Here is a 56,399-nt window from a genome sequence, read left to right on the forward strand (position 1 = left end):
CAGGATGTAGCGCACCACCCCACCCAGCAACGCGATGTCCGTACCCGCCCGGATCGGCAGGTAGCTGTCCGCCACCGCACTGGTCCGCGTGAACCGCGGATCGACGTGGAACACCTTCGCACCACGACGCTTGGCCTCCATCACCCACTGGAAACCCACAGGATGCGCCTCGGCCATGTTCGAACCCTGAATGACGATCATGTCGGAGTTCGACAGGTCCTGCTGGAACTGGGTGGCGCCGCCACGACCGAAGCTGGCCCCCAGACCGGGGACGGTGGCGGAGTGTCAAATACGCGCCTGGTTCTCGATCTGGAGCGCCCCCATCGCGGTGAACAACTTCTTGATGAGGTAGTTCTCCTCGTTGTCCAGCGTCGCCCCGCCCAGGCTGGAGATCCCGAGCGTCCGGTTGAGTGGCCGGCCCTCGTCGTCGACGTCCTCCCAGGTCTCGTCCCGGGCTGCCAAGATCCGATCGGCGATCATGTTCAGCGCCGTGTCGAGGTCGAGGTCCTCCCACTCGGTGCCGTACGGCCGCCGGTAGCGGACCTTCGTCGGCCGCAGCGGGCTCGTCACGAGACTCTTGCTCGCCGAGCCTTTCGGGCAGAGCCGACCTCGCGAGATCGGGCTGTCCGGATCACCCTCGATCTGACTGACCCGCCCGTCCTTGACGAACACCCGCTGACCACAACCCACAGCGCAGTACGGGCACACGGACCGGGCCATCGAGTCGGCGGTCTCCGTGCGGGCGGTAAGCGACAGTGAACGGGCGGATTTGGCCGCGGCACCCCGACCGAGCGGGTCGGTGCCGGTGAGCTGGCGATAGAGCGGCCAGCGCTCGATCCAGCGGCGCACCCCCATCGCAGCACCTTCCCGGCCAATCCCGCATATGCGAACAACCTGACGCTAGTCGAGTGCCGGCCGGGTCGCAGCGGGATCACGAGAGTCATACCTCCTAGCTGGCGGCCTTGTCACGGACGGAGCGCGGATACCGGAAGGCCGCAAGCAGACCGGTGACGACAGCGGTCGCCAGCAGGATCGTCACCACGTAGAACAGCACCGTGTCACCCAGGGAGCGGGGCGGAAAGACGTCCTCGAGGAGCCAACCGACGCCCATCCCCAGCCCCAGGCAGGTGTGCATCGCGGCCCGCAGGCGCGGTGAGGGCTGCGGGCGGCCGAAGATCCGGGGCACCGCCGTGCCGCCACGGCTCCTGGCGAGCAGCACGGCGGCGACGGCGAGGTTTGCCCCGGCAGCGACGGCGGCCAGGACGAGGTCCACGGATTCCATGCGGCAGACCGTAGCGTCTGGTGGCCAGTGACAGGGGCTGCCAAAGATCGCTGTCTTCGCGCTGGATCGCCACCGTCGGCTGCCGGCCGTGCGGACCGACGGGCTCGTGCGAACGAACGCTCCGCGACCACGCAACTGTGAGGAAGTTGAGAACCTCGCGCCGGCACGACGAGGCGCTAGTCGACCGCGATGCGCAGGCCACGCACCGGTGAGGCGATGACCAGAGCGAGGCTGAGCACGACGGGCACAGCCAGCACCAGGTATGCGACCCGGACTCCGTAGGTGTCTGCGGCCAGCCCTCCGGTCAGGGCGCCGAACGGAGTGCCGCCCCAGGCCAGCATGCGCCCGGTGGTGTTGACGCGGCCCTGCAACGCATCGGGTGTGAGCAGTTGGCGCACAGTGATTCCGTTCGCGTTCACGGTCAGACGCGCCACGGCCCAGATGGCCCACCACGCCGCCGCCAGGGCGAACACCGATGTGCCGGCCAAGCCGATGAGGGCCGCGACGAAGATGACGAGCCCCGTGATGGACAGCGTTCCCTGGCCGGCCCACCGGCTGGCCCTGGGCAGGATGACGGCGGCCACCAGTGAGCCGACCGCGACGGCCGCGTAGAGCAGACCCAGGCGCTGGTCCTCCGGGCTCAGATCGAGCACCTCGTCGGCGTGGACGATGAGCAGACCCAGCACGCCGCCGGCGGCGACGTTGAGCCCGAAACCGGCAGCGGTCAGCGTCCGCAGGACCCGCGTCCGCCAGAGGTGGCGCAGTCCTTCGGCGATCTCGGCCCGCACCCGGCGGGCCACCGTCGGCCCCGGATCCAACCCAGTGCGGATCTGGGCGAGCAGCGCGGCGGACACCAGGTAGGTGGCGGCGTCGAAGGCCAGCACCAGGGTGGGATCGGTGATAGCGGCAAGTAGCCCGGCGGTGGCGGGCGCGGCGATTTCCAGCACGATCTCGGTGGACCAGATGAGACTGTTCGCCCGGGTGACCCCCGGCTTGCCGACGATTCGCACGAAGGCGCCCCACGCCGCGGCGTCGAACCAGCAGAAACCGCAACCCACGCCGAATGCCACGACGAGCAGGTACCAGGGGGCAAGCACATCGAACAACGCGGCGACCGGCACGGTGGCGAGCAGCAGTGCGCAGCACACGTCCGCGATGATCATCATGCGCTTACGCCGCAGGCGGTCGGCGGCAGCGCCGGCGAACAACCCGAACAGCAGGTACGGCAGGGCTTCGAGGCCGACCACCGCCGCGGTCAGCATCGGGGAGGCGCTCGTGCGGTAGACCAGCAGTGGCAGGGCGACGGCACTGGCAGCGGTCCCGGCGACCGAGATCGATCGGGCGAGGTACCAGTAGGAGAAGTCGCGGTGGAACAGCCGGCGTCCGTTGACGCCGGCTGTCTCGATGCGCTGCGCCACCGCCTGCTTCAGGCCAGCAGTGCGAGTTGCCGATCGTCGATGCTGGTCAGTGCGAGGTGCAGGTCCGCCGCCAGATCGTCGGCGAGGCGAGTCATCGACGCACCCTCCTCGTCACCCGGGTGGAAGCAGAGAGTGCCGCCACCGGGGCTGCCGGATCGAGCCATCAGTTCACCGTTCTCGGCGCCGGGGTGGAAGAACTTCTCCTCAGTAGACATATTTCCTCATCTCGTTCGGACCGGATGTGGTCAGCTGATGGTCGCCAGGTCCGGCGACGGCCACAGGTGCCACCCCCGCCCGGTCGGGACGACGGGCATCCCATGCCGCACCAGGCTGAAGCGCTCCAGCCCGGGGGCGATCGTGGTGGCTACCGCGATCGGTGAGTCGACCGGGGCGACCTCGCACACGTGGTAGCCGATGCCGTGACGGACCAGAGCCCGCCGGATGTGCTCCAGCCCCCACCCCGGGCTGCCGTCGCCGGCTACGTCCGCGCGTAGCGGCACCGCCCGCACCGGCCCGGAGAGCAACTTGTCGAGTGGCATCAGGGCACATCGTTGCAGTGCCGGCCAGGCCGCCAGACGCTGGACCGCAGGCGAGCCGGCGGCGGGTGAGGAGAGCGCAGAGACCTGGATCAGCTCGCTGAGGGCGCGCGCCGCGGCGTCGGTGGCCCAGAGCGAAGCGCCGGCCCCGAGCCGGGTCGGCTCGCCGGCGGCCGTCGGGCTGGCCGCCAGGTAAACCGGCACATCCAGGTCGGTGGTGACGTCGAGCAGGTGTACGGGTGCGCCGGCCGCCCGTACGGCCTCTGCATGCAGTGAACGCAACCCGTCCGGCAGATCCCCGACCGGCACGAGGTCGACGTCCGCGACGCCGGCGACATACCAACGCAGCAGTGCCTGCCCGAGCCCGTCGTGTTCGATCAGCTCGCAGAGGCCGTGATAGACGGCCTCTTCCAAATCGACGCCGGCCGCGGTGCCCAGGCTGGACGAGTACCGCAGCAGACTGCGGTACGGCCGGACGTCGTCCCCCGCCACCGGCCACCGGTAGTAGCGCGGATCGGCGAGAAATGTGGGATAACGGACCTCGCCGTAGGGGGCACACGCCGCGACAGAGTCCGGAAACTCCGCCGCCCACCGCTGTACGACCAGGTCGGCATCCAGGGCAGACTGTCCGGCCACGACGTTCGCCGGCAGCAGCCTCGTGGCGTCCGCGTTCCATCGACGGTTGTCGCGGGCAGACATGAGATGGCGCTCCAGGGCCTCGAAGTACGCGCTCGCCGCGCCCTGGGGACCCGCTCCCTTTCCCACACCCACGGCGACCAGTGCTCCGTCCCGGAACAGCGTGACGCGCATGGTCGGTGATGCGGCCGGGCCGAGGGCCACCGCCCGCGCCGTGAGGCCGAGCCGCTTGATCTCAGTCGAGGCTGTCGCGAGGGCGTACTCCGCGGGCACGGATCGGAACGGCACCGCGGCCTCCCCGGGACTATTCACCGGCCCGAACTGTGTCAGCGAGTTGCCCTGATGTCAACGGTGGTAGCGAGCCCGTGGGGCAGAGCCAAATGACCACGCTGTCAGCAGGGGCACGGAGCCAGCCTCAGCCACCACATCCGCCGTCACCGCCGACCACCTGGCTGGGGTCGGCGGTCCCACAACACCAGGCCCGTGAGCAGCATCGCAACGCCCACAGCGACCATGCCCAGCCCCACCGCCGTGCGGGCGGCATGACCCCCTGCGGGACCACCGGGATCCAGCCGACCGTCAGCAGCGCCACCGCCCATGCCGTCGCCTTGTTCTCCCGGTACCACTCGGCGTCCCACCTCATCGGAATCACCGTTTCGGGAGGCCTGCTCCGCTGGCCCGTGGCGCCCGCGCCGAGCAGAGCCGGCAGGACGGAGAGTGCGGCCGCTCCGGAAAGTCGAGGCCGTTGGGCAGCACGCCGGTCAACGCGCGTGTTATTTCACGACGACGAAATGGATCGTCACGATTCCCAAGGCCGTCCTGGACTCTACAAGGACGGCAGTATCTTCGTCATCGACGACTTCGTGATGTCCGGCGATTTCCTCACGACGCTGAGGGAGCGCCTTGTCGACTCCGGGTCGGCGGTCGAGCGGATCCGGACGGCGTCGGCCGCGGTGACGCGTGTCGCGCTCAGGAACCACGAGGCTCCCGAGTACTACTGGTGGCTCGCCGACAGTGACGACTTCTATTTCCCGTGGGGCAGGGCCAAGTAGCCGTCAGGGCACCGGGTGACGGCTCGCCGACCCACCACCGGCGGCGAATCGGCAGTTTGAGACGGACGAGCCGCACGGAAGTTCAATTCACCCGTCGTGTGGCTACTCACGCCTTTTTCGCATACGTCTTGTTGAATCACGTGCGACTGCGGCGCTAGCTTTGTCCATGGCGCCGGAAATCGCAAACCGCGATCAACAATCCGGAATTCGACGCCGCGGCGGACGCCCGCCGACAAGGTCCGGGAGTCCCCGTCCGAAAATAGACGTGCAAAGGTGTGTGCGGCATGAATCAACAGCGTCCAGTGCCGGATCCCGGCAGTCCACTATGGACGGCGGCGAACGGCTTCGTGGTACGTCGGGACGAGGGAATCCCCAAGCTGGTCAACGGTGGCAACGAGTCGACCCTGGTCAAGGTCACCGGGGACCAAACCGATGGCAAGCTCAGCCTCATGTCGATGGACGTCGCGCCCGGCTTCGGCAACATCCCGCACGCCCACGGTGCGGAGGACGAGGCGTTCTACATCGAGTCCGGCAAATTCCGGTTCATCAACGGTGCGGGCACCTTCGACGCCGGGCCCGGTGACTTCGTCTACGTTCCGCGCCTCACCCGCCACGCGTTCAAGAACCTGAGCGACGAGCCGGCCCGGCTCATGGTCTTCTACACGCCGGCCGGAGCCGAGCAGTTCTTTCTCGACTTCGCCGACGATCCCGACCCGTCGGGCAATCCGCCTGCGGAATGGACAGCCGAGAGGTTCGCCGCGATGGCGGACGCCCTGGACGCCCACCAGATGATCCTGATGCCCAGCGGCGACGACTGGGCGTGAGCGCGGCGGACCGGCGACCGTTGCGCGACAGGCAGGTCCGCACACCGCGAATGCCGGCGGAGCCGCGTCAGGTCAGGCGGCGTGGTGGATCGGGGTGTCGAGTTCGCTGAGCGGGCGACCTGAACCGCCCCAGGCCCGCGCGGTGATCTCGGCGGCGATCGCCACCGCCGTCTCCTCCGGCGTCCGCGCACCCAGGTCCAGGCCGATCGGCGAGCAGAGCCGGGCCAACGCGCCCTCGCCCACACCCGCCTCGCGCAGCCGGCGCATCCGGTCGTCGTGTGCACGGCGGCTGCCCATCACGCCGATGTAGCGGGCAGGTGTGAGCAGGGCGACCTGGAGCAGCGGCACGTCGAACTTGGGGTCGTGGGTCAGGACGCAGAGCACCGTGCGGTCGTCGATGGTCGTCGACTCCAGGTACTTGTGCGGCCACTGGACGACGAGGTCATCGGCGGCCGGGAAACGCGAGCGGGTGGCGAACACGGGTCGGGCGTCGCAGACCGTCACGTGGTAACCGAGGAAGGTGCCCATCCGGGCCATCGCGGCGGCGAAGTCGATCGCCCCGAAGATGATCATCCGGGGCGGCGGCACGTACGACTGGACGAACACGCTCACGTCGTCGCCGCGCTGTTCGCCCTGCCGTCCAAGGTGAAGCGTGCCGGTGGTGCCGAGGGCGAGCATCCCGGCCGCCTGTCGAGCCGCCGCGTCGTCCAGGTCGGGTGCGCCCAGGCTGCCCGCGATCCGATCGGGCCAGATCACGAGTTGCGCGTTCTCCATCGTCGCGGTGGCGACCGGACGGCCGTCGCGAATCGCTGCCAGCACCTCGTCGGGCTCGGTCAACGCGACGTCCGGCTGCACGAGCACCTGGATGGTGCCGCCGCAGGTCAGACCGACGTCGAACGCGTCGTCGTCGCTGACACCGTAGGTCGCGGTGTGGGCCGTCCCGGTCTCGATGGCGGTGCGGCAGAGGTCGTACACGGCGGCCTCGACGCAGCCGCCCGAGATGCTGCCCAGCGCCTCGCCATCGGCGGAGACCGCCATGGCCGCGCCCGGAGGCCGAGGTGCCGACTGCCATGTCCGGACGACTGTCGCGACGGCGAACGCGACGCCACGAGTGCGCCAGTCCGTCAGCCCGTCGGCGATGTCCCGCATGGCCGCACCATCCGCGAGGGCCTGCGGCACCGTCAACGGCGACCTAAGCAACTGCTTAGGTCGCCGTTGACTTTGACCACCGCCGGCCTCAGATTGCACCGGACTGCGGAGGTACGACATGCAGGTACCGGCACCGTTCGAGTACGAGCGAGCCACCAGTGTGGACCATGCGATCAGCCTGTTGGAGCGTTTGGGCAGCACAGCCCGCCTGATCGCCGGCGGGCACAGCCTGCTGCCGATGATGAAGCTTCGGCTGGCCAACTTCGACTATCTGATCGACATCAACGACCTGCACGGCGAGCTGGGCTACATCGAGTCCGGCCCGGACGAGGTGCGGATCGGCGCGCTCACCCGGCACCGGGAGTTGCTCGACTCTCAGGTGCTGGCGGCGGCGTTCCCCATCTTCGCCGACGCGGAACGGGTGATCGCCGATCCGGTGGTGCGCAACAGGGGCACGCTGGGCGGCTCGCTCTGCCAGGCCGACCCCTCCGAGGACCTCTCGGCGGTCTGCACGACGCTTGACGCGCGGTGCGTGATCCGCGGTCCGGGCGGCGCGGAGCGGGTCGTGTCGATGGAGGAGTTCCATGTCGGGCCGTACGAGACCGCCGTCGCCGACGGCGAGATGCTCGTCGAGGTACGGCTACCGGTGCGGCCGGGCTGCGGCAGCGCGTACGCCAAGGTGGAGCGCAGGGCCGGCGACTGGGCCGTGGTGTCGGCCGGCGCTGCCGTGTGGCTCGACGGCGGCGTGATCGCCGACGCCCGGGTCGGACTCGCGGCGGTCGGTCCCAACACGACGGGAATCCCGGAGATCTCCGCCGCGCTGCGCGGGCAGGAGCCCTCGGAGGCCCTCTACGAGCAGGCCGGGGCGATCGCGGCGCGCAGCTGCGACCCGGTGACCGACCAGCGCGGCAGTGCCGACTACAAGCGGCATCTGGCCGTCGAGCTGACCAGGCGGACCCTGCGCCGGGCCGTGGAACGGGCGAGGAGCTGAGCATGCAGGTCACCATGACCGTCAACGACGTCGAGGTCACCCGGGAGATCGAGGCCCGGCTGCTGCTGGTGCACTTCCTGCGGGACGTGCTGGGTCTGACCGGCACGCACTGGGGCTGCGACACCAGCAACTGCGGCACCTGCGTGGTCTGGCTCGACGGCGAGCCGGTGAAGTCGTGCACCGTGCTCGCGGCGATGGCCGGCGGCCACCAGGTGCGTACCGTCGAGGGTCTCGCCAAGGGCGCCCAGCTCGACCCGGTCCAGGAAGGCTTCATGCAGTGCCACGGCCTGCAGTGCGGCTTCTGCACGCCGGGGATGATGATGACCGCACGGGCGCTGCTCGACCGCAACCCCGACCCGAGCGAGACGGAGATCCGAGAGGCCATCTCGGGTCAGATCTGCAGGTGCACGGGGTACGCCACGATCGTCCGCTCGGTCCGCTGGGCCGCCGTGGCCGAGGCGCAGGCCGCAGCCACTGTCACCGAGACCACCGAATCGACCGAGGCCGGCGAGATCGACAACGCCGGCCAGCCCGCGGAGGCCGTCGCATGACCACCGTGCACGAGCGCGTGGACACGTTCCACGACAACGACCAGAAACCCGTCGGGTACGGCCGGATGCTGCGCAAGGAGGACCCGAGGTTCCTGCGCGGGCGCGGCCGGTACGTCGACGACGTCCAACTGCCCGGCATGCTGCACCTGGCGATCCTCCGGTCGCCGGTGGCACACGCGCGCATCGTCAGCATCGACACGAGTGCCGCCGAGGCGTCGCCCGGGGTGCGCGCTGTGGTGACCGGCGCCGCGCTGGCGCAGCAGAACCTTGCCTGGATGCCCACGCTCTCCAACGACGTGCAGGCGGTCCTCGCCACCGACAAGGTGCGTTTCCAGGGTCAGGAGGTCGCGTTCGTCGTTGCCGACGACCGCTATCTGGCGCGCGACGCGCTGGAGCTGATCGACGTCGAGTACGACATCCTGGAGCCGGTGATCGACGCCCGCCGCGCGTTGGAGCCGGACGCGCCGCTGATCCGGGACGACCTGGAAGGCAAGACGAACAACCACTGCTTCGACTGGGAGACCGGCGACGAGGCGGCCACCGAGGCGGTCTTCGCCCGCGCCGACGTCGTGGTCAGCCAGGACCTCGTCTACCCCCGGGTGCACCCGGCGCCGATGGAGACGTGCGGTGCGGTCGCCGACTACGACGCCGTCGAGGGCAAGCTGCGGCTGTGGTCGACCACCCAGGCGCCGCACGCGCACCGCACCCTCTACGCCATCGTGGCTGGCCTGCCCGAACACAAGATCCAGGTGATCGCGCCGGACATCGGCGGCGGGTTCGGCAACAAGGTGCCGATCTACCCCGGGTACGTCTGCGCGATCGTCGCCTCGATCGTCACCGGCAAGCCGGTGAAGTGGATGGAGGACCGGTCGGAGAATCTCATCAGCACCGGCTTCGCCCGCGACTACATCATGCGCGGCGAGATCGCGGCGACCCGCGACGGCCGGATCCTCGGCATCCGCACCAATGTGCTTGCCGACCACGGCGCGTTCAACGGCACCGCGGCGCCCGTGAAGTACCCGGCCGGCTTCTTCGGGGTGTTCACCGGCAGCTACGACATCGAGGCCGCGTACTGCAAGATGACAGCGGTCTTCACCAACAAGGCGCCCGGCGGCGTCGCGTACGCCTGCTCGTTCCGGATCACCGAGGCCGTCTACCTTGTCGAGCGGATCGTCGACTGCCTCGCCGACGAGCTGGGCATGGACCCGGCCGAGCTGCGGTTGAAGAACTTCATCCAGCCGGAGCAGTTCCCGTACACGACGAAGACCGGCTGGGTGTACGACTCGGGCAACTACGAGCCGACGATGCGGCTGGCGATGGACATGGCCGGCTACGACGAGTTGCGCCGCGAGCAGGCGGAAAAGCGCGCCCGCGGCGAGCTGATGGGCATCGGCATCGCGTTCTTCACCGAGGCCGTCGGCGCCGGGCCGCGCAAGAACATGGACATTCTCGGACTGGGCATGGCCGACGGCTGCGAGCTGCGCGTCCACCCGACCGGAAAGGCCGTGGTACGCCTCAGCGTGCAGTCGCAGGGTCAGGGGCACGAGACGACGTTCGCGCAGATCATCGCCGAGGAGATCGGGATTCCGCCGGCCGACATCGAGGTGCTGCACGGCGACACCGACAACACCCCGTTCGGCCTCGGCACGTACGGCAGCCGCTCCACGCCCGTGTCGGGTGCGGCGGCGGCCCTGGTGGCCCGCAAGGTCCGCGACAAGGCCCGGATCATCGCCTCCGCGATGCTTGAGGTCTCGGTGGCGGACCTGGAGTGGGACAAGGGGTCGTTCCACGTCGCCGGTGACCCGGGCAGGTCCGTCACGATCCAGGACATCGCCATGCGCGCGCACGGCGCTGGTGACCTGCCCGAGGGCATCGAGGGCGGGCTGGAGGCGCAGATCTGCTACAACCCGTCGAACCTGACCTACCCGCACGGCGCGTACATCTGCGTGGTGGACATCGACCCGGGCACCGCGCAGGTGACGGTGCGACGGTTCATCGCTGTCGACGACTGCGGCACCCGGATCAACCCGATGATCATCGAGGGGCAGGTGCACGGCGGGCTCACCGACGGCGTCGGCATGGCCCTCATGGAGATGATCGCGTTCGACGAGGACGGCAACTGTCTCGGCGCATCCCTGATGGACTACCTGATCCCGACGTCGCTGGAAGTGCCCGACTGGGAGACCGGCTTCACCGTCACCCCGTCGCCCCATCACCCGATCGGCGCGAAGGGCGTGGGCGAGTCGGCAACTGTCGGTTCGCCGCCGGCGATCGTCAACGCCGTCATCGACGCCTTGAAGCCCTTCGGCGTACGCCACGCCGACATGCCGCTGACGCCGTCGCGGGTCTGGGACGCGATGCGCGGCCAGGCCCGGCCGCCGATCTGAGAGGGCCGACGATGACCACCATCGCGGAGCGGGCCCAGGAGTTGACAGTCACTCGGGAGCCGTTCGTGCACGCCACAGTGGTCCGCGCGCAGGAGCCGACGTCGGCCCGGCCGGGCGACGCCGCGGTGATCCGCTCGGACGGTTCGATCGAGGGCTTCGTGGGTGGGGTGTGCGCCGAGGGTTCGGTGCGGGCGGCTGCCCTGGACGCCCTGCGCGACGGCACCGCCGTGCTGCTGCGGGTGCTGCCGGAGGAATCGGCGCCGTTTCCCGAGGCGCCGGGGGCGCGGGTGGTGGTCAACCCGTGCCACTCCGGCGGCGCGATCGAGATCTTCCTCCAGCCGAGGCTGCCCGCGCCGGCGCTGCGCGTTGTCGGTGCCACACCGATCAGTGACGCGGTGGCGACCCTCGCCCGGTTCCTCGACTTCGACGTCGTGACCTCCGAGGACTACGCCGGCTGCACGGCGGTCGTGGTGGCCGGGCTGGGCAGGGGCGAGCAGGACGCCATCCGGGCGGCCCTCGACGCGGGCGTGGGGTTCGTGGCGCTTGTCGCCAGCCACAAGCGCGGCGCGGCCGTGCTCGACGAGCTGGAGTTGAGCGACGCCGAACGCGCCCTCGTCCACTCGCCCGCCGGCCTCGACATCGGCGCGCACACGCCGCAGGAGATCGCGCTGTCCATCCTGTCCGAGGTGGTCCGTGCCATCCGGGTGGACGGCCTGCGCCCGGCCGCGGGCGCGGTCGTCACCAGGCCCGAGCAGTCCGTCGACCCGGTGTGCGGGATGACAGTTCTGATCGGGCCGGACACCCCGCACGCCCGGGTCGACGGTCAGGACGTCTGGTTCTGCTGCGCCGGCTGCCTCGCGACCTACACGGCGGCGTAACCCGTGTTCCTGACCGGCCTGGTGCTCGCCGCGGGGGCATCGGTGCGGCTCGGCGAGGCGAAGCAACTGCTGCCGTACCGGGGGCGGACACTGCTCGACGCCACCCTCGACCTGGCTCGCTCGTGCGGCTTCGACCAGTTGCTCGTCACCCTCGGCGGCGCGGCGGGCGAGGTGCGCGACCGGGTCGACCTCACCGGCTGCCAGGTCGTCGAGAACCCGGAGTTCAGCAGCGGTTGCGGGTCCTCGGTCAGCACCGCCGCACGGGCTGTGGACCCGCGCGCCGACGCGCTCGTGCTGCTCCTCGGCGACCAGCCCGGCGTCCGCGCCGCCGACGTCCGCCGGGTCGCCACGGCCGCCACCCCGCTTGCCGTCTGCCGGTACGTCGACGGGTTGGGCCATCCGTTCCGCTTCGCCCGCGAGGTCATTCCCGAGCTGTACGACCTGCACGGCGACAAGGCCGTGTGGAAGCTACTGCACTCCGGCCGCCACCCGGTGACCGAGGTGCCCGTCGACGGGCCGGTGCCGATCGACGTGGACACCCGCGCGGACTACGAGCGCCTGCTGGCGGGCGAGGCATGAAGGACGCGCTGACCGTCCGGCACCGCCTCGACGCCGTCGACTACCTGGTCGACGACGGCATGGCGATGGCCCTCTTCCTGGCGTTGCGGCTCGGTCGGCCGCTGCTGCTGGAGGGCGAGCCGGGCGTCGGCAAGACCGCCGCCGCGAAGGCGCTGGCCAGGGCGTTGGAGACGCCGCTGATCCGGTTGCAGTGCTACGAGGGGCTGACCGCCGGTGAGGCGCTCTACGAGTGGAACTACCAGCGACAACTGCTGGCGATCCGGCTCGCCGAGGCACAGCACGCCCGACTCACCGACGCGGACCTGTTCAGCGCCGAATACCTCCAGGAACGGCCGATCCTGCGGGCCGTACGCCACCGGGGGCCGGTCCCTCCGGTGCTGCTGATCGACGAGATCGACCGCGCCGACGACGAGTTCGAGGCGCTGCTGTTCGAGTTCCTCGGCGAGGCCGGCATCACCATCCCCGAACTCGGTACGTTCACCGCCCGCACGCCGCCGGTCGTGGTGCTCACCTCCAACCGGAGCCGCGAGCTGCACGACGCGCTGCGCCGCCGCTGCCTCTACCACTGGATCGAATTCCCCGAACCGGCCCGCGCCGTGGAGATCGTCCGCCGGGCGGTGCCGGGTGCCACCGAACCGCTGATCCGTGCGGCCGTCCAGTTCGTCGGCGACGTACGCGGCCGGGAGTTGGAGAAGGCGCCCGGGATGGCCGAGGCCATCGACTGGGTGGCCGCGCTGTCCGTGCTCGGTGCCGCCGACCTGGCCGCCGACGACGTCGCGCACACCATCGGCACCATCGCCAAGACCCCCGACGACCGCGCAGTGGTCGCCGCCGCGCTCGGCGCCTACCAGGAGAGCCAACCATGAAGATCACCAACGAGTTCACTGTCGCCGTTCCGATCGACAGGGCGTGGGCGGTGCTCACCGACCTGGCGGGGATCGCGCCCTGCCTGCCGGGCGCACAGTTGACAGGCGTCGACGGTGAGGTCTACCGGGGCAAGGTGAAGGTCAAGGTAGGGCCTGTCATCTCGGAGTTCGCGGGCACCGCGCAGTTCGTCGAGAAGGACGACGCCGCGTACCGCGGGGTGATCGACGCCAAGGGCCGCGACGCCCGGTCGACCGGGAACGCGTCCGCGCTTGTCACCGCCCGACTCCGGCCCGACGGCGACCGTACGCTGGTGAGCGTCGACACCGACCTGAAGATCTCGGGGAAGCTGGCCCAGTTCGGCAGCGGCATGATCAAGGAGGTGTCGGGCAAACTGCTGGCCCAGTTCGTCGCCAACCTGGAGGCGAAGCTGGCAGCCGAGCAGACGACGCCGACCGCCGTAGCGGCACCGGCAGCCGCGGACGAGCCGACCGTCTCAGCGCCGCAGACCGTCTCAGCTCCGCCGACCGTCGCTGAAGTGCGGGGCGCCGGAGGCGACGCCGCGGCCGTACCGGCGGCGCGAAGCGGGGACGATCCCGCCGCGTCCGCCCCCATCGCGCCGGAGGCACCCGAACTGTCCCCGGCCGCGTCCGCCACTGCGGTCGACACCACCCCCGCCACGGCCGCCGTCGCGCCCTCCCCGATCGACCCGTCCCCGATCGCGCCGTCGCCGATCGAGCCGACAGCGATCACCGCGTCCCCGATCACCGAGGCTCCCGCCGAGCCGTCGCCGCTCGCCGACCCGTCGGCCGGCGAGCCGTCCCCCGCCGACCCGTCGACGGACGAGCGGGCCGTCATGGGGCACCCCACCCCCGGGCCGGCACAGGGCAGGCCGTCGGCCGTCGACGGGCGCACCGCGCCGGCTGCCGAACCGGAGGCGCTCGACCTGCTCAGCCTCGCGGGCGGATCGATCACCAAGCGACTCGTACCCGCTGTCGTCGGTCTCGTCGCGGTCGGCGCGGTGATCGCCTGGCTCGTCGCGCGGCGGTGAGCCCCGGCCTGCTGCGCGGGGTCGACCGCGCGGCGTTCGCCGTAGCGTTCGCGGGCCGGCTGCGGCACGCCGGCGTTGCGGCAGGACTCACCGAGGTCGACGACTTCGTCCGGGCTCTCGATGCCAGCCCGCCCGGGGACATGTCCACGCTCTACTGGACCGCCCGGGTCAGCCTGGTCCGGCGGCACGCGGACCTGACAGCATTCGACAGCGTCTTCGCGGCGGTCTTCGAGGACGCTCCGCCGCTGCCACCACCGGACCGGTCCGCGACGCCTGCGGGAGACCGCGACGACGTCCACGTGCCGGTGCCGACGAGCACCGCCGACGACGGGCCTGGCGGTGGCCTGCCGTGGGCGACGCTGCCGCCCGCCGTCGCCGACGCGCCGGAGTCGGACAGCGCGCTGCGGCTGCCCGAGCGGCGACCCAGCGCCCTCGCCGGGCTCGCCGAGAGGCCGTTCGACGACTTGAACGCCGCACAGGTCACGATGCTCGGTGAGGCGCTGCGTGAAGCCATCGTCGGCTGGCCGACCCGGCGCACGAGACGGCACGCCGTCAGCGCGGCAGGGGGGCGCATCGCGCTACGGGCCACCATCAACAGGGCTCGCCGGACCGGGTGGGAGCCCGTCGAGGTCGTCCGCGAACGGGCGGTACGGCGACCCCGTCGGGTCGTGCTGCTCTGCGACGTCAGTGAGTCGATGCGGGCGCAGGCCACCGCGTACCTGCATCTGATGCGGGCTTTCGCGGTGGTCGCCGAGGCGGAGGTGTTCGCGTTCGCGACGACGCTGACCCGGCTCACTGTGGTGCTGCGGCACAGCTCGGCGGCCGAGGCGGTCGCGCAGGCAAGCGTGGCCGTGACCGACCGGTACGGCGGCACCCGCATCGCCACGAACCTGCGCGCCCTGCTCACCAGCCAGCGGGCGGACGTCGTTCGCGGGGCCGTTGTGGTGATCGGCTCGGACGGCTGGGACAGCGACCCGCCCGACGAACTCGCCGCCGTGATGGCCCGGCTGCGCCGCCGCGCGTACCGGATCGTCTGGTTGAATCCCCGGGCCGGCGCCCCCGGGTTCGCGCCCCGGACGGCGGGCATGGCCGCCGCGCTGCCCTACTGCGATCGGATGCTGCCGGCCGGTACGTTCCAGGACCTGCTGGCCGCCGCCCGTCAGCTCCAGAGCGTGACGTGCACCGACGGCTTGAAGTGGCCCACGCTGACGCCCGCGCCGCGCATCATCGCCTGAATCGCCCGGGGTGTCGACGAGAACCGCGACAGTTCGGCGGCCGCCGACATCGGACCGGGGCTGGTGAGCACCTGCGAGTACCACACCGCCTCGACCGTCGCGTGCGACCCCATCACCAGGTTGAGCTGACCGTCGCGCACGTCCGGTGCGACGGTGAAAGCGAGCGCCGGTGCGACGCCCCGGCCCCGTTTGGCCTCCCCCAGCGCCGCAGCGTGACTCTGGAAGATCTGCTGCCGGTCGTCGGGCACAGCCAGCCGACGCAGCAGCGCCGGAACCGCGCCCAGGTCGGTGGCCGCCGACGGGCCGAGCAGCCAGGTCTGCTCCCGCAACTGCCCCGGGGACGCCGACACACCGGCCAGCGGATGGTCCGGGCCGACGACAAGCACCAGCCGGTAGTTCATCACCGGCCGGCAGGTGATGGCGTCGTCGACGACAAGCGGCCGTGGCCCGACAGCGATGTCCACGGCCCGGGTCAGCAACAGTGACTCGAATGTGCCCGGGTCGCGCACACTCAACTCGACGTCGAGGTCGGCGGCCCGTTTCGCGAACAACTCGATGAGCCCCGGCGCGGCGAACTCGGCGAACAGGTTGGACGCCGCCACCCGCAACAGCCGACGGCCGCGCTTCGCGGCGCTCACCTCGAGCATCGTGCGGTCCTGAAGGCCCAGCAGCTCCGCCGCGCGGCTGGCCAGCCGGAGCCCGCCCGGCGTGAACGCCAGCCCCGCCGCCGTCTTGGTGAACAGCTTGTCGCCAAACTCCTTGCGCAACTGCGCGACGTGCAGGGAGACGGCCGACTCGGAGACCTCCAACTCGGCGGCGGCCTGCTTGACGGACCCCAGCCGGACCACGGCGACGTACGCGCGCAGCTGCGTCGGGGTCATCGCCGCACCCACCTCCCCGCCATGCGTGGTTCGGCTCTCCGTCGAGACGAACCACGATCATGCCCGCTGAGGCGTCCCACCGCCACCCTGCGTCACCGGGCCGTCGTAACGTTCGGGCCTGGTGGCAGGGTGACACCGGCAGCGGCGGTTGGAGGTCACTACGCCGAGCCGCCGGTGTTCCGGATCATCTGTCGGAGCACCTTGAGGGTCGTTACGTAGTCCGCGTCATCGATGCCCTCGTGGATGCGGGCCCGGACGGCCGGCGCGTGCAGCGCGAGGGTGACGCGAGCCTCTTCCCCCGCTTCGGTGATCCGCAGCCTTCCCTCGTCGTCACGGACCAGCCACCCGCGCTCCAGCAGAACCTCCGCTTCGGCGTCCAGATCGTCTTCGGCCCGGAGATACGAGCTCATCGCCTGGCGGAGTTCGGCGATGGTCATCCCGCCGCCCTGCGGCAGAAGGTCGTTCGCGGAGAGGTTGCGCAGCAGCCAGAACTGGGGCTGCGTGAAGCCGTGCTCGGCGTGCCGGGCACGGGTGAAGGCGATGAGAGCTTCGTAGGCGACGCCTGTCCAGTAGGCGGCAGGTTGGCGCGCGAGCTCGACGTCGGACAACTGCTGCATCGTCATGAGATGCGCCTCCCGCGGTGATCGGTCACGACGAACGTAGAACCTCAACCAGGGTTCAGCTCAAGCGCATGGCAGCGGGGTGGGCCCCGGGGCGGGTGGGGGCACTATCGTTCTGGCGTGCACATTCGTTTCGACGTCCCGGCCGATCCCGCGTACCCGGGCCGCGTGGCCGCTGCGCTGAGCGGTGTCCGGCTGCGCCGGTTCAGCTATATCGGCGCAGTGCTGGTGGCGGTCGGGGTGATCGCTTTCGTGGTCTCGCGGGGCTTCGCCGGGGGCGACCGGTTCTCGTCGCTGTACCTGACGCTTGTCGTGGCTGGCGTGCTGTCGATGCTGTACGCGCCGTGGGTGCGTTGGCGCGCCCGACGCCGCTCCGGTCGCTACGCCGTCGAGGGCGCCTACGACATCACCGACGACAACATCATGATGCGCAGCGGCTCGGAGTCCGGCGGCATCGCCTGGGACGGGGTCACCGAGGTGACGGACACCCCGGAGTTCTGGATCGTGTACGTCGACAGGATGCCGGCGACGGTGATCCCGCGCCGTCTGATGACCGCCGATGACGACGAGACGTTGCGGGCCTTCATGACCGACCGTGGGCTGCTCCAGCCCCGCTGAGACGCTGAGCGGCTTCAGCGAGGGGTACGACGTCGACGAAGCGCCCAGAGGCCCCCCACGATCGCCACCGCTGTCGGAACGAGGCAGCAGAGGGACAGCAGGACCAGATGCCACGGCTTGATTGCTCCCATGGCGGAGAGAGTAGGCGTCCCCGCCAATCGCGGCTGACCCGTTAGGGCGAGGCTCAGGGGTTCGCGGGCGCTCCGAATCGGCTTGCCCGCGCGGGGCCGTCGGTCTAACGTCGTGGGGCACCTCCCGGTGCGCAGGCAACGGCTACTTCCTCTCTCAAAGGGGAGACGTGGGTTCGAATCCCACCGCCACTTCGGGTGGTGTCGACCAGCGGCCCAGGTCACCTTGGCCCGCAAGGGCCGGTCGCCGTCGCCGCTTCGATCTCGGGAGGCGCGCTCACGCCGCACGGCCGGTGCGACGGACACGGCTACTTCTGGTAAAGGCCCGGTAAGGGCCCGCGGTTCGAACCCGCAAAACCGTGTCCACACTTGATCTCGGACGTGCGGTGTGACCACTCTTGTCAATCACAAGATCGCAAACTCCGTTGCCCGGCTTCCGCCGCCACGGCTACGGTCGTGACCGCACCTCCCGGTGCGCAACAACTGTCACCTCCGGAGGGTTTCAGGCCCCGACGAAGCAGTGACAGACCTCGATTTCGGGGAGCGCGACCACGCCACACACCCGGTGCGCAGGCAACGGTTACTTCGGATCCGCAGATGGGGGTTCGACTCCCCCGACACCTTCGGGTGGATGGTTCAACGGACAGAACGGCGGACTTGTCCGTGGCCGACTCTGATCTCGGGTGTGTGGTGCGGTGGCGCTCCCCGGCCGACTGACGTGGGGGACGTCATGGCCAAGTTCAACCTCAAACCGCGCCGCCTCCGGTCGGTGACCGCCGAGGGTGCGCCCGCGTTCACCCGTGAGCCGCGCCTCGAACTGTTCCTACTCGGTGTGTCGAACATGGTCGGCGAGGACACCTTCTACGAAGGCGCCACTGATCGGGACGCCCGTTTCCGGAACCTCGTCGCCACCGTCGCCGTCGCCGATGCCGACTGGTTCGCCCGCTTCGTACCGTGGCTGCGGACCGGCGCGATGATGCGCTCGGCGTCCGTGGTGGCGGCCCTGGAGGGCGCCCGGGCCCAGGTCGCCGCAGGTGTGCCGGGTTCGCGGGCGGTCGTGGACGCCGCGTTGCAGCGTGCGGACGAGCCGGGCGAGGCTCTGGCGTACTGGCTGGCCCGCCACGGCCGGACCCTGCCCAAGCCGGTGAAGCGGGGCATCGCCGACGCGGCGGTGCGGCTGTACACCGAGCGGAGCCTGCTCAAGTACGACTCCGTCGGAAACCCGGTGCGGTTCGGCGACGTCATCGACCTGACCCACCCCACGGCGAGGGACGAGCGGCAGGGCGACCTGTTCCGGCACGCGCTGGACCGCCGGCACGGGCGGGACAATCCGCTGCCGGCGTCGCTCGGGATGCTGGCGGCGCGGCACGCGCTCATGGCGCTGCCTGTCGAGCAGCGCAGGGAGGTCACCGATCCGACGGTGCTGGGCGCGGCCGGTATGACGTGGGAAGCCCTGGCCGGGTGGCGACAGAGCGCGCTGGACGACGCGGCGTGGGAGTCGATCATCCCGAACATGGGCTACCTGGCGCTGCTGCGAAACCTGCGCAACTTCGACCAGGCCGGCGTCAGTGACGCTGTCGCGCAGACGGTGGCGGCCAGGCTCGCCGACCCAGGCCAGGTCGCCGGCTCACGGGTGCTGCCGATGCGTTTCCTGTCGGCGTTCAACGCCGCGCCGAGCCTGCGGTGGGCGTACCCGCTGGAGACCGCGTTGCAGCACGCCCTGGTGAACGTGCCGGCCCTGGACGGACGGACCCTGGTCCTCATCGACACGTCCGGTTCGATGCAGAGTCCGTTCAGCAAGGACGGCACGCTGCGCTTCTGGGACGCCGCCACGGTGTTCGGCCTCGCGCTGGCCGCACGGGCGCAGGCTGCCACTGTGGTGTCGTTCTCCAATGCCAGCCGGGTGTTCCCGTCGGTGGCGGGTGAGTCGGTGCTGGCGGCGGTGCGCCGGTTCAAGGACGACGGCTACTTCCTCGGCATGGGGACGGAGACCGAGAATGCGGTACGGGAGCACTACGACCGGCACGACCGGGTGATCATCCTCACCGACGAGCAGGCTCACTGGCACGGCAGGGCGGACGTCGCGGCGGCGGTGCCCGCACAGGTGCCCGTGTACACGTGGAACCTGGCCGGATACCGGGCCGGGCACACGCCGACCGTCGACAACCGGCACACCTTCGGAGGCCTGTCCGACGCCGCGTTCGCGATGATCCCGCTCATCGAGGCCGGGTCCCGCGACCAGTGGCCCTTCTGACCGGCGGGGTGCCGATACCCCGCCGGTCAGGCCGCCGGTCACGGCCTCCGGTCGTCGGGCATCAGGTCGCCTCGGGCCGCCACCACGGTTCGAGCAGGACCGGGTCGGCGACGTAGCTGCTGACCTGCGTACGCTCCGGCTCGGTCAACGTGAGCTCGCGCAGCCGGGCTCCCCATTCGGGCACCCGATCGGTCTTGCCCAGCGCGACTGACAGTTCGATCAGCCCGGCGAGCGCCTTCGCCTGCTCGACCACCGGCGCGTCCTCGGCCCGCCGTCGCATCCCCGAGTCCAGCGCCCGGTAGGCCGCCCGGTCGTCCATCTTGAACTCGCGCAGGATCCGCGCGTTGTCGAGCACCCGGGTCAGCCCTTGCAACTCCTTCGACCCGCCGTACTCCAGATCCTGCGGCTCGTCGCGCTGGATGAAGACGATGGAGTTTCCCGACGGGTCGAAGATGGTGAACCGCGACGCGCCGGCACGGTAGCGGGTCATCCGGGGCAGGCCCTTGACCAGCACCTTGCCGTACGTGCGACGCATCGCCTCGGTGAACGCCGCGTGGTACGGCGCGACCTCGTCCACCATCACGAGGCAGCCGCCGGTGGTCTCCTTCGTCGGGTCCAGGTCCTTCGGCGCGGAGCCGTAGTGCAGTTGGAACCCACTCCAGGCGAAGGCCAGGTACACGTACGGTCTGGTCTGCTCGTAGGTCACGTCGAAGCCGAGCGCGCGCCAGAACGCCAGTGTCGCCTCCGGTGACACGCAGTGCAGCAGCGGCACTGTGGTCTCGTTGGGCTGGACGCGTTCCTCGATGGTCGTCATGCCACTTCCGATCCCGTAGACAGGCCGGCCATTGTGCCAGCGCCGACGAGGCGTCGCGCGCCTTTCGTCTCCTACCTAGGGAGGAGGCGGCGCTCCGACCGCCGGCCGCAACCGGGGCTTCCGGTCGGACGCGGGCGACCAGCCCAGTCAGAAGCATCTACAGGCATGAGATTCGAACTTCGTCGGGCGGCGCACTGGCACCGCCCACTCATGCTCCTCGTCGCCGCGATGGCGGCGCTCGCCGTCGTCTGCGCGGTCGGCATCGTCGTCGACTCGCGGGTCCTCACCGGCTCGCCGATCTGGCTCAAGCCGTTCAAGTTCGCGGTGTCGTTCGTGCTGTACGGGACGACGCTTGCCTGGATGCTCTCCCTGCTGCCGCGCCGGATCCGGGTCGCGGAGCGGGCGGCAACGGTCATCGTCGCGATGGCGGTGATCGAGACAGCGCTGATCGTCGTGCAGGTGGCACGGGGCACGACGAGCCACTTCAACGGCACCACCCCATTGAATGGGATCATCTTCGCGGCGATGGGCGCGTCGATCATGGTGCTGTTCGTCGCGCACGTCATCATCGGGATCGTGGTGCTGATACGACGGATTCCGGACCGGGTCGCCGCGACTGCCATCAGTTGGGGGCTCGGCCTGTCGCTGCTGGGCATGCTGGTGGCGGTGCCGATGACGCTATCCGTCCAGGACCCGGGGATCGAGGGGATCAGCGGCGCGCACAGCGTGGGCGTGCCCGACGGCGGTGCGGGCCTGCCGCTGGTCGGCTGGAGCACCACCGGGGGCGACCTGCGGATCGGGCACTTCGTGGGCCTGCACGCCCTGCAGGCGCTGCCGATCCTGGCCATCCTGCTGAGCCGGTTCCTCGGCAGGCGGCTGGACGAACGGACCCGTGCCCGGCTGCTGGTCGTCGCGGGCGCGGCGTACGGCGTACTCACGTTGTTGTTGACCTGGCAGGCCCTGCGCGGGCAGCCGCTGCTGCGCCCGGACGCCCTCACGCTGGCCGCCGTGGCCGCCCTGGTGGTCGCGACCGCTACCGCCGCCGGCCGGGTGCTGGCGCGCGGACGCCGCACGGAATTGACGTTGGCCGCATGACCGCGACGCTGTTCACAGTGACGTTCGCGGTGGCCGCGCCGTTCTGGGCGCTGATGATCGTGCTGCCGCGCTGGTCGTGGACCGCCCGGATCATCGGCTCGCCGCTGATCGTGCTGCCGGTCGTGGTGATCTACGGGCTGCTGGTGATCCCGGCGCTCGGGGAGGTGCTGCCGGCCGTGGCCGCACCGACAGTGGACGGGATACGCGACTTGCTGGGCACCAACGACGGCGCGGCGGCGGCCTGGGCACACATGATCGCGTTCGATCTGTTCGTGGGTCGCTGGGCGTGGCTGGACAGCCGGGAACGGGGGGTGCCGGCGCTGGTCATGGCTCCGGTGCTGGTGCTGACCATCCTGCTCGGGCCGCTCGGCCTGGCCGCCTACCTGGGCGTGCGGACCCGCTGGCCGGACCCTCGTGCCGCCGCACCACAGCACCTAGGCTGATCCGGTGACGTGGGAGCGGCGACTGTTCGACGCGCGGGACACGCTCGTGCGGATGGTGCTGCTCAACCTCAGCGGGGTGGGCTACCTGGTCTTCGGCACGCAGGCCGGTCACCCACCGACGAGGACACAGTGGATCCTCGCGGTGGCCGCGTTCACGGCCGGCCTGCTGCTGCACCGTCGGCCGGTGCTCAACCTGGCGGCGCAGGCCGCGCTGCTGGCGGTCGCCATCTGCCTGGTCGACGACATCATGATCAACCAGGTGGGCGCGAGTTGGGCGCTGCTCGAGGTCACCATGCGGGCACGCCGATCCCGCACCATCTGGTTGGCCGCCGTGGCGCTGGCCGCTGTCGACCTGACCGACTCGATCGGCGACCCGTTCGACAGGGTGGCCTCCGGCGTCGTCGGGCTGGCCCTGGAGGTCGGCGTGCCGGTGCTCCTCGGGCTTGTCATCCGCACCAACAGGGAGCTCAGCCGGCAGGCGGTGGAGCGGGCGGCGGAGGAGCAGCGCCGGCACGAGTCGGAGAGCCGGGCGGCGCGCGCCGACGAACGCAGCGCCATCGCCCGCGAACTGCACGACGTCGTCGCGCACCACGTGGCGTCGATGGTGCTGCGCGTCGGCGTGGCCCGGCACGTGCTCACCGACCTGGACCCCCGGGTGGACGAGGTGTTCGACGACGTGCACGGCACGGGCACCGCGGCCCTGTCGGAGCTGCGCCGGCTGGTCGCGGTGCTGCGCGACCCCGACGGGGTAGGCGGTGACGCGGCGCTTACCGCTATCGACCCGGCGGCGCTCCCGGCGGCGCTCGGCGCGACAGTGGACCGGGCCCGGCGGGCGGGCATCATCGTGCAGGCCGACATCGACCCTGCCGTCGGCGCGCTCGACGCGGTGCGGGGCCTGGCGGTGCTGCGGCTGACCCAGGAGGCGCTCACCAACGTGGCCCGCCACGCCGGCCCGGCCGCGCTGGCCCACCTGACGGTCGCCGTCCGGGACGGCACAGTGCACTGGGAGGTCACCGACGACGGCCACGGCGGCGGGCGCGGGCTGGCTCCGGCCAGCGGTGGGCGTGGCGGCCGGCCGCCGGTGGTGCCTGGCGGCGGCGGGCACGGCATCACCGGCATGCGGGAGCGCGTCGACGTCCTCGGTGGCCGTCTTGAGGTGGGGCCGACCGAAACGGGGTGGCGGGTACGCGCCGTCCTCCCGCACCTGGCCGACTCATCCGGCGCCGTGACGCTTGCCGGATCGGTGCCCCGGGACCGCGCGACGCCGCACGGGTCGCCCACTCCAGAGCCCTCGCCAGAGCCTTCGTCAGAGCGGGAGCCGGCATGATCCGCGTCCTGCTCGTCGACGACCAGCACCTCATCCGCGCGGGCCTGCGCATGCTGTGCGAGGCGCAGCCCGACATCGAGGTGGTCGGCGAGGCCGACAACGGCCGGGACGCGGTAGCCCTCGCCGCGCGGCTCGTCCCCGACGTCGTCGTCATGGACCTGCGCATGCCGGGCGTCGACGGGATCACCGCTACCACCCGCATCCTCGCCGAACGACCCGCCGCCCGCGTACTGGTGCTGACCACGTTCGGCGACGACGACCACCTCTACCCCGCCCTCACGGCCGGCGCCTGCGGGTTCCTGCTCAAGGACGCACCTCCGACCGAGCTGCTGGACGGCATCCGCCGCGCCGCCACGGGTGACAGCCCGTTCAGCCCGGAGGTGCTGCAACGCCTCGTCCAGCGCGCCGTGCACGCCCGCGTCGGGACGCCGCGACCGGTGCACGGTCTGACCGCCCGCGAGCAGGACGTCCTCGCCCTGGTCGCCGAGGGCCTCACCAACGCCGAGATCGCCGAACGGCTGCACATCGGCGTCACCACGGTCAAGACTCACATCACGAGCCTCATGACCAAGACCGACAGCCCCAATCGGGTACGCCTGGCACTGTTCGCCAGCGGCCGCTGAGGCTCGGCGGCCGACGGATCGCCACGGACGAATGACATGCGTCTCGTGGCGACGACGCCACGCTCCGGGCGTACGGGCGGCGGATTACCGTGGCTGTCGCGTCACGTCGCTCGTCGCCACCTTGCGGGCGGCGGGCGGCGTCCACGAGAGGCGGGGCCTGGGCAGTGACGTCCGAAGGGCGGAGTGACAGTGACGTCCGAGCGGCGGGATCGGCAGTGACGTCGGAGCCGGTCCTCCGAGGTGTCCCGGACGCGGCGACGGCTGGAACGGACGTGCTGGTCACCGTGCGCGGGGGCACGCTGCGCGGCCAGCGAGCGGACGGGCTCACGGTCCTGCGGGGCGTCCGGTACGCCACCGCCGACCGTTTCGCGGCACCCGCGCCGGAGCGGCAGTGGTCGGGGGTCCGTGACGCGCGGGAACACGGTGCCGTCAGCCCTCAACCGCCGGCCCGGGCCACGACAGCCGGCGGCTGGTGCGAGGTGGGCGTGCAGTCGGAGGACTGCCTGAACCTGACCGTCGTCACCCCGGCGGCCGACCGCGCCGCGCGGCCGGTGCTTGTCTGGCTGCACGGTGGCTCGTACCGTTCCGGCGCGGGCTCCTGGGACCGCTACCGCACCGACCGGCTCGCCCGCGAGGGCGACGTGGTCGTGGTGAGCGTCAACTATCGGCTCGGGGCGCTCGGCTATCTGCGGGCGCCGGGCATCTCCCCCGGCAACCTGGGTCTGCTGGACCAGATCGAGGCGCTGCGCTGGGTCCGCGACAACGCGGCCGACCTGGGCGGCGACCCGGAGAACGTGACACTTGTGGGGCAGTCGTCGGGCGCCCACTCGGTCGCCTGCCTGCTCGGGGTGGCGCAGGCCCGACAGCTGTTCCGTCGGGCGGTGTTGCAGAGTCCACCGCTGGGTATCGGGCTGGCCGGCGAGCGCGCGGCCGGCCGGGTCGCCGACCGCTTCCTGGCCCGGCTCGGGCGCGACCCACGGGAGGCGTCCCTCGCGGAGATCGTCGCCGCGCAGCAGCTGGCCGAGCGGGACGTGGCCACGCGCAGCGGATTCGGGCTCGCCCCGGCGTACCAGCCGGTGGCCGGTGTGTCTCCCCTGCCGGACGTGCCGGGTTGGCGGGCCGCCTGGCGCGCTGGCGCCCCGGGCCTTGAGGTGGTGCTCGGCACCACCCACCGGGAGATCGCCTACTTCCTCGCCGGCGGCCCGCTCTCCCGGTACCTGCCGCTTGTGGGCAGGGCCGTGGAGAACGCTGCCATCCGGTTCGCGACCCGCTCGGTCTTCACCCGGCCCACCCTGCGGTTCGGCAGGCAGTTGGCGCAGGCGGGCGCGCGGGTCTTCGCGTACCGCATCGACGGGCCCACCCCGACCTCGCCGTACCACGCCTGCCACTGCAGCGACCTTCCGCTGCTCTTCGGCGACGAGGCCGACTGGGCGCAGGCGCCGATGCTTGCCGGGCAGACCTGGGCCGAGGTGGCCGCGCGTGGTGGCCCACTGCGCGCGGCCTGGCTGGCGTTCGCCGCCGGCGGCGCGCAGGCGTTGACAGCGCAGGGTTGGCCGCCGTACGAGGGGCAGGCCGGGCGTATCCAGCGCTTCGGGTAACGCCGAGCCCTCTAGCGACCGCAGGCGTACCCCTGCATGCCTCGCGGGTTCGCGCCGGCCGCGAGCACACCGGTGGCCGGGTCGCGGCTCACCGCGCAGAGACGACCGAGGCTCCACGCGTCGGAGACCCGCACCTCGTGCCCGTACGCCCGCAGCGCCGCCACCGTCGCGCCGTCGAGCCGGTCCTCCACCACCAGGACGCCGGGTTCCATGTCGCGTGGATAGAACGACTCCGGCAGCCCGACGGTATGGAACGCTGGCGCGTCGATGGCCTCCTGGAGGGTCTGGCCGCCGACGAGGTGGCGCAGCAGGAACGGCACCTGCCACTGGTCCTGCTGGTCGCCGCCGGGGGTGCCGCAGGCCAGAACCGGCTGCCCGTCGCGGTGGACCATCGTCGGGCTCAACGTGGTGCGGGGTCGCCGGCCCGGTGCGAGCGACGAGGCGAGACCTTCCTCCAGCCAGAACATCTGCAGGCGGGTGCCCAACGGGAAGCCCAGCTCCGGGATCGTCGGCGAACTCTGCAACCAGCCGCCGCTCGGGGTAGCGGAGATCATGTTGCCCCAGCGGTCGACAACGTCCACGTGGCAGGTGTCGCCCCGGGTCACCCCGTCCGACTGCACCGTCGGCTCGCCGGTCGTGGCGTCCGACCGGTCCGCGCTCCGGACGGCACCGGCCCGGACGTGCGCCGGCAGGCGGGGCTGCGCCCCGTCGGGGCGCCCCGGCCGCAACTCCCACGATGCCCGGTCGCCGATCAGGGCTGCCCGCTCTCGCGCGTACTCCCGGGAGAGCAGCGCCTTGGCCGGCACGTCCGCGCCGTCGCCGTACCACGCCTCACGGTCGGCGAAGGCGAGCTTGAGCGCCTCGACCTGGGCGTGGATGCCGAACGCGGTCGCCGGGTCGTACGCGCCGGGGTCGCCGAGGGCGTCGAGGACGGCCAGCGTCTCCAGCAGCACCGGGCCCTGCCCCCAGAAGCTTGTCTTCGCCACCGAGTAGCCGTGCCAGTCGAGGGTCACCGGTTCCTCCCAGGTCGCCGAGTAGGCGGCCATGTCATCGCCGGTGACGAGTCCGGCGTGGGGGCGCCCGCTGGAATCCTGGAACGGCAGGCGGCTGAACCTGTCGATCTCGTCAGCCACGAACCCCGTACCCCAGGCTCGCCGCGCGGCCTCGATCTGGGCCTCCCGGTCGCCGCCGGCCGCGAGCCCGGCCTGGGCCAGTCGCCGCAGGGTCCGCGCGTACGCCGGGTTGGCGAACCTCTCCCCCGCCGTCGGTGGCCGGCCGTCGCGCAGCCAGAGCTGGGCGGACGTCGGCCAGTGCTCCTCGAACAGCGACCGGACAGCCGTCACCGTGTCGACGACCCTGCCCAGAAGCGGGTGGCCGGCGTCGGCGTAGTCGATCGCCGGCTCCAACACCTCGGCGAGAGTGAGCGTGCCGTGCTCGCGCAGCAGCAGGAGCCAGGCGTCGACGGCGCCCGGTACTGCCGCCGCGAGCGGACCGGCGCCGGGGATGAGGTCCATTCCGAGGGACCGGAAGTGCGCGATGGTGGCACCTGCCGGCGCCGGACCCTGCCCGCACAGCACCTTCGGGGTCGGGTCCTGGGCGGTGGCCACGATGGCCGGCACCTCGCCGCCGGGTCCGTTGAGGTGCGGTTCCACGACGTGCAGCACGAACCCGGCGGTGACCGCCGCGTCGAAGGCGTTCCCCCCGCGTTCCAGCATTCCCATGGCGGCCTGGCTGGCGAGCCAGTGCGTCGAGGACACCATGCCGAAGGTTCCCCGCAGCGTCGGCCTGGTGGTGAACGTCATGGCAACACCTCACTCGTCTCCGCGGCCCCGGCCGGAACCGTCGCGGACCAGCGTGACAAGTACGACGAGCGCGAGCAACGCCACGACCGCGCTGAAGATCTCGGCGGCCGTCCGTAGGCCGATCGCCTGGGCCAGCAGGCCGACCGCGACCGCCGGCACGCCCAGCATGGTGAACAGGATGGCGAAGAAGGTCGACACCGTCGCACTCTGGTGCTCGTGCGGGGCCTTCACCGTGATGGTGGCGATGCCGTCGCCCACCGCCACCCCGGAGGCCACCCCGTTGACCGCCGCGCCGAGGAACAGCGGAAGCAGCAGCACCATAGACATGCTGAGCCCGATGAGGGCGGCCCCCACGATCAGGCCGGCGCAGGCGGCGACCAGTGCGGCGCGGGAGGGCAGCACCCGGGTCAGGAGTTGCCCGAACGCGGCGCCGGTGAACGCCACGAACACGACGAGCGCGGCCAGGGTGTGCGAGGTCTTGTGTAGCTCCATGCCGAGAAACAGTCCGCTCACCGCCGTGAGCACGCCCAGCGCCGCGAAGCCGGCGCCCGCGGTGAGCGCGGAACGGACGAATTCGCCACGGATCTCCGGCGGTACGTGCAGCCGTTGCGGCCGCAGGTTCAGCGGCGAGCGGTGCGGCACCGTCTCGGGCACTCCGATCATCAGGACGATCGCGACGATCGCCAGGATGAGCACGATGGCCCAGGGCACCCGCAGCGGATCGGGGGCGACGTCCGAGACGATCCCCGCCAACAGGGTGCCGGCGGCGAGACCACCCAGGTTCGCGAAGATCGCCACGGTGCCGGCCCGTCTCGGGTGGCGTGGGCTGATCAGCTCGGTCAGCGCCGCCGTCCCCGCTCCGATCACCAGCGCGGCGGACAGACCGGCGAGCACCCGACCGATCACGATCATCGCGAGGTCCACGGCGCCCAGGAAGACCGCGTCGGCGACGACCGAGAGGACGAGCGCGGCGAGGATGACCGGGCGGCGGCCGATCTGGTCGGCGAGCCGTCCGAAGAGCAGCAGGCCCACGACCACGCCGAGCGCGTACAGCGCGTAGACCACGGTCACCGTCAACGACGAGAAGCCGAACTCCATCTCGTAGATCGGGTAGAGCGGCGTCGGCACCGTGGTCCCCACCAGGGTGATCCAGAACGCGAATGCGACGCGCACCGCCCCGGAGGTGGAACTGGGCCGGGAAATCGCACCTTCGGTGTGGCTGGCGTTGGACATGGTCAGTCCCTTCGGGGCTCGGCCATCACGGCGGGACCGCCGCCCACATCCCGCACCGTGGCGACCGACCCCGCGTACAGCATGGGTGTCGACCTTGGTGGGGGTGCGGTCAAAGCCCTTAAACGCCCTCATCAGGTGGCGGATGTGCGGGCGGCCGGTCGCCGCCCGCACACGACACGCCGTCACTCCGGGTACGAGGGTCCCGGCTCGGTCCGCAACATGCGCTTGAGCATGCGGTTCGCTTCCCGCATGTCATCGGTGATCAGTCGGGTGCGCACCGTTCCCTTGCCGGTCAGCTTGCCGCCCACTTCGAAGACGGCCGTCTCGCCCGGCAGCGGCACCGCCTGACACCCGGTGTACCGCTCGGCGGGCAGCCGGCCGTCGAGCAGGTACGCGTACACCGGGTCGTCCACGCACGGCGTGTAGTACGGGAAGACACCGTGGCTGCCCTCGTTGTCGACGCTGATCATCGACGCGCCGGGCAGCTTCTTCGAGGCCGCCAGCGCGCCCTCGTACGCCGTGGCGACGTCGAGCTCGTCCTGCAACATCAGCACCTTGGGGAACGTCTTCTTGTCGAACTTGGGCATCCGGTTGCTCGTCGGCCAGTACGCGCAGGCCGGCGGGTTCTGCAGGTACGGGGCGACAAGCGGGGCGTCGCGGGTGAGGCGGCGGCTGAACGCGTTCCAGTGCCCGATGCTGTCGTTCCACTGCCCGTCCTGGCAGCGGATCACCTCGAAGACGTAGTCGATGTCGTACGTGTACTCGGCGGTGCCCTGCGCGAGCCGGCTGCGGTCACGCTGGGTCTTCAGCGCGGCCTCGGCGGTGACCCGCGCCTGCTCGATGTAGGCGCGGTCGTCGGCGGTTATCCCCGGTGCGACGAGCAGCTTCGCGGTGGCGGCGGCGAGGATCTGCTCGGGCGTCCAGCCGTTCCACTCCTCGTAGTACTGGATGACCGTGTTCACGGCCGCCGCCGCGGTCGGGTAGTTCTGGGTGTCGTAGAGGGCGCCGAGAATGAACCAGCCGAACATGAACGGGCCCATGCCGACGCGGGTGCCACCTGCCCGCTCGAACATCTCCCGGATCTTCATCGGGTCGGTGCCCCTGCCGTACAGGTCGTCGTGACGGGCCATGTACGGCATCAACTGCTCCTGGAACGCCCGGTCACGGGTGAACGGTTGCAGGTCCCACGTCTCCTGCAACGTGGGCGAGCCGGCGGCGGCCACCGAGTCGAGCACCATCCGGCCTGTACGGCTGCCGAACGTCGCCGCGTACCAGGTGCCCAGCCAGGTGCCGTACGAGTAGCCGAGGTAGTTGAGCTTCCGCTCCCCCAGCAGCACCCGGATGAAGTCCATGTCGTACGTGGTCTGCTCGGTGGTGATGTACCTCGTCAGCTCGGTGCTGCGGCAGCCGGCCACGTTGGCCTGGGTGATCTGGTCGTTCGTGACGTCGGTGTCGCGATAGGTAACCCGGCACAGCAGCGGGGTGCTCTGCCCGACGCCGCGCGGGTCGAACCCGATCACGTCGTAGTGCTCGGCGAGCGTCGGCGCGGACTGCGCCACGTACGGCGCCAGCGACAGGCCACTGCCACCGGGGCCACCCGGGTTGACGAGCAGGATGCCCTTGCGGTCGCTGCTGGAGGCGACGGTGCGGCTGACGCGTACCTGGATCGTCTGCCCGTCGCGCGGGTTGTGCCAGTCGCGCGGGACGGTGACCGTCGCGCACGCCAGGCGCAGGTCGGCGACGTCCTCGGGGCTGACGCCGTCCAACCCGCACGGCTCCCAGGAGAGGCGCTGGTTGGTCAGTGACGCGGCCAGGGCGGCGGTGTCCGGCTCGGCCACCGTTGCCGCGGCGGCCGGCGTCACGGCCGTACCGCTGGTCAGGACGGCGGCGACAAGCGTCGCGGTGAGCAGGGCGGCCGGCCGGCGTGAGCGGCGCGACCCGGTCGTGGGATGGGGCATCGTCCCGTCCTCTCCTGGAGCGGATGCTCGAACGACCTTCACCCTGGGCCAGAAGTGTTTCGCCGCTACGGTTCCGGCGTGACGAAGACCGGCCATGGCATGATCCGGCCAATCACAGCCAGCCACGGCGGCTTGCCTGCACGCCGAGTTGGAACCGGCTCCGCGCGCCGAGCAACTCCTGTAGGCGACTGACCCGGCGGTGCACCGTACGGTTGCTGACGCCGAGGTCACGGGCGATGGCTTCGTCGGTCAGGCCGGCGGTGAGCAACGCGAGGAGCCGTTGCGTGGCGGCCGTCGGTTCGGCGTCCGGCTGGGCGGCGTCGGTGGTGGCGTGGATGGGCGCGCCGAGCCGCCAGAACACCTCGAACAACTCGGAGAGCCCATCCAGCAGGCGGGAGCGGTGCACAAGCATCGCGTCGGCGTCGTCGCCGCGAGGCAGGACGACGAGGCCACTGTCGGCGTCGGTGAGCATCATCTTCAGCGGAAGCTCCGGGAAGACCCGCGCCTGCTCCCCGGCGGCGACGGCGTCCCGCACCGCCGCAAGCATCGCCTCGTCGTGCAGCAGCTCACCCTCGTAGACGCAGCGGTAGCGCAGGCCGCGTCGCAGCGCGTCGTACTGCACCTCTTCCGGGACCCGGGCGGTGTCGCGCAGGTACGGCCCGCGCTCCAGACCCCGTACCTCGGTGCGGGCACCGGCCTGCAACTGGCGGAACAGCTCCCGTACGGCGTGCTTGCCCTCGATGACCTCGACGAACGCCGCCCCCGTTCCGTGGACGGCCGTGTAGAGCCCGGACAGCGTCTCCGCGGCGGCACGTGCCCGAGCGGCCTCCATCTCCCGCTGCGCGGCCCAACTCTCCAGGGCGCTGCGCGGCGGCCGGACGTGCAGCACGCCGGCGGCGTCGCGGTGCACCGCACCGATGCTCACCAGCCCCGCGAGGGCCGGGCCGGCCTGCGGGGCCACCGTGGACAGGAACTCCCGCTGCGCCACGGGCGCGACCCGCAACAGGTCCTGATACACGCCGACGGCGCCCGACGGGAGCGGAAGCGACCCGACGTCCGGCGAGAGCGACCCGACGTCCGTGGCGTTCGACGGGAGCGGGAGCGACCCGACGTCCGGGGCAGAGGGCATGCCGGCGGGCTCGGTCCGCATGCCGGGGATCGTAGAGCGCCCCTGTTACGGCGACCCACACAGCCGGGCACCGCCCTTACGGTCAGCTGGCGGGTTCGTCCTCGGAGCGTTCGCCCTCGGAGCGTTCGCCCTCGGAGCGTTCGCCCTTGGAATCTTCGCCCTCGGGTTTCCGGTGGTACTCGGGGCGGAGCTTCGCGCTGGCGAACGCCGCCTGAACCGCCGCCGAGAGCGCCACCATGTCGTACGCGCCGTGATGGCGCCGACCGTTGACGAAGAAGGTAGGGGTTCCGGTGACCCCGCTGAGATCGGCGGAGTCGACGTCCTCGGCGATGCGGTCGACGCCCCTCCGCTCGGCCATGTGCTCGCGGAACCGGTCGAGGTCAAGGCCGAGCTGGTCGGCGTAGCCGAGCACGTCGGGGGCGTCCAGCGCGCCCTGGTGTGTGAGAAGCAGATCGTGCATCTCCCAGAACGCGCCCTGCTCGCCCGCCGCCTCGGCCGCCTCGGCGGCGAGCTGGGCACGCGGGTGGACATCGGTCAGCGGCAGGTGCCGCCAGACGTACCGGACGTTGGCGAAGGCCTCCAGCAGGTCCCGCACCACCGGCTCGGCCTGCCCGCAGTAGGGGCACTCGAAGTCCCCGTACTCCACGACCGTCACCGGCGCATCGTCCGACCCGCGAACGTGGTCGCGCTTTGGATCGACCGGAAGCATCAGGTCGACGATCCCCTCGGTGACGCCAAGCAGCGCCCGCGCGCGCCGCGCCGGCGGCAGCCGCGCGGCGAAGCGGAACACCAACCAGGTGATGACGGACGCGCCGATAGTCGAGACGAGGATGCCGAGCTTCGCCTCGTCCAGGGCCGGGCCGCTGAGGGCATGGGTGGCGATCAGCAGGGCGACTGTGAAGCCGATGCCCGAGATGGTGCCCACCCCGGTGACCGCGACCCAGCCGACCGGTGGCCGCAGCCGGTTGCCGCTCAGCCGCGTCACCAGCCACGAGGTGACCACGATCCCGACCGGCTTGCCGACGATGTACGCCGCCACGACGCCGATCGTGACCGGCGAGGTCACCGCAGCGGCCAGAAGCTCGCCATCGATCACGATCCCGACGTTCGCCAGCGCGAAGAGCGGCACCACCAGGTAGCTCGCCAGCGGATGGTAGAGGGTCTGCAACCGCTCGTTCGGCGACAGCGTCGAGGTGAGCCGGGCCTGGGCCATGCGGGCGAGCTGCGGGGTGGGTTGTTCGCGGAAGAGACGGAACTGGTCGCTCGCCTGCTCCAACTCGGTGCGACCGGGGGCGTAGGCGTAGGTCAGCAACCCCATGACCAGGCCCACCACGACCGGGTCGACACCGGACTCCGACACCGCGACCCAGGCCGCCACTCCCAGCAGCGCGAAGACCGGCCCGAACCGCACGCCCAACGCCCGGACAAGCAGGACCACGCCGAAGATCGCCGCCGCCACGAGCAGCGCCGTCGGCGACGGATGGTGTGGGTACGCGATCGCCAGCACCGCGATCGCGACCAGGTCGTCGATGACGGAGACCGTCAACAGGAAACCCCGCAACCGGTCCGAGAAGCGCGGCCCGAAGACGGCCAGCGCGCCGAGCGCCAGCGCTGTGTCCGTGGCCATCACCGCACCCCAGCCCGCGGCGCTCGTGTGCCCCGCGGTGATCGCGAGATAGATGCCAACCGGCACCAGCATGCCGGCGATCCCGGCCAGCATCGGCAACGCCAGCCGCCGACGCTCCCGCAGCTCGCCGATGTCGAACTCCCGGCGCAGCTCCAACCCGACGACCAGGAAGAAGAACGTCATGAGGCCGCTGTTGACCCAGAACCGCAGGTCGTGTGCCACGCGCCAGTCGCCGAACTGGACGGAGAAGGAGGTGCTCCACAGCGACTCGTATGACGACGTGTGCAGGTTGGCCCACACCAGAGCCGCCAACGCGGCGATCACCACCACCCGCGCGCCGCCGGTCTCGGTGTGCAGGAAGGCGCGCAGCGGGGCGTTGAAACGGCCCTCCCAGGTGGTCCGGTCGGACCATCCCCGGCGCGGGTTGCTGCTCGTCACGGGATGATCCTCCCCGAATTGGTCGCCACCCGGCTCGGATTGGGGCGACTGTGTTGCCGCCCGTACCGCCCGGCCCGGCAATCGGGGCACGCACGCAGCGCCACCGGTTGGTAGCGTACCGGTGATCTCGCCGGCCGCCGCCGGCAGTGGTCCCCTGGGGAGGGTCGACATGTGGGCGGACGACGCTGCGCTCGACGCGGCCGGACGCCGGCTCGACGAGTGGGAGTCGTCGCTCGCCGAACGTGCACGACGGGCACAGACACTGGCGGGCACGATCCAGGGTCTGACCGGCACCGCCCGCAGCCCTGACCGGACGGTGGAGGTCACTGTCGACTCGGCTGGCCTGCTGATCGACCTGCGGCTCGACGAACGTGTCCGGGACCATCCGGCCGTGAGCACCGCCCAGCAGATCCTGGCGACCGCCCAAGCGGCCCGAGCCGACCTGCTCACACAGCTCACCGCCGTGACCACAGCCGCCCTCGGCGACGACGCGAGCGCCGTCATCGACTCATACCGCAGCCGGCTGACAGCTGACGACTGGCGAGACGATGCCCGCCGGTGACGGCATCCAGGTCGACCCGGCCGACCTGACCGCACACGCCGCACGCCTCGACCGCTGCGCCAGCGGCCTCGACACTGCCCAGCAGGCCGGCCAGCACGTCCGGTTGGGCACCGACGCCTACGGTCAACTCTGCGCGATGATGCCGATGATGCTCGACGGCCTGCAACGGACCCTCGTCGACGGCATCACCACCGCCGCCGGATCGGTGCGGGACACCGCCGGCAGGCTACGCACCGGCGCCGACCGCTACCGAGGCTCCGACGACCGGGCCAAGCAACACCTCGACGAGGTGCGGCAACGCCGGTGACGTCCAACCCGCTCGTCGCCGCCCCAGCGCACACCCCGCCCAGCGCCTGGGCGGGCGTGTGGATCTGCGAGGACATCGAACTCATCGCGCAGGGCGTCCGCACCGGCAACTGGATCGACGGCAGTCTCGGCGTGGTCAGCGCCGGCCTCGACGCCCTCGCCTTCGTCAGCGACCCCGTCGGCAACCTGCTCCAGTACGGCATCGCCTGGCTCATCGAACACGTCAAGCCGCTCAGTGAAGCCCTCGACTGGCTCGCCGGCGACCCGGCGCAGATCACCGCCCACGCCCAAACCTGGCGCAACGTCGCCGCGTCACTGCGCGACGAGGCTGCCACCCTCGCCCGCGCCGTCCGCACCGACGTCGCCACCTGGGGCGGCAGCGCCGGCCCCGCCTACCGCGCCTGGGCCGCCGAACAACAGCAGGCCATCACCGGGCTCGCACTGGGCGCCGACACCATGGCCGCGATCACCGAAGGCGCCGCCGGCCTCGTCGCCGCCGTCCGGCTCCTCGTCCGCGATGCCATCGCCACCTGCGTCTCCCGCCTCATCGTGTACGCCGCGGAACTCGTCGCCACCGGCGGCCTGGCCACACCGCTGGTCGTGGAGCAGGTCACCACGACAGTCGCGTCATGGGGGGCGCGGATCGCGCGGCTGCTGCGGGCACTGCTGGCCAGCCTGAGGCGGCTGATGCCGCAGATCCGCCGGCTCGGCGACCTCATCGACAAGCTCAAGCAGGCGCTCGGACGGCTTCGGCAGAAGGGCACCAACCCTGACGGCCTCAGCAGGGTTCGCGGCAGAGGGACTGGCCCACGAATGCCCATGAACCTGGAAGCGGTAAAGAGCATCGCCGCCAAGTACGGGATCGAAATCTCCGATCTCCACGTCACCGTCAACAACCGCGTCTCCGGCGTCTGCGGCCTGACCAAGCCCGACGGGTCAGTCATGCTGTGCCGAGAAGCCTTCCGCAGCGAAGAGGACCTGGCCCGTACGCTTGAACACGAGCGATTCCACGTCGCCGAGCTTCGCCAGGGTCATCCCTATCCGGCCAGCCGGCACGAGATCGACGCATTCGAGGACCGGGCCTACGGGCACGAAGAACAGTGGTGGAGGAACCACCCGGTCAGGCCGGAAGGAGGCCGCTGATGGCCACGTTCGATGAATGGCTCACGGCGTACGACATCGTCTACCGTGAGTTGCCGGCGACATCGAGTCTCGCCTGCCCGAACTGCGGTCACCGAACCCTACGAATCATCTTCACCGCACCGCCCGCCGCCGAGCACGGCTACGTCTCGTTCTGGTGCGACACCTGCCTGGAGGGGATCTACATCTCCCGGGCTCCCATCCCAGCCGGAGTCACCGCACGGTCAACGGACGAACCGACCGAGGAGCGCAACCGCGGCATCCCCGACTACCGCCTCGCCACCTAACGCCACCAATACTGCTCAGGATGCCGCAGCAGTTCGGGCAATCCCGCCTACGATGGTGGCCCGCTACGTTGATTTCCGGCTATGCCCGCACTGTTGAAGCAAGCCTCGACGCGGTGCCACTCGGTCAACAGATCGCCGAAGAAGGCGGCGTAAACGTGCTCGCATCCAGGAGCCGGGTGGGAACTCAACGATGGGCAGCAGAACCGCAACCGCCGGTTGTCAAGAGCGGCGGCTCCTGCGAGGTCTTCGAACCGCGAGCGTGGGGGCATCAATGAAAACGGTGGGATTCTTCCGAGAACTAGATCCTAACCCAACCGAGCTCTACAGGGAGAGTATCCACGCTCACCTGAGCTCGAAGCCGCTTTCCGACGCCACCCAGGTCGAAGGTTATCTACGCTCTGGGCATGGTCTCATCGATGTCATGGGCGCGGAAATCGACGTCCTTGGCAGCGGCCGACACCTGATCGGGGGCGCGTCGGTGCTGACAGACGGCGAATGGTTGTGGCGCGACGACCTGCGCTTCTATCTCGCCACGCACCACGTGCACCTGCCCCAGGACTTCCTGGAGACAGCGCACGGCAACGATTACCGCGTGCCAGATCTCCGAGAGGACCAGCTTCGACTGGCAGGAGAGGAAGCGATGCGAATCCTCGGGTACCAGTGAATGGAACGACCCTGACTGGTCGGCCATGCTGCGGTGCCACCAGCGCCGGAGCCAGGCAGCGAACTATTACGATGCTCCCATGAACTCAGAGGCGGTTGGCGGGTAGATGCCCCCTGTCGTGACGCTCGATGACCTGACGGCAATGATGGCCGCAGACGACAACCACCGGTACGAAATCAGCCCCGACGGAGTTCTCTCGACCAAGCCGCCGCCGGGATACAACCACGCCATCATCGCGACCCGGCTCATGGTGTGGCTCGCCCAAGGCGGCGTGCCGGCGGATCACATTGCTCAAGCTGTCGGGCTACGCATCCCGGGCCGGGACGGGGGCGTCGGCGGACGCATCCCTGATCTGATCGTGTGGAGCAAGGCTCAGGCAGACGGCGTCTGGCTGCCGGTGGCCGACGTGCTCCTTGTGGTCGAGATCGTTTCACCAGGCTCCGAGGGCATCGACACGGTCACCAAACGCAGCGAATACGCTGCCGCCGGCATCGGCCAATACTGGGTGGTCGACCAGGATTCAGCACAGACGGTGACAATGAACCGCCTGGAGGACGATCAGTACGTCGCCCGCGCGACCACGCCCCTGGCCTGGCTCCTCAACACCAGCGTGGACGAGCACGGGCTGAGCTGACGCGCCAACATCACCGGCCCTCCTGAGGGGGTCGCCATGTGGGCGGAGACGCCGCGCTCGACGCGGCGAGACTGGTCCGCGGGTGTTCATCGTGGGGAACTAATGGCTGGAATCATCGTTCTACGACCCGGGGTCGATTGGACTGCCACAGGCGGCCTGTTCGACTGGACGCTGGAGTTCGTGATCCCGCGTATCACCGACCGGGAGGCTGCCGAACGTCTGCAAGAGATCGTCGACAACAACCTCAGGTCGCTGTGGATCGAGGACCTATCTGCCCCAGCGCAGCAGGAAATCGTCGACCATTGGAGAGACGGCTTGATTGCCGCCGGCCAGCAGCAGCTACCGGACACTGACCAGAAGGCCACCGTCCTTCGTCGCCTTCAGGAGTTGGTGGAGGCGACATACACCGCAGGGTTCCCCGGACAGGTCAGTTCTTGACCCGAAGCGAGCGAGCCGACAGCGGGCGACGGGTAGGCAAATGGGCTACCCGTGCGCCTATCAACCCAGGGTGAAGCGCCCGTCCGCGTCGGAGCGGAGGCGGCCGCTGGTTACCGCTACGTGCAGGCCGTACCGGAGGAGCTTGTCGATTTTTTCGGTACGTCGCCGGTAGCCGAGCCGTTCCAGGCCGGCGCGCAGCAGCCGCTCCTCGTCCATGGCCGGTACGCCCTGGAGCACGTGCACGAGAGCGTTGGCCACCTCCTCCGGTGGCACCTCCTCGAACGCGCGCTCGTTGCTGGCCTGGGTGACCCGGTACGCGCGGTACGTCTGCGGGTCGACGCCTTCCGGCCAGGCGTACCGGCCCAGGGTCGGGTGGGTGTGGAGCCTGCGGGAGTCGACGAGCGCCAGCACTGCTGTGCGCCGGTCCTCGCGTGTGCGGAGGAACCCGAAGCGGGCGAGGGCCAGCCGGGCGAGCCGGTGCTGCTCGACGGGACCTTCGGCGTCGATGATGTCGCGGAGCGCGTCGCGCATGAGGGCGCGTACGCGCTGGTCGGTGGCGAGCAGGTCGAGGTCGGACTGGTCGCCGAGCGGCGTCGGGGTGTACGGAACGAATGGGCTGACCCTGATGGTGTCGGCGGCCGGCGCGGTGGCGAGTGCGGTGACGGGCGCGGGCACCGCAGCCGGGGGTGGTTCTTCCTCGGTCGCGAGTGGCGGCGGTGACTCGGCGGCTGGCGCCGGGTGGGGCGGCTCGGCGTCTGGTGCCTGGCGTGGTTGCGGCAACTCGACGTCCCCGTGTGGGGGTGCGGCCGTTGACGGCTCGACGGTCGCGGGGGTCTCGGCGCGGGTGACGGCCTCGTCGACCCGGTCGAGCATGGCCGACCGGTCGTGGATCCACGCCGGGAGCCAGAACCGGACCACCTCCGGCCAGCCCATGATCGACCGAAGCAGGGTGGGTGCGGAATCCCGGTCGGCCACCGTCGGCCGGGAACTCCAGTCCGGGCCGTCGAGCATGACAGCGACCTGCCACCGGGGCGAGCCCGGCTTGCGTACGGCGATGTCGACTGTGAAGTCGGAGAGGCCGTGTGACGTGCGGACCTCGTGGCCGCGCTCGCGCAGCGCCGCAGCCACCTCGTCGCGGATGCGGCTGCGCCGCTCGGCGCGGTCGGCGGTCAGGTCGCCCAGGCGGTCCGCGCCGGCGGCGGCGAGTTCGCAGTACGCCCGCAGGTGCTGTGTGCCAAGCGCGGAGGTGCGGGACAGGTCGATGTCCGAGGGATCGAACGACGAGTAGAGGACGACCTGGCGGCGGGCTCGGGTGATGGCCACGTTGAGCCGCCGCTCGCCGCCGGCTTGGCTGAGCGGGCCGAAGTTCAGCGGGAGCTGGCCGGTGTCCGGGTTGGTGGAGAAGGCGAGGGAGAACAGGACGACGTCCCGCTCGTCGCCCTGCACGTTCTCCAGGTTCTTCACGAAAATCGGCTCCGGGACGGCCCCGGAGAGCTGCTCGCGGATGACCGGGTCGGTGCTCTCCTCCAGCAGGTTGAGGATGAGGTCACGTTGCTGGATGTTGAAGGTGACCACGCCGATCGACCGGGTGGCGGTGGCCGGGTCGTGCAGGCGACGGGTGATGTCGGCGAGGATCGCCCGCGCCTCGACCTCGTTGGTCCGTGCGCCGCCCCGGTCGTACTGGCCGTCGACGCGCTGCCAGCTGACGCCCGCGGTGCTGCTGGCGCCGGGCGACGGGAGGCTGGAGAGCTTGTTGTCGTAGTAGTAGCGGTTGGAGAAGGCGATAAGTGACTCGTCGTGGCTGCGGTAGTGCCAGGACAGCCAGCGCTGCGGCAGCCCCGATTCGACGGCCTCGCTGAGGATGCTCTCCAGGTCCTCCGGCACCGGGCCGTCGCCCTCGTCGATCTCGTCGGTGGTGTGGCTGGCCTGCATGATGCTGCTGGGCGGCATCTGCCGGGAGTCGCCGACCACCACCACGGCGCTGCCCCGACCCATCGCGCCGATCGCCTCGGCCACGCGGATCTGCGACGCCTCGTCGAAGATGAGGAGGTCGAAGCGTTGGCTGCCCGGTGCCAGGAAGTTCGCCGCCGACGCGGGGCTGACCAGCACGCACGGGGTCAGTGCGAGCACAGCGTCCGGGTACTGCTCGAACAGCTCCCGGAAGGACCGCCCACCTCGCTTGCGGCGAAGCTCGGCGGCGAAGTCGGCGAAGCGGCCCCGCCGGTCGGTGGGGCTGAAGGGCCGGCGACGGACCAGCACGGCAGGCAACTGCGTTGGCAGCGCGGACCGCAGCTCATTGGCGGCGGCCTCGAACTGGCTGATCTCGTCGTCGTGCAGTTCCGGGTCGAAGTACTGAAGCCCGTTCGTCCGTACCCGCTCGGCGAGGGACGCGGCGGCGACACCCCGGCGGTAGACCTCCTCGGCGACCCCGGCTGGCAACTCGGCGCGGAGCAACTGGTCCCGGAAGTCGGTGAGGCCGGCCGAGGCGAGCACGTCGGCATGGCCCAGGACGGTGGCCCATCGGCGCAGCGGAAACAGCTCCTCGGCCCGCAGTTCGTGCAGCCACACCGCGCCGTCGCGCTGCCAGGCGTCGACCCAGTGCGTGCCGGCCGCCCACAGGGTCAGCTCCGGCCCGGCCGAGCGCAGCACCCCACGCCAGGCCCGCCACCGGGAGGCGACCCGGTCGAGCAGGGCCGCGCCGACCTCGGTGAACCCGCTGTCGAACAGCTCCCAGGCCCGCGGGTGCCGGGCCAGGAGCGTCCGGCCGGTCCGGGTCGCCTCGACCGCCTCCGCGAGGCGTTCCTGCGCATCCGGGTCGGTGGGCTGCCACGCCGGTAGCCGCAGCCCACCAAGCGCCACCGACCGCTCGTGGAGTGCGGCGACCTGCGCCTGGGCGGCGACGAGCCGACCGACTGCCACCTCCACCTGGTCGGCGTCGAGCGTCGCACCGGCGACCAGGTGCACCGCCAGCCGGTCCACGATGGCCTGCCGACGTTTGCGTTTGCCGAACAGCCGCTTCGCCACCTCCTGCGCCTCGGCGTGCCAGGCCGTCAGCTCGGGCCGCGCGAAGACGTCCGCGCGGAAACTCGCCAGCTCACCGGCGAACCCCTGCCGGAAGGCCGCCAGGTCCGCCTGGAGCCGATTGACGCCGTCGTCCCACTGCCGGTCGGCGGCCCGCACTGTGGTCTGCCGGTCCGGCAGCATTCGGCGTACGGCGAGCCACGCCGCCGCCGTCAGTTCGCCGACGGCCTCCGGGGCGGGCAACGTCCGCAACAGATCCATCAGGTACGGGTGGGCGGCGAGGTCGGCCCGCAGGGTTTCCAACTCGGCGGCGATCTCGGTGACGGCGGCGCCGTGCAGCCCGTCGAGGGTGCGGCAGCCACTGAGCGCCCAGGGATGCGCAGCCCGCACCCGGGCCGAGCGTGCCGCCGCCGGGAACTCCCGCAGTGTCGTCTCGACCCGGGCGCGTGCGTCGGCGGGCGCGTGCAGATAGCTCACCGGGATCGGGGCGACCGGACCCTCCCCGTACGCCAAGGTCTGCTCGTAGGCCGACCAGAGCGACATCCCGACGGGGTTGGGGGTGTGCACCTGGACCGGGTACTCGGTCAGCGGGGCGAGGCGCGTGCGGTAGGCCGTCTCCACCGCCGTCCACGTGCCGTCGCCGCCCTGGTCGTGCTGGTCGAGGGCGTCGCGGAGCTGTTGGCGGATGGCGTTGAGGGACTGCTTGCGCCCGTGCAGGTCCAGCGCGAACGGGCCGAGGCCGATCTGCTTGAGCCGGCGCTTCACCACCTCCAGCGCTGCCTGCTTCTCGGCGACGAACAGCACCGACCGGCCGGACGCGACCGCGCGGGCGATCATGTTGGTGATGGTCTGCGACTTGCCGGTGCCGGGCGGGCCCTCCAGGACGAACGAGTGGCCACGCTCGGCGCGCACGATGGCCTGCATCTGTGAGCCGTCGGCGGGGATCGGCAGGTGCAGGTCCGCCTCGTCGACAAGCACCTCGGCGTCGTCCGGGCGGGCCGGGTCGTCGAACGTGGCGCCGGACGACTCGACAAGGTGCCGCACCACCGGGTTCTCCATGAACCGGGACCAGTGGTCGGTGAGGTCCCGCCACATCTGGAACGTGGAGAACTGCAACAGCCGCAGGCTTGCCGTCTCGTCGATGCGGTAGTTGAGCCGGTTGTCGACGAGGCCGGTGTTGATCGCAGCCAGGGTCTTGGCGATGTCGATGCCGTTCTCGTCGAGGACCGGTTGCTCCAACTCCGGGATCCGAACGCTGTGCTTGACCCGCAGCCACTCGACAAGGCAGTGGTTGGGGATGGCGACCTCGGTGCCGTCGATGACCATCGCGTACGGGCGGCGGCCGCTGCCGCCCTCGATACGCACCGGCAGCAGGAACAGCGGCGCGTACGCCTCAGCCCCGGTGCTCTTTGTGTGCACGAGCGTGCCGATGGTCAGGTAGAGGTAGTTGCTGCCGGTCTCCTGCTCCATCGTGCGCGCCTCGCGCTGCAGCGTGCGCATCACCGTCTTGTAGCGCGCTTCGGTGACCCCGCCGTACACCCGCCGGTCGGTGCGCAGCTCCTTGGTCAGGATCTCCGCGTCGAGTTCCTGCGCCCGGCGCGCCCCGGCCAACTCCTGGACCCGGCTGATGTCGTCCTGGGGAATGATCTGCACCTGTTTGCCGTCGTGGATCAGGTCGTCCAGCAGCGGCAACGCGCCCGCCGGCACGTGCAGGTCCAGGCCACGACCCCGCTTGGGCAGGTTGAGTAGCGGGTTGCGCAGACTCAGGTCGAGCAGTGACTTCTTCCACTGCTGGATGCGGGCCGGCGAGCCGTCGGACTGCTGCGCCACCTCGTCGCCGTCGTCGGCGAGCTGCCGCAGCTTCGCCGCCGCGACGCCAGGTGGAAGGTCGAGGGACGCGCTGATCTTCGGTGTCGCCTCGGCGGCCGCCGGGGCGGGCGTCGCCAGTTCGTCGGCCGACGGCAACGGCCGGATCCCCGAACGGTGCGCCAGGTGTACGTCGACGACGCCGTGCAGGAGGTGGCTCTCGACCCGGAAGTGGCCCAACCCGGCCCGTACCGCCTCGGTGAACGTCGCGGTCTGGTCGCCCGGTCCGACACGGGTCAGCTCCACCGGCACCGCCCGGCCGGAGTCGACCATCGAGATCAGCAGGTTGCTCTCGGTCACCGCAGTCGAGCCCAGCCGTTCCTCCTCCAGCAGGAAGCCGCCGAAGGCGTGGCCCTTGGTAATGAAGATGAGCGGGCGCAGCCCCGCCGCCTCCAGGCACGCGGCGTACGTGACCGACAGGTCGAGGCAGTTGCCCATCCGCCCGTCCAGCACCGCGGCGGTCGTACGGACCTTCTGCCCGCTGTTCTCGAACGATGCCGGCACGATCTGGTAGCTGATCTCCAACTGCCGCAGCGCCTCGTACACGGCGGCGGCGATCAGCGACGCCCGCTCCGCGCCGTCCTGGTAGCCCTGTAACGAGCCGGAGCCCGTCCGTGCCAGCAGGATCTGCGCGGCAGCGCGCAGGACCGCGTCCACCGCACGGGTGTTCGGCTGCACGAAGGCCGCCAGAGTGTCGTACAGGGCGGGGCTGTTGAACCACTCGTTGTGCGCCAACACCTTTGATGGAGCAACGAGCGTCAGCGCGTTGTCGGCCGCCTCGACGGTGAGGCTGTAGTCGACAGGGAACGCCTCACCAGTGCGGTAGAGCAGGCCACGGTCGGGCGTGAAGTCCCGGAAGTCGTCCCAACTCGTGCTCGCACCGGGCCGCAGAGGTGTGGTGACCGTACGGGACCACGGCTCGGTCAACGCGCCGTCCGGGCCGCGCAACTCCAGCGTCAGCGTCACGTCGGTCAACGGCACCGGGCTGCGGTTGGTGAGCGTGAGGTGCCGGACCAACGGCACGCGGTTGTGCACCAGGGCGGCGTTGATCGCCGGCTGCACGAGCAGCCCGACGGCGAGCTGGTCGTCGTCGGCGGTGAACTGCGCGAACACGCTGTCGGACATGGGCGATTCTCCAGGTGGCGAGACCAGCGACGGCCAGCCTAGCGGTCACCCGCCACGGCCGAACTGGCCCACGGGCTTCTATCGACCTCCTCCACGCGACGGTCGTTGATCAAGCTCGAAGCCTGGCACCGACGTCGATGCAGGCTCTAGGCTTCCGCCATGCTGATCATCGAAGGCGCGGGCCGGTGGACCGCACCCGCCGGGGCTGCCAACGACTGGGTCGAACACCTGAGTGTGCCGGACCTGTCGGTGGGAACGTACTGCATCCCGGCGGGCGGTCTCGACGATCAGAGCCCGCACACCGAGGACGAGATCTACGTGGTCACCGCCGGTCGCGCCCGGATCGTGACGCCCGACGGCACGGCCGACGTTGGCCCGGGGTCGGTGATCTTCGTGCCGGCTGGCGAGGAGCACCGTTTCGACGAGGTGACCGAGGACCTGGCGTTGCTTGTGGTGTTCGGCCCGGCATACGGCTCGCGCGCTGCGGGCCGGCGAGCCGAGTAGGGCGGTCGAGGTCGTCAGCAGCTCATACCCTGGCACCGGCCTCGACACTGGCTCTACTAGCGCGCCCACTCCGGCGGGGGCACCACGGCGAGCTGCGGTTCCCCGGGGATCGGCTCCAGCGCGTACACGATCCGCAGGTCGCCGTCGGCGGCCGCGTCCTCGTCGGTCATGACCCGTCCGCTGCTTCCGTCGGAGCTGACAAGCAGCCACCGGTCGGGATAGACGCTGCCGTCGTCCACAAGTGCCCGCACCCCGAAGGTACGCGCCAGGCTGATGGCGAGATCCCGCTCGTTGCGGCCGGTGGCGTCGGCGAGTTCGGTGTCGCCGGTGAGGATCCAGCCGAACTCCTCGTCCTCGTCGGGCGGGGTGAACATGGCCACCGGCCGGGGGTCGTCCACCGCCCGGTCCTCGATCCGACCGACGTACACGGCCTCGGGGGCGATGCCGTAGTCCTGTTGCAGGTGCCGGCGCAGCGCGCCGGCGGGCAACTCGGCCTCGAAGTGGATCTGGTACTGCACCTCTACCCCCGGTAGCTCTTGTGATGGCGGAACACGTCGAGCGCGCGCTCCTGCGCGGCCTCGGTCAGGAACGGGTTCCGGGCCATTGCCGCCTTGGCCTTCTCGATGTCGCCACCAGCGGCAATGTACTCCTTGAGCGCGCCGTACTCGGCTCGGCTGAGCTGTTCGAGTCCCGGCCCCGCTTCGGGAAAGACAGTGCCGCTCGGCTCCACGGCGTACGTGCGGCCGTTCACCTCGTACCGTTGGCGGTCCGGATCCCACTTCGCGCGGCCCGCGGCGATGTCGTCGAGGTCCTTGGCCACGTCGGTCCCGGGCAGAACCACGGTGTTGACCTCTTTGCTGGGGTTCTTGGGGCGGATGCTGTCGAGGTTGTGTCGCGAGTTCGGCGGCTTGAGCGGAATCTTGCCGGCCGGGCCGGGGACAGCCCGTCGGGCGGCGTCGGCGGCGTCGTCGGCAGCCTTCGGCCCCACCTCCTTGGCCTCGCGCATCGCTGCCGACGCTGCCTTCGCGATGATTCCGGAGGCGGCGTCGTCTGCGCCCTTGCGGCCACGCCTACCCAAGGATCGCCTCCAGTGCCTGGCCGATCAGGAAGTCGATGGCGATGTCGACCAACTTCTTGAAGACCGGAATCTCCAACAGGGACGCACCGAACGTCGGGGCCGCCGTGGCGATGGCCTGCGCGATCGAGATGGCCAGCAGGGTGAGCTGCACAATGACGTTGATCTTCAGGGCGAGGACGACGAGCGCGCAGACCAGCAGGGCGGCGCCCACGGCGCGCGCACCGAAGCCGATGTCCTGGAGTACGGCGGCGGCGGAGTCGGAGTCCGACCACTGGCCGCGGAAGGCTTCCAGCGCGCTGCCGTCGTTGCCGGCGAGCAGCGCGACGGCGGCGGTCGCGTCGGTCGCTGCGGCATCCGCCTCGGCGCCGAACGCGATCCACGCCTGAGCCAGCTCGAAGAGCCGTTCCTCGTCGCTCTCCGGCCACACATAGCCGAGTTCGTTCAGCAGTCCAGACAGCTCGCCGGGGATCTGAATGCCCATCGGCTTCAGTTGAACCTGTCGAAGAGGGCAGCGTTACGCGACTCGACCTCGTCGTACGCCGTACCCATCTTGGCGAGCCCGTCGCCGAAACCGGCGAAGGCCGCGACCACCGACGTGATCGACTGCTCGGCGATCTGCTGGGCCGCCTGGTAGGACGCGCCGATCAGCCCACCCACGTCGTCACCGCCGAAAATGTCGCCCATGCCGTCCGCTGTCGCACGCAGCCGCTGCCACTGCTGCTCAAGGCGCTCACCCGCCCGCTGCACGCCGCCGGCCGCCAGCCGCAACTGCTCCGCGTCGACATCCAGGGGCCTCACCGTCGTGGTGTCCGCAGCAGTGCGACGACGTCCTGGAGTGCCTCGTTCATCTGGGCCATCTGTCGCAACGAACGATCCTGCACCTCCTGGAGCCCTCCGGCCAGGCTGTCGAGTTCCACGGTCGGAAGCTCGGGCTGGGGACTGCCGAGGTCGTCGAGCGCCGCGTTGACCGCCGCCCTGACGTGCTCCATCAGATCCTGCGCCGGCAACCGCATCAGCCTCGGGTCGACAGTCAGCTCGTCGACGCGCCCACCGCGAACCGCCGCCCGGACCCTGCCGTCGAGCGCCTCGCCGTGACCGACAGGCTGCTCCTCGTCGGCCGGCGTCTCGCCCGGCACACGGGAACGCGCCGCCTCCAGGGCCTGTCGCGTCTCGCTGAGCAGAGCGTCCAGACCGGTCAGGTGAGCATCGTTCGGCACAGCACCGAAAAATACCAGTCGAACACCATCCGTGATGACCCGCCGAAGCGCCCCATGGACGCTGACCTAGCGTTGCGCCGAACCGATCCGGTCACCGGCGCAGGCGGCGCGAGCACTCACCGTCGTGCCCGTCGCGCAGGAGGCAACGTCGACCGCCCGGCAGACGTAGATCGCAGAACACCCGGTGGCGCAGGAACTGCGCGTCCTCTTCGGAGACAGTGGTCTCCCCCGGGTCCGCCATCGGCAGTACAAGCATCCAGCGACCGACCACCCGGGCCAGGCGCTGCGCAGCGGGCAGGTCGGCAGCGATCACGGGCACGTGGATGACGTACCGCTGGCTCATCGGTTGTGGTCCCGGTCGTTGCGGGCGCGGGCCTGCTCGGTCTGCCAGCGACGCAGCGCGTGCTTGATCCGGACGGTTTCGAGGCGACTCTCGGCGAGAGCGGCGTATACGGCGGCCATGTCGACGGCGACCCGGTCGAGGAAGGCGTACACGTCGTCGGGGTTCAGACCGCGACGTCCGAGCCCGGTCGGCGCGAAGCGGCGCTCACGCACCTGCCACGGCAGCAGACTGGTGTACGCGCCGGAGCGGTACGTCGTACCACCGCTCGCCGGCTCTGGTCGCTGGTTTCTGGCGCTCATGTCTGCCTGCCTTCCCGGTGTGCAGGGCGAAGGTGTTCGGGGAAGCGCGGCGGCCGTTCGGGGGGACCAAACAGCCGCCGCGCTGTGATCAGCCTGCGACACTCCGCAGTAGAAATGCAACGTTCCATGCCGCGATTTCGCTGTTATGCATTGACTTTCTTTGCTGAAACCCGTAGGAGTTGCAGGAGCAGGTCACGCAGTGTTGCGTGTTGGAACCAGGGAGTGTGCGGATGCCCGAGGACATCGGATCGACAGTGCCGCGCCGGCAACTCGGCCGGCTGCTGCGGCAGTTCCGCAACGAGGCTGGGGTGACACTCGACGCCGCTGCCGAAGCCCTCGAATACAGCCGACAGAAGATCTGGCGCCTCGAATGCGGCCAAGGCTCGGTCCGGGTGCTTGACGTCAAGGCGATGTGCGAGCTGTACGGGGTGTCGCCCGAGATGACCGACGCGATGCGCGGGCTCGCCGCCGAGACGAAGTCGAAGGGCTGGTGGCACGCGTACGGCGACGCGGTGCCGACCTGGTTCGAGCTGTACGTGGGGCTGGAATCCGCCGCCTCCCGGCTCAGAGGCTTCGACGAGTCCCTGATCCCTGGCATCCTGCAGACCAAGGGTTATGCCGACTCGCTGTTCCGGCTTGGCCGGATGCTCAGTGACGAGGAGCGGGAGCTCGCCGTCCAGGTGAGGATCCAGCGGCAAGCACTCCTCACCCGGCGGCTCCCGGCGGCGCCACGGCTGGAGTCGGTGCTGTCCGAAGCTGTACTTCGACGAACGGTCGGTGGCCCGAGCGTCATGACCGCTCAACTCGACCGTCTGGTCGAACTATCGGAGGCACCGAACGTGTCCGTACGAGTGCTGCCATTGGCGGCGGGACCACAGCCCGGCGCGGTCGCTGGCACCTTCATGATCCTCGACTTCCCCGCGACCAAAGGCGGTAGAACGGCCCCGGAACCGTCGGTCATCTACAGCGAGTCGCTGACCGGTGCGCTCTACCTCGACAAGCCCGAAGAGTTGGCCGCTTACGAGCGGGTCTGGAGAGGGCTGGATGCAATGGCCCTCGGCGAGGCAGAATCGAAAGACATGATCAAGAGGATTTCCGGGGAGATGCGGCATGACTGACTTGGCCGGCGCCGTCTGGCGCAAGAGCACCCGCAGCGGCGACAACGGCGGCGCGTGTGTCGAGGTCGCTACCACCCTCCCCGATGTGGTCGCTGTCCGCGATTCGAAGAACATCGAAGGGCCGACACTCCGCTTCGATCGATCCACCTGGCAAATGTTCACAGCGGCGGTCAAGTCTGCCGCTCGCCCCGGCATCTGAGGGCAACATCCGCGCTCCTGGCGCGCTACCTGCCGAGGTGCGGGGCCTGCGATGCTTCAGGTCATGGATGAATTGACGAGTCGCGTCCGGGCGTTCGCAGAAGAGCGGGACTGGCAGCAGTTCCACACGCCCAAGAACCTGGCCATGGCCCTCGCGGGCGAGGTGGGCGAACTGATTGCCGAATTCCAGTGGCTGACACCTGAGCAGTCCGCGGTTGTTATGTCCGACCCGAACGCCGGTAGCCGGGTGAAAGCCGAGATGGGCGACGTGATGATCTACCTGACCCGGCTGGCCGATGTGCTCGGCGTCGATCTGATAGAGGCGGCCCTGACCAAGCTGGAGGATTCAGCCCGCCGCTACCCGGTGGACCAGGCTCACGGTTCGGCGGTAAAGCGATAGGAAGGGCCAATGTCGGCATGGCGTTGAGTTGATCTCTTCGCTACAGTCCTTGCCGTAGAAGCGCGTCACGACGGGCTTCCGGTGATTACCGGACACGCCCCCATGCGCACGATCACTTCGTGCTGCCCGGGGGCAAGTGTTGTCAGCGTTCCGTACGTCCGCCGATGGTCTGCTGCGCCTGGTTGGCAGCGGCGTTCTTGAAGACCGGATCGTGGAGCAGATCGGTCGGAACGTGAGCCCGGCAGAACGCCGCGCGTGGTCGCGCAGCCTCGGGGTGCTGGGGCAGGATCTCGCTGACGCCGGTCTGGGCCAGGTCGAGATGCTGGTCGAATACCAGCTTCCACTGACCAGCAAGCGGGTCGACGTGGTGCTCGCCGGCGTCGACCCGCGAACGGCCGAGGACTCCTACGTCGTCGTGGAGTTGAAGCAGTGGTCCTACGCCGAGACGTACGACGGCGCTGAGAACCTTGTGGCAGTGGAGCACGCGCGAGGCCCGAGACTGCATCCGGGCGTCCAGGTCGAGGGTTACTGCGAGTACCTCACCGACTTTCTCGGAATTCTCGCCGAGCACCGGAATCCGGTGCGTGGCGTGGCGTACCTGCACAACGCCGTCGATCGCGACATCAGCGACCTGTTCGACCGCCCGGCGACCGAGCAGAGTCGGATCTTCACAAAGCAGCGGCGGGGTCAGTTCCTCGATTACCTGCGCACCCATCTCGCCCCGAGGTCAGGCGCTAACGCCGCCGACCGTTTTCTCACCAGCACCGTCCGGCCGAGCCGGCACCTCCTGAGGTACGCCGCGCAGGAGCTGAAGGATCGATCGCATTTCACATTGCTGGACGATCAACGCGTGGCGTACGAGTTGGTTCTGCACGCTGTCGAGCGTGCCCGATCGGCGGATCGCAAATCGGTAGTGGTCGTCTCCGGTGGGCCCGGTAGCGGCAAGAGCGTGATCGCGCTGTCGGTGCTGGGCGAGTTGGCACGCCAGAACCGTTCCGTTATGCACGCAACGGGCTCGCGGTCGTTCACACAGACCTTGCGACGATACGCTGGCAAGGGCTCGACCCGATTGAAGAACCTGTTCGGCTACTTCAACAGCTTCATGTCCGCCGAGCGTAACGGTCTGGACGTGCTGATCTGCGACGAAGCGCACCGCATCCGGGAGACCTCTGTCAACCGGTACACCCCGAAAGCGAAGCGCGACAAAGCTCGTCCGCAGATCGACGAACTCATCGCCGTCGCCCGGGTTCCGGTCTTTCTGCTCGATGAGCACCAGGTGGTGAAGCCCGGCGAGCTGGGCAACGTCGACGTCATCTCGTCGTACGCGAAGCAGCTCAACCTTGATGTCGAGGTGGTGTCGCTGCACAGCCAGTTCCGCTGCGGCGGCAGCGAAGCGTACGAGCGATGGGTTGTTGACCTGCTCGGCCTCGACGGCGGCGAGCCGACGATCTGGACCGGCGACGGGAGGGTCGACCTGGGTCTCGCGGAGTCGCCCGAGGAGTTGGAAGCCTTCCTCGCCGGAAAGCAGGCGGCCGGCGTGACGGCGCGGATGTCCGCCGGGTACTGCTGGCCCTGGAGCGATCCACGCCCGGACGACACCCTGGTACCGGACGTGCAGGTCGGCGGCTGGTCTCGGCCTTGGAACGTCAAGAGCGACCGCAGCGTCGGGGAAGCACCAGGCAGCGCGTTCTGGGCCACTGACCCGAACGGCTTCGGCCAGGTGGGCTGCGTCTACACCGCGCAGGGCTTTGAGTACGACTGGTCGGGCGTCATCATGGGACCGGACCTCGTGGCTCGGGAGGGACGCCTGGTGGCGCGACGCGAGGAGTCGAAGGACCCGGCGTTTCGGAGTCGTAAGTCGGTCAGCGACGCCGAAGCGGACCTGCTGATCCGCAACACCTACAAGGTCCTGTTGACCCGCGGAATGCAGGGCACGATCGTCTACTCCACTGATCCCGAGACACGGGAGTACCTCGCCTCACTGGTCAAGGTGGTCCGTCCGGTCGAGACGGTCTACGAGGCGACCGGCGACCTCAGCTGATCTCCCCGGCTGTGCTCACGGGATGGCCGGGATCCCCCGCCACGGCGTCGAAGTTGCGCATGGTGGAACTGTCGTAGCCAGTGGCAGTGCTGTTCGGCCGGCGGTACAAGGGATATCGCCTTGTCTTACCAGCCTGGATACGGATCTGACCGCCCGCAGCCGCCGATCTCGGCGCACTAGACCTGTTCAGCCACTAGCGTCTGGACACTTTGCGGCATGAGGTGTCGCTCCGGTTGACCCGGGGTGACCGCATTGACACATATTGTTTGCTCCCGTTGCCGATCATGAAGGATGTGGGATGGCGCCTGAGGCCGACGGATCCGAGAACGAACTCTCCGTACCAGCTGATCACGGCCCCGATGCCACTGTGCCGCATGGCGAGGACCCGGTGATCAGCCTGGTCGAGATCGAGCCGGGCGTGGCCGTACTCTTCGCCGACCAGCCGCCCGTCGGCTTGGACCTGATCCCTTTCGAGATGATGAGCGCCCAAGCTAGCCGACGCCTGACCGACAATCTCGCGATGGCCTCCGGCATCGCCAATCTGGCGGCACAGGGTGCTCAGGGTCTGACCACCGTGCAAGGGCTGGTGCGTCTGGCACCCGAGACTCTGCAGGCACTCAAGACCGCGCAACCGATGGCGTCGGGCGGCTGGAACCTGGGGTCACTCGTCACGAGCAACGGAAAGATCGCCGCCTCCGTGCGCTGGGCGCCCGTGACAGGGGCGCAGACCGCATCCATACTCTCCGCCCTCGGGCCGGCCGCCGCGCTCCTGGCCCTACAGGTGCAGTTGGCGTCGATCTCGCGTCGTATCGACGAGAACGTCCAACTCACCCGTGACGTTCTCCAAGCGCTGCACGAGGATCAGTGGACGACACTTCTCGGCCTGCACGAGACGACGATGCGTGCGGTACGAGAGTCCCAGGCGGCGGGCACTGTCAACGACCACATCTTCGCCTCCATCGCCACCAGGGACGCAGATCTCCGCAAACAGCGGCTCCTCTTCCGGTCCCTCGTCCGCGGGCACATCAAGGCACTCGACACCGACGGGCAGAGCCGTCGCGCCCACATCCAGAAGAACATCGAGCAGATTCTCGCCGACACGCACGGCATGCTCATGGCGGAGTGGTCCTGGTATCGCTCTCAGGTGCTGCGCGCCGGTCACATCAGCCGCGACGAGGCGAACGCTGCCGAAAACGAGCGACTTCTGGCCGAGTTGGTCGCTGACACTCAGCGCGAGCACACCTCAGCCATGGACGAGGTGTCGAATCTTCTCGCCGACCTCGAACGTCAGTGTCGCTTGATCGCCGAACTCCCGGCTGAACGCAGTCTGCCGTTCACGGCCAAGCGTCAGAGCATCCGCGACAGCGTCCGCATGGCTGAGGCGTTGGCCGAGCGGGTAGCGGCCCTCCGCAACCGTGCTCACACGCAACCTGCACCACTGGATCCGCCAGTCACGGTGTTCAGTGATGCTGTGCCGGACGAACTGCTGCGGATCCTCCGTTGGATCGTGCCCGGCGGGGAGCCCTTGCTGGCCATCGCCGATGTCAACCTCGACCGCCTCGTCGGCGAGGACGCCTACCTTGGAGTGACACCCGAGCGCTTCTTCATCTCCGCGCAGAATGCCGTGCGCAAGCAGGGCACGATCGAGCGCGAGTTCCCGCTCTCGGAGATTCGCTACGTACGGTTCCGCGAGCGCGACAAGCGCGGCCCCGTTCTGGACGTCATCACCACGGACGAGAACATCAGGCTCACCTTCGACGACTGGGCGGGCAAGGGGAAAGGGCTGGACGACGCCCAGCGTCTCGGCAATCTCCTGGCCGCAGCGATGGATCTGCCCGAAAGCGAGCGGCGTACCGACCCTCTGCTGATCGGTGATTCCCCGACGAGGGAGGCCATCGCCGCTAGCTGATCGATCCTTCGCCGGAACGTGCGGCTCGTGCCGGTAAGGTCCAGGCACGGGCGACGAAAGGCGGACCAACCATGGCGATTCCCCATCTGACGGCTGGTGACGGCACGTCGTTGCCGGCGATCGGACTCGGCACGTACCAGCTGAACGGCTCGGCGGGGGTCGACGCGATCGGTCAGGCGATCCGGGCGGGCTACCGGTTGATCGACTCGGCGGTGAACTACGAGAACGAGGGTGCGGTGGGCCGGGCCGCCCGTTCGGTGGGCGACGTGCGGGACGAGTTGGTCGTCACCTCGAAACTGCCGGGGCGGCACCACCGCTTCGACGAGGCGCTGACCACCATCGAGGAGAGTGTGTTCCGCACCGGCCTCGACCGGATCGACCTGTATCTCATCCACTGGCCCAACCCGAAGGTCGACCTGTACGTGCAGGCGTGGCGGGTACTGATCGAAGCCCGCGAGCGTGGCCTGGTCCGGCACATCGGTCTGTCCAACTTCCTGCCCGAGCACATCGACCGCCTGGTGGCCGAGACCGGAGTCGCCCCGCTGGTCAACCAGATCGAGGTGCATCCGTACTTCCCGCAGCAGCAGGCGATCGACTATCACCTGGCGCAGGGGATCCTCGTGCAGGCGTGGAGCCCGCTGGGCCATGGCAACGACGTGCAGCAGCACCCGACGGTCGTGGACATCGCGTCCGCACACGGCATCAGCCCGGCGCAGGCCATTCTCGCCTGGCACCTGGCCCGCCAGGTGATCCCGCTGCCCAAGGCCGCCTCCCCGCAGCGGCAGGCGGAGAACCTGGACGTCTTCGGCATCAAGCTCAGCGACGCGGAGGTCGAGGCCATCACGGCGCTGGGCCGCCCTGACGGGCGTCTCGCTGACCAGGACCCGGCGGTGTACGAGGAGTTCTGAGCGAAACGCCGCCGCGCCATCGTGCGATTGGCCGATGAGGTGCGGCTCGGCAATTACCGAATGTGATGTCTGGGTGGGGCGGATGCCATGAGGAGCGTGATGACTGGGAGGTATCAATATTCCTCTGAGTCATCACGCTCGTTGGCAGGACCGCCGCCAGCCGAGAGAACCCACCCGACGATCACGACCCGGTCGACGCGCGCGGGGCGAGGCGCACCGCGCAGGGCGACGCGCGACGCGCACGGGCCGACGCGCGACGCGCACGGGCCGACGCGCGACGCGCACGGGCCGACGGGCGACGGGCGACGCGCGCGCTTGGGCGTAACGGGTGATCTGCCGGCGGTCCGGGGCACCCCGACGTAGCGTGAAGCCGTGTCGACGAAAGATGTACTCACCAGGGCTGACCTCGCCGAACTTCGCCGAACTGCGCTCGGCACGGCCAACCCGCTCGGTGTCGCCGCCGACATCGCCGAGGCGGTGCAGCAGGGCAGGCTGGAGGATCCGGACGACGCCGGGGACGCGCTGACGCTCGCCGCCGAGATCGCGGAGATCCGGGCGAGGCCGGATGCCGCCCTGCGGTACGCGGACAGCGCCCTGGCGGCGTACCCGTCTGGTGATGATCCCCGGGCCGGCTTCGCCCGGGCGCTGCGGGCACGGGCCCTGTTGCAGGCCGGCGGCCGGGACGACGAGGCGATGGCGGAGCTGACCGCGCTGCGCCCGTTGCTGCTCGTACAACCCGATGCCCCCGCGTACGTGAGTGCGGCGTTGGACGCCGCCGGCCGTTCGGCGATCGCCGAAAGGTGGCTGAGCGAGGCGGTCGACACTCTGCTCGGCGAGCGGGCGACCGCCGCCGGTGCGTCGGCGCAGGCGATCACCGCCGTCGAGCCTGCGGTGGAGGTGGGGCCGCCCGAGTCGCCCGGGGTCCTGTTCTTCCTGTTGCAGCAGCGCCACCGGGTCCGCCGGAATCTCAACCTGCCGCACGACCGGCACGACGATCTGGCGGACCGTGTGGAGGCTCAGCTCGTCCGCCGGGCGGGGGAACGGGGCGGCGGTGAACCGGATCTGATCTTCTGGCCCCGGGCCGAGTTCGACCGGCTGCTCTCCACACACGCGGAGCTGACCGAGGTGTACGGGCCGGACTGGGACGCACACCGGGCGCGGCTGGAGAAGGAGCTGGTGCGGCTTGCCGACGCCGGCCAGGTCGGGCTGGTGGTGCTCAGAGCGACTGTCGACGGGCTGGACGGCTTCGCCGGCCGGAAGGACAGCGGCCCGGCCGACGGGGAGGTCCGAGCCGGCTACGCGCGGGAGTTGGCGGCCCGGCCGGCGGCGCGGATCCCCTGGCCGCCGGAGCGCAACGACGCCTGCTGGTGCGGTTCGGGCCTCAAGTACAAGAAGGACTGCCTGCCGCGGTCCCGCGGCTGAGCGCGCGGGCTACCTCCCGGTGTGTCGCTGGTAGTGGCGGGCGACGCGGGCCCGGTTGCCGCAGGAGGGCTTGCACCACTCCTGACGCGGGTGGTCCTTGACGAAGTAGCGCACGCAGCGGGGCGCGGGGCAGGCGCGCAACTGCTCGCGGGTCGCACCGGCGAGGAACTCGATGACGGCCCGGGCCAGCCCTGCCGGGAGGGCCAGCCGGGGCTCTGTCGCCTCGCCGTGCCAGGTCAACACCGGTGTGCCCTCCTGCTCCCAGGTCAGTACGGGCCGGACGGGCACCGTCGCGGCGGCCTGGTTGAGCCGGTCGACAGCCTCCGACGGGGAGAGCAGCGAGGTGGAGTCGGCTCGGCTCGGCGGGCCCGGTCGGACGGCGACGGCGAACAGGGTACGGGCGGCGCGGCGCACCGCGACCACGTCGAGGCGGGCCCGCTCGTCGACCTCACCGCCGGAGGTGTCGAACCCGGCGACGTACTCGCACAGTGGTTCGGCGTGCTCGCGGAGCCAGGCGGTCAGGCCGGCGACGTCGGCGAGGTCGTCGGCGACGCCGCCGTTGCCGTCGTGCCGGATCGTGCTGACCAGGGCGAGCGCGAGCTGTGCGGACATCGTGGCCTCTCCCGTACGCGGCTTGTGTGGCCGGTGTCGCCAAGTGTAGCGTCCCTAATGGTTGACGCATTCTTAATGCATTAGGGGGCAGTCGTGTTGGTCATCGCGCACCTCAGTGACACCCACCTCGACGGGCACCCCCGATCGGCCGAGCGGGCCGTCCGGGTCATGGACCACCTGCACGCCCTGCCGCGACCGGTCGACGCGATCCTGATCACCGGGGACATCGCCGATCACGGGGAGGTGTCCGAGTACGAGACCGCCGCGAGACTCTTCGACTCTCCCC

Annotated in this window: 57 protein-coding genes (1 of these 57 running past the window's edge); 33 read left to right on the forward strand and 24 right to left on the reverse strand. The window is 70.2% G+C overall.

Annotated features, from left to right (window positions below; all coding sequences use genetic code 11):
* From ADK66_RS05630 to ADK66_RS31305, 6 genes are all read right to left on the reverse strand, one after another.
* On the reverse strand, positions 1-855 hold an 855-nt coding region (locus tag ADK66_RS05630), incomplete at its 3' end, for a molybdopterin-dependent oxidoreductase (protein WP_231639916.1).
* Between the two features lie 94 nt (positions 856-949).
* Positions 950-1,282, reverse strand: a complete 333-nt coding sequence (locus ADK66_RS05635; protein ID WP_053652829.1) for a hypothetical protein — start codon at positions 1,280-1,282, stop codon at positions 950-952.
* A gap of 176 nt (positions 1,283-1,458) precedes the next feature.
* The gene (locus ADK66_RS05640; protein ID WP_053652830.1) at positions 1,459-2,700 is read right to left on the reverse strand and encodes an MFS transporter; all 1,242 of its coding nucleotides are present in this window, start codon (positions 2,698-2,700) and stop codon (positions 1,459-1,461) included.
* Between the two features lie 8 nt (positions 2,701-2,708).
* Complete coding sequence (locus ADK66_RS05645; RefSeq protein WP_053652831.1) at positions 2,709-2,915, reverse strand: hypothetical protein; 207 nt, start codon at positions 2,913-2,915, stop codon at positions 2,709-2,711.
* A 30-nt stretch (positions 2,916-2,945) separates the two neighbouring features.
* On the reverse strand, positions 2,946-4,160 hold the full coding sequence (locus tag ADK66_RS05650; RefSeq protein ID WP_053652832.1) for a YcaO-like family protein: 1,215 nt from the start codon (positions 4,158-4,160) through the stop codon (positions 2,946-2,948).
* Positions 4,161-4,287: 127 nt separating this feature from the next.
* Positions 4,288-4,515, reverse strand: a complete 228-nt coding sequence (locus ADK66_RS31305; protein WP_157552271.1) for a hypothetical protein — start codon at positions 4,513-4,515, stop codon at positions 4,288-4,290.
* A 127-nt stretch (positions 4,516-4,642) separates the two neighbouring features.
* Between ADK66_RS31305 and ADK66_RS05655 the strand changes: the two genes are divergently transcribed.
* Together ADK66_RS05655 and ADK66_RS05660 are read left to right on the forward strand one after the other, a co-directional pair.
* Entirely contained in the window at positions 4,643-4,924 is a 282-nt protein-coding gene (locus ADK66_RS05655) for a hypothetical protein (RefSeq protein WP_157552273.1), read from the forward strand.
* 284 nt (positions 4,925-5,208) lie between these two features.
* A complete protein-coding gene (locus tag ADK66_RS05660) occupies positions 5,209-5,748 on the forward strand; it encodes a cupin domain-containing protein (protein ID WP_053652834.1) in 540 nt (179 codons plus the stop codon).
* Positions 5,749-5,820: 72 nt separating this feature from the next.
* Here ADK66_RS05660 and ADK66_RS05665 read toward each other — a convergent pair whose 3' ends face one another.
* The gene (locus tag ADK66_RS05665) at positions 5,821-6,897 is read right to left on the reverse strand and encodes an XdhC family protein (protein WP_053652835.1); all 1,077 of its coding nucleotides are present in this window, start codon (positions 6,895-6,897) and stop codon (positions 5,821-5,823) included.
* A gap of 118 nt (positions 6,898-7,015) precedes the next feature.
* Here ADK66_RS05665 and ADK66_RS05670 point away from each other — a divergent pair, with 118 nt between their 5' ends.
* The 8 genes from ADK66_RS05670 to ADK66_RS05705 are packed head-to-tail and all read left to right on the forward strand — an operon-like array spanning position 7,016 to position 15,433.
* The gene (locus ADK66_RS05670; RefSeq protein ID WP_053652836.1) at positions 7,016-7,888 is read left to right on the forward strand and encodes a xanthine dehydrogenase family protein subunit M; all 873 of its coding nucleotides are present in this window, start codon (positions 7,016-7,018) and stop codon (positions 7,886-7,888) included.
* 2 nt (positions 7,889-7,890) lie between these two features.
* Positions 7,891-8,439 carry a (2Fe-2S)-binding protein gene (locus tag ADK66_RS05675; RefSeq protein ID WP_053652837.1) on the forward strand — a complete coding sequence of 183 codons (549 nt, stop codon included), beginning with the start codon at positions 7,891-7,893 and terminating at the stop codon, positions 8,437-8,439.
* Positions 8,436-10,826: an aerobic carbon-monoxide dehydrogenase large subunit gene (locus ADK66_RS05680; RefSeq protein WP_053652838.1), complete on the forward strand. Its 2,391-nt coding sequence runs from the start codon at positions 8,436-8,438 to the stop codon at positions 10,824-10,826. Before ADK66_RS05675 ends, ADK66_RS05680 begins: the two co-directional genes overlap by 4 nt.
* Before the next feature lie 11 nt (positions 10,827-10,837).
* Complete coding sequence (locus ADK66_RS05685) at positions 10,838-11,704, forward strand: XdhC family protein (RefSeq protein ID WP_053652839.1); 867 nt, start codon at positions 10,838-10,840, stop codon at positions 11,702-11,704.
* A gap of 3 nt (positions 11,705-11,707) precedes the next feature.
* The gene (locus ADK66_RS05690; protein ID WP_053652840.1) at positions 11,708-12,283 is read left to right on the forward strand and encodes an NTP transferase domain-containing protein; all 576 of its coding nucleotides are present in this window, start codon (positions 11,708-11,710) and stop codon (positions 12,281-12,283) included.
* A complete protein-coding gene (locus tag ADK66_RS05695) occupies positions 12,280-13,149 on the forward strand; it encodes a MoxR family ATPase (RefSeq protein ID WP_053652841.1) in 870 nt (289 codons plus the stop codon). Before ADK66_RS05690 ends, ADK66_RS05695 begins: the two co-directional genes overlap by 4 nt.
* Positions 13,146-14,198: an SRPBCC family protein gene (locus ADK66_RS05700; protein ID WP_053652842.1), complete on the forward strand. Its 1,053-nt coding sequence runs from the start codon at positions 13,146-13,148 to the stop codon at positions 14,196-14,198. The genes ADK66_RS05695 and ADK66_RS05700 overlap by 4 nt, the downstream gene beginning before the upstream one ends.
* Positions 14,195-15,433: a VWA domain-containing protein gene (locus tag ADK66_RS05705; RefSeq protein ID WP_053652843.1), complete on the forward strand. Its 1,239-nt coding sequence runs from the start codon at positions 14,195-14,197 to the stop codon at positions 15,431-15,433. Before ADK66_RS05700 ends, ADK66_RS05705 begins: the two co-directional genes overlap by 4 nt.
* On the opposite strand, the gene ADK66_RS05710 is transcribed toward ADK66_RS05705, so the two are convergent.
* Together ADK66_RS05710 and ADK66_RS05715 are read right to left on the reverse strand one after the other, a co-directional pair.
* A complete protein-coding gene (locus ADK66_RS05710; RefSeq protein WP_053652953.1) occupies positions 15,358-16,314 on the reverse strand; it encodes a LysR family transcriptional regulator in 957 nt (318 codons plus the stop codon). The genes ADK66_RS05705 and ADK66_RS05710 overlap by 76 nt on opposite strands.
* Positions 16,315-16,472: 158 nt before the next feature.
* Positions 16,473-16,937, reverse strand: a complete 465-nt coding sequence (locus tag ADK66_RS05715) for a MarR family winged helix-turn-helix transcriptional regulator (RefSeq protein WP_053652844.1) — start codon at positions 16,935-16,937, stop codon at positions 16,473-16,475.
* A 117-nt stretch (positions 16,938-17,054) separates the two neighbouring features.
* On the opposite strand from ADK66_RS05715, the gene ADK66_RS05720 reads away from it, so the two are divergent.
* On the forward strand, positions 17,055-17,552 hold the full coding sequence (locus ADK66_RS05720; RefSeq protein ID WP_053652845.1) for a YcxB family protein: 498 nt from the start codon (positions 17,055-17,057) through the stop codon (positions 17,550-17,552).
* An 858-nt stretch (positions 17,553-18,410) separates the two neighbouring features.
* Entirely contained in the window at positions 18,411-19,934 is a 1,524-nt protein-coding gene (locus ADK66_RS05725) for a TROVE domain-containing protein (RefSeq protein ID WP_053652846.1), read from the forward strand.
* A 61-nt stretch (positions 19,935-19,995) separates the two neighbouring features.
* Here ADK66_RS05725 and ADK66_RS05730 read toward each other — a convergent pair whose 3' ends face one another.
* Positions 19,996-20,748 (reverse strand): glyoxalase, encoded by a 753-nt coding sequence (locus ADK66_RS05730; RefSeq protein ID WP_053652847.1) that lies wholly within the window; start codon positions 20,746-20,748, stop codon positions 19,996-19,998.
* A 165-nt stretch (positions 20,749-20,913) separates the two neighbouring features.
* Here ADK66_RS05730 and ADK66_RS05735 point away from each other — a divergent pair, with 165 nt between their 5' ends.
* From ADK66_RS05735 to ADK66_RS05755, 5 genes are all read left to right on the forward strand, one after another.
* The gene (locus tag ADK66_RS05735) at positions 20,914-21,843 is read left to right on the forward strand and encodes a hypothetical protein (RefSeq protein ID WP_053652848.1); all 930 of its coding nucleotides are present in this window, start codon (positions 20,914-20,916) and stop codon (positions 21,841-21,843) included.
* Entirely contained in the window at positions 21,840-22,286 is a 447-nt protein-coding gene (locus ADK66_RS05740; protein ID WP_053652849.1) for an ABA4-like family protein, read from the forward strand. Before ADK66_RS05735 ends, ADK66_RS05740 begins: the two co-directional genes overlap by 4 nt.
* 4 nt (positions 22,287-22,290) lie before the next feature.
* Positions 22,291-23,613, forward strand: coding sequence for a sensor histidine kinase (locus ADK66_RS05745; RefSeq protein WP_082377248.1), 1,323 nt, complete (start codon positions 22,291-22,293; stop codon positions 23,611-23,613).
* Positions 23,610-24,236, forward strand: coding sequence for a response regulator transcription factor (locus tag ADK66_RS05750; RefSeq protein WP_053652850.1), 627 nt, complete (start codon positions 23,610-23,612; stop codon positions 24,234-24,236). Before ADK66_RS05745 ends, ADK66_RS05750 begins: the two co-directional genes overlap by 4 nt.
* A 215-nt stretch (positions 24,237-24,451) precedes the next feature.
* Positions 24,452-25,834, forward strand: a complete 1,383-nt coding sequence (locus ADK66_RS05755) for a carboxylesterase family protein (RefSeq protein WP_053652851.1) — start codon at positions 24,452-24,454, stop codon at positions 25,832-25,834.
* 11 nt (positions 25,835-25,845) lie between these two features.
* On the opposite strand, the gene ADK66_RS05760 is transcribed toward ADK66_RS05755, so the two are convergent.
* The 5 genes from ADK66_RS05760 to ADK66_RS05780 form a co-directional block, all read right to left on the reverse strand.
* Complete coding sequence (locus tag ADK66_RS05760) at positions 25,846-27,636, reverse strand: gamma-glutamyltransferase family protein (RefSeq protein ID WP_053652852.1); 1,791 nt, start codon at positions 27,634-27,636, stop codon at positions 25,846-25,848.
* Between the two features lie 9 nt (positions 27,637-27,645).
* The gene (locus ADK66_RS05765; RefSeq protein ID WP_082377250.1) at positions 27,646-28,869 is read right to left on the reverse strand and encodes an MFS transporter; all 1,224 of its coding nucleotides are present in this window, start codon (positions 28,867-28,869) and stop codon (positions 27,646-27,648) included.
* 182 nt (positions 28,870-29,051) lie between these two features.
* Entirely contained in the window at positions 29,052-30,827 is a 1,776-nt protein-coding gene (locus ADK66_RS05770; RefSeq protein ID WP_053652853.1) for an alpha/beta hydrolase, read from the reverse strand.
* Between the two features lie 112 nt (positions 30,828-30,939).
* A complete protein-coding gene (locus tag ADK66_RS05775; RefSeq protein ID WP_053652854.1) occupies positions 30,940-31,977 on the reverse strand; it encodes a LuxR C-terminal-related transcriptional regulator in 1,038 nt (345 codons plus the stop codon).
* Between the two features lie 61 nt (positions 31,978-32,038).
* Entirely contained in the window at positions 32,039-34,021 is a 1,983-nt protein-coding gene (locus ADK66_RS05780) for a Na+/H+ antiporter NhaA (RefSeq protein ID WP_053652855.1), read from the reverse strand.
* 169 nt (positions 34,022-34,190) lie between these two features.
* On the opposite strand from ADK66_RS05780, the gene ADK66_RS05785 reads away from it, so the two are divergent.
* From ADK66_RS05785 to ADK66_RS05815, 7 genes are all read left to right on the forward strand, one after another.
* A complete protein-coding gene (locus tag ADK66_RS05785) occupies positions 34,191-34,583 on the forward strand; it encodes a YbaB/EbfC family nucleoid-associated protein (RefSeq protein WP_053652856.1) in 393 nt (130 codons plus the stop codon).
* A complete protein-coding gene (locus tag ADK66_RS05790) occupies positions 34,570-34,890 on the forward strand; it encodes a type VII secretion target (protein WP_053652857.1) in 321 nt (106 codons plus the stop codon). Before ADK66_RS05785 ends, ADK66_RS05790 begins: the two co-directional genes overlap by 14 nt.
* Complete coding sequence (locus tag ADK66_RS05795; RefSeq protein WP_231639917.1) at positions 34,887-36,032, forward strand: WXG100 family type VII secretion target; 1,146 nt, start codon at positions 34,887-34,889, stop codon at positions 36,030-36,032. Before ADK66_RS05790 ends, ADK66_RS05795 begins: the two co-directional genes overlap by 4 nt.
* Complete coding sequence (locus tag ADK66_RS05800) at positions 36,032-36,316, forward strand: hypothetical protein (protein ID WP_053652858.1); 285 nt, start codon at positions 36,032-36,034, stop codon at positions 36,314-36,316. Before ADK66_RS05795 ends, ADK66_RS05800 begins: the two co-directional genes overlap by 1 nt.
* A 421-nt stretch (positions 36,317-36,737) precedes the next feature.
* Positions 36,738-36,980 carry a hypothetical protein gene (locus ADK66_RS05805; RefSeq protein ID WP_053652859.1) on the forward strand — a complete coding sequence of 81 codons (243 nt, stop codon included), beginning with the start codon at positions 36,738-36,740 and terminating at the stop codon, positions 36,978-36,980.
* 118 nt (positions 36,981-37,098) lie between these two features.
* Positions 37,099-37,614, forward strand: a complete 516-nt coding sequence (locus ADK66_RS05810) for a Uma2 family endonuclease (protein ID WP_231639918.1) — start codon at positions 37,099-37,101, stop codon at positions 37,612-37,614.
* A 102-nt stretch (positions 37,615-37,716) separates the two neighbouring features.
* Complete coding sequence (locus ADK66_RS05815; RefSeq protein WP_053652861.1) at positions 37,717-38,052, forward strand: hypothetical protein; 336 nt, start codon at positions 37,717-37,719, stop codon at positions 38,050-38,052.
* A 60-nt stretch (positions 38,053-38,112) separates the two neighbouring features.
* Here the strand turns inward: ADK66_RS05815 and ADK66_RS05820 are convergent, their stop codons facing one another.
* Positions 38,113-44,064 (reverse strand): DUF4011 domain-containing protein, encoded by a 5,952-nt coding sequence (locus ADK66_RS05820; protein ID WP_053652862.1) that lies wholly within the window; start codon positions 44,062-44,064, stop codon positions 38,113-38,115.
* A gap of 159 nt (positions 44,065-44,223) precedes the next feature.
* Here ADK66_RS05820 and ADK66_RS05825 point away from each other — a divergent pair, with 159 nt between their 5' ends.
* Complete coding sequence (locus ADK66_RS05825) at positions 44,224-44,568, forward strand: cupin domain-containing protein (protein ID WP_053652863.1); 345 nt, start codon at positions 44,224-44,226, stop codon at positions 44,566-44,568.
* Positions 44,569-44,624: 56 nt separating this feature from the next.
* Here ADK66_RS05825 and ADK66_RS05830 read toward each other — a convergent pair whose 3' ends face one another.
* The 7 genes from ADK66_RS05830 to ADK66_RS05860 form a co-directional block, all read right to left on the reverse strand.
* Entirely contained in the window at positions 44,625-45,086 is a 462-nt protein-coding gene (locus tag ADK66_RS05830; RefSeq protein WP_231639919.1) for a hypothetical protein, read from the reverse strand.
* A gap of 2 nt (positions 45,087-45,088) precedes the next feature.
* The gene (locus tag ADK66_RS31310) at positions 45,089-45,574 is read right to left on the reverse strand and encodes a hypothetical protein (protein WP_053652864.1); all 486 of its coding nucleotides are present in this window, start codon (positions 45,572-45,574) and stop codon (positions 45,089-45,091) included.
* 64 nt (positions 45,575-45,638) lie between these two features.
* Complete coding sequence (locus ADK66_RS05840) at positions 45,639-46,127, reverse strand: hypothetical protein (RefSeq protein WP_053652865.1); 489 nt, start codon at positions 46,125-46,127, stop codon at positions 45,639-45,641.
* Positions 46,128-46,132: 5 nt separating this feature from the next.
* Entirely contained in the window at positions 46,133-46,444 is a 312-nt protein-coding gene (locus tag ADK66_RS05845) for a WXG100 family type VII secretion target (protein ID WP_053652866.1), read from the reverse strand.
* Complete coding sequence (locus ADK66_RS05850) at positions 46,441-46,863, reverse strand: hypothetical protein (RefSeq protein ID WP_053652867.1); 423 nt, start codon at positions 46,861-46,863, stop codon at positions 46,441-46,443. Before ADK66_RS05850 ends, ADK66_RS05845 begins: the two co-directional genes overlap by 4 nt.
* Before the next feature lie 91 nt (positions 46,864-46,954).
* On the reverse strand, positions 46,955-47,206 hold the full coding sequence (locus ADK66_RS05855; protein WP_053652868.1) for a hypothetical protein: 252 nt from the start codon (positions 47,204-47,206) through the stop codon (positions 46,955-46,957).
* Positions 47,203-47,505, reverse strand: coding sequence for a DivIVA domain-containing protein (locus ADK66_RS05860; protein WP_053652869.1), 303 nt, complete (start codon positions 47,503-47,505; stop codon positions 47,203-47,205). The genes ADK66_RS05855 and ADK66_RS05860 overlap by 4 nt, the downstream gene beginning before the upstream one ends.
* A 230-nt stretch (positions 47,506-47,735) precedes the next feature.
* Here ADK66_RS05860 and ADK66_RS05865 point away from each other — a divergent pair, with 230 nt between their 5' ends.
* The 7 genes from ADK66_RS05865 (at position 47,736) to ADK66_RS05895 (ending at position 55,501) form a co-directional block, all read left to right on the forward strand.
* The gene (locus ADK66_RS05865; RefSeq protein WP_053652870.1) at positions 47,736-48,623 is read left to right on the forward strand and encodes a helix-turn-helix transcriptional regulator; all 888 of its coding nucleotides are present in this window, start codon (positions 47,736-47,738) and stop codon (positions 48,621-48,623) included.
* Entirely contained in the window at positions 48,616-48,822 is a 207-nt protein-coding gene (locus tag ADK66_RS05870; protein WP_053652871.1) for a DUF397 domain-containing protein, read from the forward strand. The genes ADK66_RS05865 and ADK66_RS05870 overlap by 8 nt, the downstream gene beginning before the upstream one ends.
* Positions 48,823-48,885: 63 nt before the next feature.
* Entirely contained in the window at positions 48,886-49,221 is a 336-nt protein-coding gene (locus ADK66_RS05875; RefSeq protein ID WP_053652957.1) for a nucleotide pyrophosphohydrolase, read from the forward strand.
* 139 nt (positions 49,222-49,360) lie between these two features.
* Positions 49,361-51,262: a DUF2075 domain-containing protein gene (locus tag ADK66_RS05880; RefSeq protein ID WP_053652958.1), complete on the forward strand. Its 1,902-nt coding sequence runs from the start codon at positions 49,361-49,363 to the stop codon at positions 51,260-51,262.
* A gap of 298 nt (positions 51,263-51,560) precedes the next feature.
* Entirely contained in the window at positions 51,561-53,171 is a 1,611-nt protein-coding gene (locus ADK66_RS05885; protein WP_082377254.1) for a hypothetical protein, read from the forward strand.
* Positions 53,172-53,242: 71 nt separating this feature from the next.
* Entirely contained in the window at positions 53,243-54,079 is an 837-nt protein-coding gene (locus tag ADK66_RS05890) for an aldo/keto reductase (protein ID WP_053652872.1), read from the forward strand.
* A 372-nt stretch (positions 54,080-54,451) separates the two neighbouring features.
* A complete protein-coding gene (locus ADK66_RS05895; protein WP_053652873.1) occupies positions 54,452-55,501 on the forward strand; it encodes an SEC-C domain-containing protein in 1,050 nt (349 codons plus the stop codon).
* Positions 55,502-55,510: 9 nt separating this feature from the next.
* On the opposite strand, the gene ADK66_RS05900 is transcribed toward ADK66_RS05895, so the two are convergent.
* On the reverse strand, positions 55,511-56,113 hold the full coding sequence (locus ADK66_RS05900) for an ABATE domain-containing protein (protein WP_053652874.1): 603 nt from the start codon (positions 56,111-56,113) through the stop codon (positions 55,511-55,513).
* 93 nt (positions 56,114-56,206) lie between these two features.
* Between ADK66_RS05900 and ADK66_RS05905 the strand changes: the two genes are divergently transcribed.
* Positions 56,207-56,399, forward strand: the start of a protein-coding gene (locus ADK66_RS05905) for a metallophosphoesterase (protein WP_053652875.1). It continues 554 nt past the right edge of the window; the window shows 193 of its 747 coding nt (coding positions 1-193); it begins with the start codon at positions 56,207-56,209; its stop codon lies off the right edge, out of view.

Source organism: Micromonospora sp. NRRL B-16802 (genome assembly GCF_001279555.1).
GTDB lineage: Bacteria > Actinomycetota > Actinomycetes > Mycobacteriales > Micromonosporaceae > Micromonospora > Micromonospora profundi.

Excerpts from the sequence above, each read along its gene's own strand:
- ADK66_RS05635 (WP_053652829.1), bottom strand. The coding sequence starts at position 1,282 with ATGGAATCCGTGGACCTCGTCCTGGCCGCCGTCGCTGCCGGGGCAAAC.
- ADK66_RS05645 (WP_053652831.1), bottom strand. The coding sequence starts at position 2,915 with ATGTCTACTGAGGAGAAGTTCTTCCACCCCGGCGCCGAGAACGGTGAA.
- ADK66_RS31305 (WP_157552271.1), bottom strand. The coding sequence starts at position 4,515 with ATGAGGTGGGACGCCGAGTGGTACCGGGAGAACAAGGCGACGGCATGG.
- ADK66_RS05660 (WP_053652834.1), top strand. The coding sequence starts at position 5,209 with ATGAATCAACAGCGTCCAGTGCCGGATCCCGGCAGTCCACTATGGACG.
- ADK66_RS05665 (WP_053652835.1), bottom strand. The coding sequence starts at position 6,897 with ATGCGGGACATCGCCGACGGGCTGACGGACTGGCGCACTCGTGGCGTC.
- ADK66_RS05670 (WP_053652836.1), top strand. The coding sequence starts at position 7,016 with ATGCAGGTACCGGCACCGTTCGAGTACGAGCGAGCCACCAGTGTGGAC.
- ADK66_RS05675 (WP_053652837.1), top strand. The coding sequence starts at position 7,891 with ATGCAGGTCACCATGACCGTCAACGACGTCGAGGTCACCCGGGAGATC.
- ADK66_RS05680 (WP_053652838.1), top strand. The coding sequence starts at position 8,436 with ATGACCACCGTGCACGAGCGCGTGGACACGTTCCACGACAACGACCAG.
- ADK66_RS05685 (WP_053652839.1), top strand. The coding sequence starts at position 10,838 with ATGACCACCATCGCGGAGCGGGCCCAGGAGTTGACAGTCACTCGGGAG.
- ADK66_RS05695 (WP_053652841.1), top strand. The coding sequence starts at position 12,280 with ATGAAGGACGCGCTGACCGTCCGGCACCGCCTCGACGCCGTCGACTAC.
- ADK66_RS05700 (WP_053652842.1), top strand. The coding sequence starts at position 13,146 with ATGAAGATCACCAACGAGTTCACTGTCGCCGTTCCGATCGACAGGGCG.
- ADK66_RS05710 (WP_053652953.1), bottom strand. The coding sequence starts at position 16,314 with ATGACCCCGACGCAGCTGCGCGCGTACGTCGCCGTGGTCCGGCTGGGG.
- ADK66_RS05715 (WP_053652844.1), bottom strand. The coding sequence starts at position 16,937 with ATGACGATGCAGCAGTTGTCCGACGTCGAGCTCGCGCGCCAACCTGCC.
- ADK66_RS05725 (WP_053652846.1), top strand. The coding sequence starts at position 18,411 with ATGGCCAAGTTCAACCTCAAACCGCGCCGCCTCCGGTCGGTGACCGCC.
- ADK66_RS05730 (WP_053652847.1), bottom strand. The coding sequence starts at position 20,748 with ATGACGACCATCGAGGAACGCGTCCAGCCCAACGAGACCACAGTGCCG.
- ADK66_RS05735 (WP_053652848.1), top strand. The coding sequence starts at position 20,914 with ATGAGATTCGAACTTCGTCGGGCGGCGCACTGGCACCGCCCACTCATG.
- ADK66_RS05740 (WP_053652849.1), top strand. The coding sequence starts at position 21,840 with ATGACCGCGACGCTGTTCACAGTGACGTTCGCGGTGGCCGCGCCGTTC.
- ADK66_RS05750 (WP_053652850.1), top strand. The coding sequence starts at position 23,610 with ATGATCCGCGTCCTGCTCGTCGACGACCAGCACCTCATCCGCGCGGGC.
- ADK66_RS05760 (WP_053652852.1), bottom strand. The coding sequence starts at position 27,636 with ATGACGTTCACCACCAGGCCGACGCTGCGGGGAACCTTCGGCATGGTG.
- ADK66_RS05765 (WP_082377250.1), bottom strand. The coding sequence starts at position 28,869 with ATGTCCAACGCCAGCCACACCGAAGGTGCGATTTCCCGGCCCAGTTCC.
- ADK66_RS05770 (WP_053652853.1), bottom strand. The coding sequence starts at position 30,827 with ATGCCCCATCCCACGACCGGGTCGCGCCGCTCACGCCGGCCGGCCGCC.
- ADK66_RS05775 (WP_053652854.1), bottom strand. The coding sequence starts at position 31,977 with ATGCGGACCGAGCCCGCCGGCATGCCCTCTGCCCCGGACGTCGGGTCG.
- ADK66_RS05785 (WP_053652856.1), top strand. The coding sequence starts at position 34,191 with ATGTGGGCGGACGACGCTGCGCTCGACGCGGCCGGACGCCGGCTCGAC.
- ADK66_RS05790 (WP_053652857.1), top strand. The coding sequence starts at position 34,570 with ATGCCCGCCGGTGACGGCATCCAGGTCGACCCGGCCGACCTGACCGCA.
- ADK66_RS05800 (WP_053652858.1), top strand. The coding sequence starts at position 36,032 with ATGGCCACGTTCGATGAATGGCTCACGGCGTACGACATCGTCTACCGT.
- ADK66_RS05805 (WP_053652859.1), top strand. The coding sequence starts at position 36,738 with ATGGGCGCGGAAATCGACGTCCTTGGCAGCGGCCGACACCTGATCGGG.
- ADK66_RS05815 (WP_053652861.1), top strand. The coding sequence starts at position 37,717 with ATGGCTGGAATCATCGTTCTACGACCCGGGGTCGATTGGACTGCCACA.
- ADK66_RS05820 (WP_053652862.1), bottom strand. The coding sequence starts at position 44,064 with ATGTCCGACAGCGTGTTCGCGCAGTTCACCGCCGACGACGACCAGCTC.
- ADK66_RS05825 (WP_053652863.1), top strand. The coding sequence starts at position 44,224 with ATGCTGATCATCGAAGGCGCGGGCCGGTGGACCGCACCCGCCGGGGCT.
- ADK66_RS31310 (WP_053652864.1), bottom strand. The coding sequence starts at position 45,574 with ATGCGCGAGGCCAAGGAGGTGGGGCCGAAGGCTGCCGACGACGCCGCC.
- ADK66_RS05840 (WP_053652865.1), bottom strand. The coding sequence starts at position 46,127 with ATGGGCATTCAGATCCCCGGCGAGCTGTCTGGACTGCTGAACGAACTC.
- ADK66_RS05855 (WP_053652868.1), bottom strand. The coding sequence starts at position 47,206 with ATGAGCCAGCGGTACGTCATCCACGTGCCCGTGATCGCTGCCGACCTG.
- ADK66_RS05860 (WP_053652869.1), bottom strand. The coding sequence starts at position 47,505 with ATGAGCGCCAGAAACCAGCGACCAGAGCCGGCGAGCGGTGGTACGACG.
- ADK66_RS05865 (WP_053652870.1), top strand. The coding sequence starts at position 47,736 with ATGCCCGAGGACATCGGATCGACAGTGCCGCGCCGGCAACTCGGCCGG.
- ADK66_RS05870 (WP_053652871.1), top strand. The coding sequence starts at position 48,616 with ATGACTGACTTGGCCGGCGCCGTCTGGCGCAAGAGCACCCGCAGCGGC.
- ADK66_RS05875 (WP_053652957.1), top strand. The coding sequence starts at position 48,886 with ATGGATGAATTGACGAGTCGCGTCCGGGCGTTCGCAGAAGAGCGGGAC.
- ADK66_RS05885 (WP_082377254.1), top strand. The coding sequence starts at position 51,561 with ATGGCGCCTGAGGCCGACGGATCCGAGAACGAACTCTCCGTACCAGCT.
- ADK66_RS05890 (WP_053652872.1), top strand. The coding sequence starts at position 53,243 with ATGGCGATTCCCCATCTGACGGCTGGTGACGGCACGTCGTTGCCGGCG.
- ADK66_RS05900 (WP_053652874.1), bottom strand. The coding sequence starts at position 56,113 with ATGTCCGCACAGCTCGCGCTCGCCCTGGTCAGCACGATCCGGCACGAC.